This window comes from Pseudoalteromonas sp. ECSMB14103 (genome assembly GCF_000813065.1).
Classification (GTDB): domain Bacteria; phylum Pseudomonadota; class Gammaproteobacteria; order Enterobacterales; family Alteromonadaceae; genus Pseudoalteromonas; species Pseudoalteromonas marina.
The window spans coordinates 519,044-576,714 of the sequence record NZ_JWGY01000002.1 but is presented as its reverse complement, the minus strand read 5'-3'; the positions used below and the strand labels follow the sequence as shown (position 1 = coordinate 576,714).

Annotated in this window: 46 protein-coding genes (2 of these 46 running past the window's edge); 34 read left to right on the top strand and 12 right to left on the bottom strand. The window is 38.9% G+C overall.

Features of this window, described 5'->3' with window-relative positions:
- From RF53_RS07690 to RF53_RS07635, 12 genes are all read left to right on the top strand, one after another.
- Window positions 1-472, top strand: partial view of a NarK family nitrate/nitrite MFS transporter gene (locus RF53_RS07690; protein WP_039037173.1) — the final stretch only. It extends 998 nt beyond the left edge of the window; only the last 472 of its 1,470 coding nucleotides appear in the window; its start codon lies beyond the left edge, outside the window; it ends in the stop codon at window positions 470-472.
- A gap of 9 nt (window positions 473-481) precedes the next feature.
- A complete protein-coding gene (locus tag RF53_RS07685; protein ID WP_039037172.1) occupies window positions 482-2,221 on the top strand; it encodes a bifunctional protein-serine/threonine kinase/phosphatase in 1,740 nt (579 codons plus the stop codon).
- Window positions 2,222-2,230: 9 nt separating this feature from the next.
- Entirely contained in the window at window positions 2,231-3,424 is a 1,194-nt protein-coding gene (locus RF53_RS07680; RefSeq protein WP_039037171.1) for an alginate export family protein, read from the top strand.
- A 227-nt stretch (window positions 3,425-3,651) separates the two neighbouring features.
- Window positions 3,652-5,178 carry an FAD-dependent oxidoreductase gene (locus tag RF53_RS07675; protein ID WP_082014424.1) on the top strand — a complete coding sequence of 509 codons (1,527 nt, stop codon included), beginning with the start codon at window positions 3,652-3,654 and terminating at the stop codon, window positions 5,176-5,178.
- A gap of 21 nt (window positions 5,179-5,199) precedes the next feature.
- Window positions 5,200-7,890: a nitrate reductase gene (locus tag RF53_RS07670; RefSeq protein WP_039037170.1), complete on the top strand. Its 2,691-nt coding sequence runs from the start codon at window positions 5,200-5,202 to the stop codon at window positions 7,888-7,890.
- A 16-nt stretch (window positions 7,891-7,906) separates the two neighbouring features.
- Entirely contained in the window at window positions 7,907-8,878 is a 972-nt protein-coding gene (gene moaA / locus RF53_RS07665) for a GTP 3',8-cyclase MoaA (RefSeq protein WP_039037169.1), read from the top strand.
- A gap of 1 nt (window position 8,879) precedes the next feature.
- Window positions 8,880-9,506, top strand: coding sequence for a molybdenum cofactor guanylyltransferase (locus tag RF53_RS07660; RefSeq protein ID WP_039037168.1), 627 nt, complete (start codon window positions 8,880-8,882; stop codon window positions 9,504-9,506).
- Window positions 9,503-10,042 carry a molybdenum cofactor biosynthesis protein B gene (moaB, locus tag RF53_RS07655; protein WP_004587753.1) on the top strand — a complete coding sequence of 180 codons (540 nt, stop codon included), beginning with the start codon at window positions 9,503-9,505 and terminating at the stop codon, window positions 10,040-10,042. Before RF53_RS07660 ends, moaB begins: the two co-directional genes overlap by 4 nt.
- Window position 10,043: 1 nt before the next feature.
- Window positions 10,044-10,514, top strand: a complete 471-nt coding sequence (moaC, locus tag RF53_RS07650; protein WP_006794371.1) for a cyclic pyranopterin monophosphate synthase MoaC — start codon at window positions 10,044-10,046, stop codon at window positions 10,512-10,514.
- A complete protein-coding gene (locus RF53_RS07645) occupies window positions 10,492-10,791 on the top strand; it encodes a MoaD/ThiS family protein (protein WP_039037167.1) in 300 nt (99 codons plus the stop codon). Before moaC ends, RF53_RS07645 begins: the two co-directional genes overlap by 23 nt.
- Complete coding sequence (moaE, locus tag RF53_RS07640) at window positions 10,791-11,270, top strand: molybdopterin synthase catalytic subunit MoaE (protein WP_039037166.1); 480 nt, start codon at window positions 10,791-10,793, stop codon at window positions 11,268-11,270. Before RF53_RS07645 ends, moaE begins: the two co-directional genes overlap by 1 nt.
- Window positions 11,271-11,927 (top strand): MOSC domain-containing protein, encoded by a 657-nt coding sequence (locus RF53_RS07635; RefSeq protein WP_039037165.1) that lies wholly within the window; start codon window positions 11,271-11,273, stop codon window positions 11,925-11,927. It abuts the gene before it with no gap.
- Window positions 11,928-11,982: 55 nt separating this feature from the next.
- Here RF53_RS07635 and RF53_RS07630 read toward each other — a convergent pair whose 3' ends face one another.
- The 5 genes from RF53_RS07630 to RF53_RS07610 all read right to left on the bottom strand — a co-directional run bounded on the left by RF53_RS07630 (window position 11,983) and on the right by RF53_RS07610 (window position 17,935).
- Window positions 11,983-13,242, bottom strand: coding sequence for a nitrate- and nitrite sensing domain-containing protein (locus tag RF53_RS07630; RefSeq protein WP_039037164.1), 1,260 nt, complete (start codon window positions 13,240-13,242; stop codon window positions 11,983-11,985).
- A gap of 252 nt (window positions 13,243-13,494) precedes the next feature.
- A complete protein-coding gene (gene cobA / locus RF53_RS07625) occupies window positions 13,495-14,364 on the bottom strand; it encodes a uroporphyrinogen-III C-methyltransferase (protein WP_039037163.1) in 870 nt (289 codons plus the stop codon).
- Window positions 14,365-14,374: 10 nt separating this feature from the next.
- Window positions 14,375-14,728 carry a nitrite reductase small subunit NirD gene (nirD, locus tag RF53_RS07620; protein WP_039037162.1) on the bottom strand — a complete coding sequence of 118 codons (354 nt, stop codon included), beginning with the start codon at window positions 14,726-14,728 and terminating at the stop codon, window positions 14,375-14,377.
- Window positions 14,715-17,288 (bottom strand): nitrite reductase large subunit NirB, encoded by a 2,574-nt coding sequence (gene nirB, locus RF53_RS07615; RefSeq protein ID WP_039037161.1) that lies wholly within the window; start codon window positions 17,286-17,288, stop codon window positions 14,715-14,717. The genes nirD and nirB overlap by 14 nt, the downstream gene beginning before the upstream one ends.
- Window positions 17,289-17,698: 410 nt before the next feature.
- A complete protein-coding gene (locus RF53_RS07610; RefSeq protein WP_039037160.1) occupies window positions 17,699-17,935 on the bottom strand; it encodes a hypothetical protein in 237 nt (78 codons plus the stop codon).
- A gap of 258 nt (window positions 17,936-18,193) precedes the next feature.
- On the opposite strand from RF53_RS07610, the gene RF53_RS07605 reads away from it, so the two are divergent.
- From RF53_RS07605 to RF53_RS07595, 3 genes are read left to right on the top strand one after another with little or no spacing between them, the layout of a single operon-like run.
- Complete coding sequence (locus RF53_RS07605) at window positions 18,194-20,389, top strand: LruC domain-containing protein (RefSeq protein WP_039037159.1); 2,196 nt, start codon at window positions 18,194-18,196, stop codon at window positions 20,387-20,389.
- Complete coding sequence (locus tag RF53_RS07600; RefSeq protein ID WP_039037158.1) at window positions 20,389-20,844, top strand: hypothetical protein; 456 nt, start codon at window positions 20,389-20,391, stop codon at window positions 20,842-20,844. The genes RF53_RS07605 and RF53_RS07600 overlap by 1 nt, the downstream gene beginning before the upstream one ends.
- A 31-nt stretch (window positions 20,845-20,875) precedes the next feature.
- Window positions 20,876-21,823, top strand: coding sequence for an endonuclease/exonuclease/phosphatase family protein (locus tag RF53_RS07595; protein WP_039037157.1), 948 nt, complete (start codon window positions 20,876-20,878; stop codon window positions 21,821-21,823).
- Window positions 21,824-21,881: 58 nt separating this feature from the next.
- On the opposite strand, the gene RF53_RS07590 is transcribed toward RF53_RS07595, so the two are convergent.
- Window positions 21,882-22,796 carry a glycosyltransferase family 2 protein gene (locus tag RF53_RS07590; RefSeq protein WP_039037156.1) on the bottom strand — a complete coding sequence of 305 codons (915 nt, stop codon included), beginning with the start codon at window positions 22,794-22,796 and terminating at the stop codon, window positions 21,882-21,884.
- 206 nt (window positions 22,797-23,002) lie between these two features.
- Between RF53_RS07590 and RF53_RS07585 the strand changes: the two genes are divergently transcribed.
- The 14 genes from RF53_RS07585 (at window position 23,003) to RF53_RS07520 (ending at window position 40,483) form a co-directional block, all read left to right on the top strand.
- The gene (locus RF53_RS07585) at window positions 23,003-24,154 is read left to right on the top strand and encodes a glycosyltransferase (RefSeq protein ID WP_039037155.1); all 1,152 of its coding nucleotides are present in this window, start codon (window positions 23,003-23,005) and stop codon (window positions 24,152-24,154) included.
- Window positions 24,155-24,162: 8 nt separating this feature from the next.
- A complete protein-coding gene (locus RF53_RS07580; RefSeq protein WP_039037154.1) occupies window positions 24,163-25,575 on the top strand; it encodes a lipopolysaccharide biosynthesis protein in 1,413 nt (470 codons plus the stop codon).
- Complete coding sequence (locus RF53_RS07575; RefSeq protein WP_039037153.1) at window positions 25,568-26,920, top strand: O-antigen ligase family protein; 1,353 nt, start codon at window positions 25,568-25,570, stop codon at window positions 26,918-26,920. Before RF53_RS07580 ends, RF53_RS07575 begins: the two co-directional genes overlap by 8 nt.
- 4 nt (window positions 26,921-26,924) lie before the next feature.
- Window positions 26,925-27,632 (top strand): acyltransferase, encoded by a 708-nt coding sequence (locus RF53_RS07570; protein WP_039037152.1) that lies wholly within the window; start codon window positions 26,925-26,927, stop codon window positions 27,630-27,632.
- Window position 27,633: 1 nt separating this feature from the next.
- The gene (locus tag RF53_RS07565) at window positions 27,634-28,767 is read left to right on the top strand and encodes a glycosyltransferase (protein ID WP_039037151.1); all 1,134 of its coding nucleotides are present in this window, start codon (window positions 27,634-27,636) and stop codon (window positions 28,765-28,767) included.
- A gap of 231 nt (window positions 28,768-28,998) precedes the next feature.
- Window positions 28,999-30,492: a GumC family protein gene (locus RF53_RS07560; RefSeq protein ID WP_039037150.1), complete on the top strand. Its 1,494-nt coding sequence runs from the start codon at window positions 28,999-29,001 to the stop codon at window positions 30,490-30,492.
- A gap of 1 nt (window position 30,493) precedes the next feature.
- Window positions 30,494-31,570: a glycosyltransferase gene (locus RF53_RS07555; protein WP_039037149.1), complete on the top strand. Its 1,077-nt coding sequence runs from the start codon at window positions 30,494-30,496 to the stop codon at window positions 31,568-31,570.
- Window positions 31,571-31,580: 10 nt separating this feature from the next.
- On the top strand, window positions 31,581-33,386 hold the full coding sequence (locus RF53_RS07550; protein ID WP_039037148.1) for a sugar transferase: 1,806 nt from the start codon (window positions 31,581-31,583) through the stop codon (window positions 33,384-33,386).
- Between the two features lie 168 nt (window positions 33,387-33,554).
- Window positions 33,555-33,863, top strand: a complete 309-nt coding sequence (locus RF53_RS07545; protein WP_006792900.1) for an STAS domain-containing protein — start codon at window positions 33,555-33,557, stop codon at window positions 33,861-33,863.
- A gap of 18 nt (window positions 33,864-33,881) precedes the next feature.
- On the top strand, window positions 33,882-34,736 hold the full coding sequence (locus RF53_RS07540; protein WP_008131311.1) for an OmpA family protein: 855 nt from the start codon (window positions 33,882-33,884) through the stop codon (window positions 34,734-34,736).
- A 3-nt stretch (window positions 34,737-34,739) separates the two neighbouring features.
- On the top strand, window positions 34,740-36,821 hold the full coding sequence (locus RF53_RS07535) for an SLBB domain-containing protein (RefSeq protein ID WP_039037147.1): 2,082 nt from the start codon (window positions 34,740-34,742) through the stop codon (window positions 36,819-36,821).
- On the top strand, window positions 36,818-37,522 hold the full coding sequence (locus tag RF53_RS07530; protein WP_008131314.1) for an AAA family ATPase: 705 nt from the start codon (window positions 36,818-36,820) through the stop codon (window positions 37,520-37,522). Before RF53_RS07535 ends, RF53_RS07530 begins: the two co-directional genes overlap by 4 nt.
- A gap of 7 nt (window positions 37,523-37,529) precedes the next feature.
- Window positions 37,530-38,990 carry a SpoIIE family protein phosphatase gene (locus RF53_RS07525; RefSeq protein WP_039037146.1) on the top strand — a complete coding sequence of 487 codons (1,461 nt, stop codon included), beginning with the start codon at window positions 37,530-37,532 and terminating at the stop codon, window positions 38,988-38,990.
- 89 nt (window positions 38,991-39,079) lie between these two features.
- Entirely contained in the window at window positions 39,080-40,483 is a 1,404-nt protein-coding gene (locus tag RF53_RS07520; RefSeq protein ID WP_039037145.1) for a sigma-54-dependent transcriptional regulator, read from the top strand.
- 2 nt (window positions 40,484-40,485) lie between these two features.
- Here the strand turns inward: RF53_RS07520 and RF53_RS07515 are convergent, their stop codons facing one another.
- Complete coding sequence (locus tag RF53_RS07515) at window positions 40,486-41,502, bottom strand: glycosyltransferase family 4 protein (RefSeq protein WP_039037144.1); 1,017 nt, start codon at window positions 41,500-41,502, stop codon at window positions 40,486-40,488.
- A gap of 21 nt (window positions 41,503-41,523) precedes the next feature.
- Here RF53_RS07515 and RF53_RS07510 point away from each other — a divergent pair, with 21 nt between their 5' ends.
- The gene (locus RF53_RS07510) at window positions 41,524-41,856 is read left to right on the top strand and encodes an Hpt domain-containing protein (RefSeq protein ID WP_039037143.1); all 333 of its coding nucleotides are present in this window, start codon (window positions 41,524-41,526) and stop codon (window positions 41,854-41,856) included.
- Here RF53_RS07510 and RF53_RS07505 read toward each other — a convergent pair.
- Entirely contained in the window at window positions 41,853-42,725 is an 873-nt protein-coding gene (locus tag RF53_RS07505; RefSeq protein WP_039037142.1) for a gluconeogenesis factor YvcK family protein, read from the bottom strand. The genes RF53_RS07510 and RF53_RS07505 overlap by 4 nt on opposite strands.
- A 176-nt stretch (window positions 42,726-42,901) precedes the next feature.
- On the opposite strand from RF53_RS07505, the gene RF53_RS07500 reads away from it, so the two are divergent.
- Together RF53_RS07500 and RF53_RS07495 are read left to right on the top strand one after the other, a co-directional pair.
- Window positions 42,902-44,917: a response regulator gene (locus tag RF53_RS07500; RefSeq protein ID WP_235420606.1), complete on the top strand. Its 2,016-nt coding sequence runs from the start codon at window positions 42,902-42,904 to the stop codon at window positions 44,915-44,917.
- A 150-nt stretch (window positions 44,918-45,067) separates the two neighbouring features.
- Complete coding sequence (locus RF53_RS07495) at window positions 45,068-45,880, top strand: ThuA domain-containing protein (RefSeq protein ID WP_039037215.1); 813 nt, start codon at window positions 45,068-45,070, stop codon at window positions 45,878-45,880.
- 433 nt (window positions 45,881-46,313) lie between these two features.
- On the opposite strand, the gene xylA is transcribed toward RF53_RS07495, so the two are convergent.
- The gene (gene xylA / locus RF53_RS07490; RefSeq protein ID WP_039037140.1) at window positions 46,314-47,633 is read right to left on the bottom strand and encodes a xylose isomerase; all 1,320 of its coding nucleotides are present in this window, start codon (window positions 47,631-47,633) and stop codon (window positions 46,314-46,316) included.
- Between the two features lie 30 nt (window positions 47,634-47,663).
- Window positions 47,664-49,121 (bottom strand): xylulokinase, encoded by a 1,458-nt coding sequence (xylB, locus tag RF53_RS07485; RefSeq protein ID WP_039037214.1) that lies wholly within the window; start codon window positions 49,119-49,121, stop codon window positions 47,664-47,666.
- 465 nt (window positions 49,122-49,586) lie between these two features.
- Here xylB and RF53_RS07480 point away from each other — a divergent pair, with 465 nt between their 5' ends.
- Complete coding sequence (locus RF53_RS07480) at window positions 49,587-50,627, top strand: LacI family DNA-binding transcriptional regulator (RefSeq protein ID WP_039037139.1); 1,041 nt, start codon at window positions 49,587-49,589, stop codon at window positions 50,625-50,627.
- Window positions 50,628-50,793: 166 nt separating this feature from the next.
- On the opposite strand, the gene RF53_RS07475 is transcribed toward RF53_RS07480, so the two are convergent.
- Together RF53_RS07475 and RF53_RS07470 are read right to left on the bottom strand one after the other, a co-directional pair.
- Window positions 50,794-52,236, bottom strand: a complete 1,443-nt coding sequence (locus RF53_RS07475; protein ID WP_052242872.1) for a sugar porter family MFS transporter — start codon at window positions 52,234-52,236, stop codon at window positions 50,794-50,796.
- A 27-nt stretch (window positions 52,237-52,263) separates the two neighbouring features.
- Window positions 52,264-54,876, bottom strand: a complete 2,613-nt coding sequence (locus tag RF53_RS07470) for a glycoside hydrolase family 3 C-terminal domain-containing protein (protein WP_039037138.1) — start codon at window positions 54,874-54,876, stop codon at window positions 52,264-52,266.
- A 413-nt stretch (window positions 54,877-55,289) separates the two neighbouring features.
- Between RF53_RS07470 and RF53_RS07465 the strand changes: the two genes are divergently transcribed.
- Window positions 55,290-57,671 carry the 5' portion of a TonB-dependent receptor gene (locus RF53_RS07465; RefSeq protein WP_039037137.1) on the top strand. Its footprint extends 624 nt past the window's final position, so 2,382 of the gene's 3,006 nt are visible here — the first part of the coding sequence; the start codon lies at window positions 55,290-55,292; its stop codon lies off the right edge, out of view.

Here is a 57,671-nt window from a genome sequence, read left to right as displayed (position 1 = left end):
TTTGCTTGCATCAGCGTATGCGTTTATGAATTTAGCTTCTCGCCCCGGTGGTGGTTGGATCTCAGATAGAATGGGTCGTCGTAAAACACTTATTGTACTTACCACAGGCTTAGCTGTAGGTTATTTTGTTATGGGCTTAGTTGACGCTAGCTGGCCGCTTTGGCTTGCAGTTGCTGCTGCCATGGCGTGTTCGTTTTTTGTGCAAGCAGGGGAAGGCGCTGTATTTGCCGCTGTACCACTTATTAAACGCCGTTTAACGGGTCAAATTGCAGGTATGACGGGAGCTTACGGCAATGTAGGGGCTGTTGTATATTTAACGGCGCTCTCATTAGTTGATTACCAAACATTCTTTATGATTATTGCGGCAAGCGCATTATTAGGCTTAGGTGCATTATTTTTCATGAAAGAACCCGATGGCCACATCACAGAAGTAAACGAAGATGGCACCGTTGAACTTATTTCTGTGACTTAAGGCATACATATGTTTGATGAAACCCAAAAAGCCAGCGCACTTACCAACGAACTTAACGTTGAGTTTGGTGGGCACAGTAGCAAAGGTATAAAAACCGAAAACCAAGATGCGTTTGCTGCTCTTAATACTCAAGCGCAAGAAAAAGAGTCAAAAGGGGTTATTGCCTGCTTGGCCGATGGGTGTTCATCAGCAAAAAATGCTAAACAAGCGTCACAGTTATCGGTAACGCACTTTATAAATGAGTATTTAAATACACCACCAAGTTGGGCCGTTAAAAAGTCGGTATCTAAGGTATTGGCCAGTTTAAATCAGTGGCTTTACTCGCAATCGGTTAACTACAATCACCTTGGCCAGCGCCAAGCAGATTGGATGACCACGTTTACAGCGCTTATTTTAAAATCGGCCACGGGTTATATTTTTCATTTAGGAGATACCCGAATTACGCGGTTACGTGCAAAAAGTATGGAGGCGATAACACGCGACCATAAAGTAAACGATACCCTAACGCGAGCTTTAGGCGCGCAGCTTCATCAAGAAATTGATGTATACGAAGTTGAACTTAAAGCTGATGATATTTATATACTTACCTGCGATGGTGTACACGATGTGTTGCCATACAGTGATATACAAAAGCTAATTGATGAGCATACTAATTTAGAGCACGCAGCAAAAGCAGTCACAGAGCTTGCCATAGCAAGAGGCAGTGACGATAACGTAAGCTGCCTACTTGTAAAAGTGAATAGTATTGCAAAACAAAATTTAGACGAGTTATATCACTCTTTAACAAGGCGGAAGATTCCGCCACCGTTAAAAGTTGGCCAAAAAATTGATGACTTTACTGTTATCCGTGAATTACACGCTAGTAGCCGCTCGCACATTTATTTAGTGCAACAAACACCCGATATGCCGCCGGTTGTATTAAAAGCGCCTTCGGTAAATTTTGAAGACGATGTGCACTACCTTCAAGGCTTTATAAGAGAAGGCTGGGTGGGGCAACGTATTAATCATCCCAATGTAATGAAGGTTTTAAATACGCAATCGCAAAGCCGGTTTTTATATCATATTTGCGAATACATGGACGGGCAAACACTGAGTGATTGGAAGCATGATGTGCCGCATCCAGAAATTACCCAAGTGCGCAGTATTATTGAACAAATAGTACAAGCACTTAGAGCGTTTCAGCGTTTGGATATGGTGCACCGCGATTTAAAACTCGATAACGTGATGATAGACGCTCACGGCAAAGTAACATTAATCGATTACGGCACGGTAAGTGTTGCGGCTATGGATGAGTCGGTAAAGCAAATTGCTGATGATTGCCCGCAAGGTACGGTAGATTACACCGCACCAGAGACGCTTATCACTATGCACGCCGATTTTAAAAGTGATTTATTTTCGCTAGGCGTTGTTGCGTACGAATTATTATGTTCAAAATTGCCGTATCAGCCACTCGCGCATAATCATGTACCAAAAGATTACAGTCACTGGCAATACACTAGTATTCGTAAACACAGAGCAGATATCCCGTTTTGGTTAGATCAGGCTTTAATGAAAGCATTGGCTCCCAAACCCGAATTTAGATACCACGCATTTTCTGAATTTATAAGCGATATCAATAAACCTAATCCACATTTAAAAAGTACCGCCCCGAAAGACTCAATAATGAAACGCGATCCGGTTTTAGTCTGGAAAAGTATTTCGTTGTGTTTATTTATAGCCTTGGTGTGTGTACTCATAATTAAAAATTAAGAGATAAACATGTTAAATCATAAAAAAAACTTACCTATTATTTTTATACTGGGTAGCTTAACTGCGCCTTCAATTAGTGTTGCAGCGCAAACCGACCTTAACTTTAGACTGCGTTTTGAAAGCGCAGAGCAAGATAACGCGTTAAAAGATGCAAGTAGCTTAACGCTGCGCACACGCCTTACTCATAAAACAGATGAAGTGAATGGTTTTTCTGCACTTATTGAAGTTGAAGACAGCAGAAGCCTGTTAGGAGTAGACAATTACAACAATACACTGGGTAAAAATACTAATTACTCAGTAATAGCCGACTCAGAAACTACAGAAGTAGATCAAGGTTTTATAAAATACGCGAAAGATTCGTTATCAATTAAAGTGGGTAGGCAAGTAATAGCGCTTGATGGACAGCGGTTTGTGGGCCACGTTGGCTTTAGACAAGACAGGCAAACTTTTGATGCGGCAACAGTCAATTACACGTTTAATGATATTAATTTGCACTATAGCTACATAAGCAAGCGCAACCGTATATTTGCCGAAAGCAAAGATATTGATTCATCCGATCACCTTATCAATGCAAGTTTTAAAACAAGCTTGGGTAAAGTGGTTTTATACAGTTACTTATTAAGTAACGACGCAGTAGATGATGACAGCTTAGATACCTATGGTGTTTCTTTTAATGGTAATAAAACGCTCAGCAATACTAAGGTTTACTATAAAGCAGAGTATGCCACGCAATCTGCATCAACGAGCATGAGTGATTTTGATGCTGATTATTATGCATTTGAAGGCGGCGTTGATTTAGCCGGTTTAGGTATTAAAAACGTGACACTAAAAGCCGGTATTGAGTCACTGGGCTCTGATAATGGCGATTATGGCTTTGCTACGCCACTTGCCACAATGCATAAATTTAATGGTTGGGCTGATACGTTTTTAGCAACGCCTGCACAAGGGCTTGATGACACTTATGTAAGCTTAAATGGTAAAGCCTTTGACGGTAAATGGTTAGTGGCTTATCACAGCTTTGATGCAAACGATAATGTAAATGGCGTTGATGATTTAGGCTCAGAGCTTAATGTGCAATACGTTAAGCCTATTAATAAAACCTATGCCGTAGGCGCTAAATATGCCGATTATTCAGCAGGCGATAGCGCTGCAGGCAAAGTTGATACCCAAAAACTATGGGTGTGGGTGAGCGCTAAATTTTAAGTATTTAACCAGAACTCTGGTTATTTAATTTGAAGCGTTACAAGTTGGTGCAATAGCGCCAGCTTGTGGTGCTTCCACTTCTTTTTTACTGCACCAATTTGGTTAAGTCACTGTAATATATTGATTATATATCTGGCTTGCATATTGCTATAACAACTACATAACAAATTATACGTTTAAAGTACTCATTTATGCATTGAGTACTTTGAACAAAACAGGTGATTTTAATGCCAAGCAAGCAGCGTGTTGTCGTCGTAGGAAACGGGATGGTTGGGCATCATTTTGTACAGCAGCTAGTATCGCAGCAAGGTGATAACAAAAATGTTGATATTACCGTGCTCAGTGGTGAAGACCGCCTCGCTTATGACCGCGTTCAGCTCTCGTCATTTTTTAACGGCAAAACCGAAGACGATTTAGCACTTACCTGCAGTAAAACCTATCAAGATTGGCAAGTGTGCTTCCATACTCATTCTAAAGTGGTTGATATAAACCGAGATGCAAAAACGGTTACTACTGCAAAAGGCGAGTTATTTGAATACGACAAGCTAATACTGGCAACGGGTTCGTTTGCATTTGTGCCACCCATTCCAGGTAAAGATCGTGAGCATTGCCTCGTTTACAGAACCATTAACGATTTACACGCTATAAAAAAATCAGCACAAGATAGTAAAGTCGGCGTTGTTATTGGTGGTGGTTTACTAGGGCTTGAAGCAGCCAACGCATTAAAGCAGCTTGGCTTGCAAACCCATATAATAGAATTTGCACCACAACTTATGGGCGTACAAATAGATGGGGCTGGTGGGCGATTACTTAAAAATAAAATTACTGAACTTGGCGTTAAAGTGCATACCTCAGTGGCGACAGAGCAAATTATAGAAGGTGAAAACAGCCGTTATAAAATGTGCTTTAAGGGTGGTCAAACCCTAGAAACCGACATGATAGTATTTTCGGCCGGTATTCGCCCATACGATAACCTAGCTCGCGAGTTTAATTTAGAAATAGGTGAGCGCGGCGGCATCGTAATAAACAACCATTGCCAAACGAGTGATAAAAACATATACGCCACAGGCGAATGCGCCCTTTGGAATAACTTTATTTTTGGTCTTGTAGCACCGGGCTACGCGATGGCAAAAGTAGCGGCAGGGCATGTTTTACAACAGCTGTCTTCAAACAAAGCTTTACACACTACCTCAAACAATTCCTCAAATAGTGCTGATGAATTTAGCGGCGCCGATATGAGCACCAAGCTTAAATTAATGGGTGTTGAAGTGGGCTCAATTGGTGATGCCCATGCACGCAGTGAAGGCGCAATTAGCTATTACTTTGAAGATCAGCCAAACGGTATTTACAAAAAAGTAGTCACTAATGAGCAAGGCAATAAACTCATAGGTGCTGTACTTGTTGGCGATACAAGTGATTACGATAACTTATTGCAGTATCACTTAAATAGTATAGAGCTTAGTGTGCCCGCAGAGTCTTTAATAATGCCGCTTGCAGGTGACACGGGCGAGCTAAGCGCTGATGATTTACCAAGTGATGCCATTATTTGTGCGTGCCACAAGGTTACAAAACACACCATTGAACACGCGGTTATGCAAGGCTGCAGCGATTTAAGTGATGTGCAGCAAGCCACTAAAGCAAGTACGGGGTGTGGAGGGTGTGAAAAATTAGTGCAAAGCGTTATTAGCAGTGCACTTAATAATAAAATAGCCACGCTAACCCCAGTAGATGAACCTGTATCACAGAGCGCTTAACACTCACAATAAGAGAGCAGTATGGAAACTTTAAACACTTGTTCAAACATGCCTTTGCTTAAACAAACTACCTGCGCTTATTGTGGTGTAGGGTGCGGGGTTGATATTTCATTATTAAATAATACCCCAACAAAACTTGAAGGCACGCGCGAGCACCCCGCTAATTTTGGCCGTTTATGTGTTAAAGGCACGCATTTGCTTGACACCACCGGCAGTGATAACCGCTTAACATCGCCCCTTATTGATAACGAGCCTGCTAGCTGGGATGCTGCAACAAAATTCGTTGCTAATAGATTTAACGCCATTATTAAAGAGCATGGGCCGGAATCGGTTGCGTTTTATGTATCGGGGCAGTTACTCACTGAGGATTACTACGTTGCCAATAAATTAATGAAAGGCTACATAGGCTCAGGCAATATAGATACAAACTCAAGGCTGTGTATGTCATCGGCGGTTGCCGGTTATAAACGTGCATTTGGTGAGGACGTAGTACCATGTACCTACGACGATTTAGAGCAAACTGGGCTACTTATTTTAATTGGCTCAAATGCAGCGTGGACTCATCCGGTGCTTTATCAACGTATGGAGCGCGCAAAAAAGCTTAATCCAAACATGAAAGTAGTGGTTATCGACCCGCGAAAAACTGATACAGCCGAACTTGCCGATACCTTTTTAAATATAAAACCAGGCAGTGACGCAGCACTTTATAACGGCTTACTTAATTATTTAAGTGAACATAACTATTTAGATACGCAATTTATTAACGCGCATACAAATGGCTTTGAAACAGCGCTTGCAGAGGCGAAAAAGTGGAGTATTAAAACGGTAAGTGACTTTTGTGATATTGACGCGCAGCTAGTCAGTGACTTTTACGCCTTATTTGCAAAAAGTCCAACCGCCATTAGTTTTTATTCAATGGGTATTAACCAATCAAGTTCAGGGGTTGATAAGTGTAATGCCATTATAAATGCGCATTTAGCGTCGGGTAAATTGTTAAAACCTGGCTGTGGACCGTTTTCAATAACTGGGCAACCAAATGCAATGGGTGGGCGTGAAGTAGGTGGCTTGGCAAATCAATTAGCAGCACATTTAGACATTGAAAACGAAGCGCATCAACTTTTAGTGCAGCGTTTTTGGCAATCACCAACAATAGCTAAAAAAGTAGGGTGTAATGCTATTGATATGTTTGATGAAATCGCCAAAGGAAAAATAAAAGCTATTTGGGTAATGGCAACCAATCCAATGGTAAGCTTACCTAATAACGCAGCAATACAACATGCACTTGAGCAATGTGAGCTGGTGGTTGTGTCTGACTGTATTGCCAAAAGTGATACGCTAAAATTTGCTAATGTGGCGTTTCCCTCAACCGGATGGGGCGAAAAAAACGGCACAGTGACTAACTCAGAGCGCAGAATATCGAGGCAGCGCCCGCTAGTTGAGCCTTTCTCAGGGGCTAAAAACGATTGGCAAATAATGTGTTTAGTTGCCAAAAAAATGGGTTTTGAAGGATTTGATTTTACAGACCCCAGTGGCATTTTTGAAGAATGGGCACAACTGACTGATTTTGAAAATAATGGTGATAGGCTATTAAATTTATCAGCCTTAGTGGGGCTTTCGCAGCAGCAATACGATAACTTAAAACCCGTTATGTGGCCGGTACTAAAAAATGAGCCAAATAAAAACGGGCAGGTTTTTGCTAATAAACAATTTAGCACCGCGGATAAAAAAGCCCGCTTTATACCTATAACGCCCAAACTTCCTGTGCAGCAAACATCAAGCGATTACCCTTTTGTAATGAACTCAGGGCGAATACGCGACCAATGGCATACAATGAGCCGCACCGGAAAAAGTACAGCGCTTTCTACTCATATAACCCGCCCGTACATTGAAATAAACCCCATTGATGCCAGCAGACTAAATATAAAAGCAAACGATTTAATAACTGCCAATGCTAAAACTGGGCAGGTTACAGCTCATGCAAAAGTAACGGATGCCGTGCGTAAAGGTGAGTGTTTTATGCCTATTCACTGGAACAAGCAATTTGCCTCATCCGCAACGGTAAGTGGGCTCTATCAATCGGTTGTTGACCCTATATCGGGCCAGCCTGAGTGTAAGCATGGTGCTGTTGATTTAGTTAAAGCGCAGTTTGCTCAGTACATGCAAGTTTTTAGCAAAACAGAGCTTAAAATAACCAGTGATTTTTGGCTTAAAGTTAACGCAAGTAATTGTGTTAACTACCAGTTAGCGCTCAATGAGCCGCAAATTGATTTGCTTTATTATTGCCAAACACTGACAGGGTTACAAGGGCAGTGGTCGGCAATGGGCAGTGCAAAAGCAATGCATGTTCAATGTATTCAAAACGAGCAGTTAGTGTTTGTTGCGGTTATTTCGTTAGCTCAAAAAGACATATCACTTGAGTGGATAAATCATTTATTTGCAGAGCCTTTAATAACCTTTAGCCAATTACAGTCATTGCTGTATGCCACGCCCGATGAAGAATTTACCCAAGGCGCGCAAGTATGTAGTTGCTTTAAAGTACGTGAACAGCCCATTATAAACGCCATTAAATGTGGTGAAAATACAGTAGAAAAATTGGGGTCTAGATTAAAATGCGGCACTAACTGTGGGTCGTGTAAAACCCAGTTAAGCCAGTTAATAAAGCAGCATACTACGCAACACGCTAACAGTATTGATGTTGCAGTTGAAATGTAAATAAACAAGGAAGCATATGCTTAATGATCAATTTGGTCGGCAGTTTAACTATTTACGCCTCTCAATTACCGATGTGTGTAACTTTAGTTGCACCTATTGTTTACCAAACGGGTATCAGTGCGATACCCCGCGTAACTTTTTAAATAAAAACGAAATAAACACCTTAGTAAATGCGTTTGCGCAATTAGGCACAAAGAAAGTGCGCATTACGGGCGGTGAGCCGTGTTTACGCAGTGACGTAACCGACATTATAAAGCAATGTAAAAACACCCCAGGCATAGAAAAAGTCGCCATAACAACCAATGGTTTTAACTTATTTAATAAAATTGATGAGTTTTACAGCGCTGGCCTAGATGCGCTAAACATTAGTATAGATAGCTTAAACCCGAGCATGTTTAAATTAATTACAGGACACGACAAGCTAACCCATATTTTAAAAGGGATAGACCGGGCAATTGAGCTGGGCATAAAAGATATAAAAATAAATGCAGTGCTGGCTAAGCAATTTAATAAAAACCAATTAAATGATTTTTTAGACTGGGTAAAACATAAAAAAGTAACGGTACGCTTTATCGAATTAATGGAAACAGGTAATGGAGCCACCTTTTTTGAACAAAACCATTTAAGCGGGCAAAGTGTTAAAACGCAGCTTTTAGCACAAGGTTGGTTACAGGTAGTGAGAGGTAAATTAAACGGCCCTGCAGAGGAGTTTTGTCATCCCGATTTTGAGGGTCGCATTGGCTTAATTATGCCCTACAGTAAAGACTTTTGTAAAAGCTGTAACCGATTAAGAGTATCGTCATTAGGCAAATTACATTTGTGCTTGTTTGCCGAGCAGGGAATAGATTTACGCCAGCATTTAAATTCGCAAGATACGCCAGCCACTGTAAACGCGATTCAAGCGGCAATGGGCAATAAAACCATTAGCCATGAGCTTGATAAGCGCTTAACGGGCGCCACAACCCATTTAGCTATGTTGGGCGGCTAAAGTGAGTGATAAGGCTGTATTCATGGGCGTTGTACTCGCTGGTGGGCAATCATCAAGAATGGGCAGCGATAAAGCCAATCTAATTTTAAAAAATAAAACCTTACTGCAAAATGCATGTGAATTATTAAAAGCTGCAGGAGCAAGTAATGTACTTATAAGCCGTAATGTACAAAGTGTAACTGCTCAATACATAGCAGATATATACCCTGGTTCTGGCCCGCTTGGCGGGATTTATTCAACCTTAATGGCAACAGAGCAAGATATACTTATAACCGCTGTTGATATGCCATTGCTTACTTGCACGTTATTATCGCAAATTGCATCTGCAGGAAGCGATAATTCCCACTTTCAAACAAATCAACCACAAATACATGCGTGGCACTTTGAAAATGAACCGTTACCCCTGTATATTCGTAACACCCAAAGCGTTAAACGTCATTTAAAACAATTACTCATAAACGTAAATAGTCATAAATCAATTAAACAGTTTACCCGTAGTATTGGTGTGCAAACGTTAAAATGTAATAAAGCGCATGCACTTGTTAATACCAATACACCGGCGCAATTTAAAGCTGTTAACGAGCAATTTGACCAACACAAACCTAATTTATTGAGAAGAACCCTATGAGCCATACCACAGAGTCACAAATCGCACTAAACATTGCCGTAATGACAGTAAGCGATACACGCGATGAAATTACGGATACTTCAGGCCATTATTTAATTAAAGCCCTTACTGAAGCAGGCCATCACTTAGCGGATAAAGACATAGTTAAAGATGATGTTTACCAAATGCGAGCAGTTGCATCGCAGTGGATTGCCGATGACACCATTCACGCTATTTTAGTAACCGGTGGTACGGGCTTTACTGAGCGCGACTCAACACCAGAGGCATTTGCACCGCTGTTCGATAAAAGCGTAGATGGATTTGGTGAGCTATTTAGACATATTTCGTACGGCGAAATTGGTAACTCAACTATTCAATCGCGTGCGTTGGCGGGCCTTGCCAATAACACTGTTATTTTTTGTATGCCTGGCTCTACGGGCGCATGTAAAACAGCCTGGACAGGTATTATAAAAGATCAGTTAGACTCAATGCACAAGCCATGTAACTTTGCCCCGCATATTACTATTGGTAAAAAATGCGAATCGCGAGAGCAATAATATGCTGAGCCACGTAGACGAAAATGGCCAAGCAAACATGGTTGATGTATCGCTAAAAGAGGTCACTCTGCGCGATGCATCTGCCGAGGCCTACATTAAAATGAGCAAACAGGCTTTTGAGCAAGTGTTGCTTAATCAAAATAAAAAAGGTGACGTGCTAGGCGTTGCCCGTATTGCGGGTATTCAGGGTGCTAAAAAGTGCGCCGATTTAATTCCGCTTTGTCATCCGCTGGCACTGAGTAAAGTAGCCGTTGATTTTGAGCTTGATGAAGCACATAGCCAAATTAAAGTCACCAGCTACTGTAAATTAGCAGGTAAAACGGGCGTTGAAATGGAAGCGCTCACCGCTGTATCTGTGGCGACCCTAACATTATTTGATATGTGTAAAGCCGCCGACCCGCTTATGGAAATACACGGTATGCGTGTAACGCAAAAAGCAGGAGGCAAGCATGGCAGCTGGCAGCGAGACTAATTTAAATGATACTGATGCAGCTGCAGGGCATGTAAACGTACTATTTTTTGGCCAACTTAAAGAGCGCCTAAAGTGCGATAAGTTAACCGTTGATATAGCGCATACCCTTAGCATTACAGCGTTTAAACACATGCTGGTTGAGCAAAACCCGCATTGGCAAGCATGGCTTGAAGAGCGTGATGTATTGTGTGCGCTTAATCAAACTATGTCATCAAGCGATGAGCTTGTAAAAGCAGGGGATGAACTTGCTTTTTTCCCACCCGTTACAGGTGGCTAATGAGTATAAGTATTAACGTACAAACGCACGATTTTTCAGTAGGCGAGCAACATGGCGCACTTTGCAGCAATAACAAAAGTGATGGTGCCGTAGTGACGTTTACAGGGTTGGTGCGAGAATTTAGCAGCGGCGATAACGTAATCGCCCTTGAGCTTGAACACTACCCAGGGATGACTGAGCAACTACTGCAATCGATAGCCGAACAAGCACAAACACGCTGGCAACTTGCTCGTATAAGTATTATTCATCGAGTAGGTTATTTAGCGCTTGGTGAGCAAATTGTATTTGTTGGCGTAACTAGCCGCCACCGCCAAGCCGCGTTTGAAGGCGCACAATTTATAATGGACTACTTAAAAAACCACGCCACGTTTTGGAAAAAAGAGCATTTTAAAGACTCCTCTAACTGGGTTGAGTTTAAACAGAGCGACAAGCAAGCACTAAATAAATGGCAAGGTATCGAACAGGATGCAATTAAGTAAATGCATATAATCTCTACCAATATCTCTAAAATAAAATCGGTCGTGCATAACGGCAAAGAGGTCAAAACCGGCATATTTAAAACGCCAACCAGTGAGCCGGTTGTTCTTGAAAAACTAAATATAATAGGTGATGAACAAGCCGATTTAGTTAATCACGGCGGTATTGATAAGGCGGTTTATGCGTTTTCGCACAATCATTATGATTACTGGAAACGCACCCTTAATAATGATGATTTAGCAGTCGGTTCCTTTGGCGAAAACTTTACAATTTTAGAGCTTGATGAGCAAAATATTCATATAGGCGATCGTATTCGTGTAGGTACAGCACTACTTGAAGTAAGCCAGCCGCGAGTGCCGTGCTTTAAGCTTGCCATTGCACTTAATAATAAACAAAGCCTAAAACTGTTTACCCAGTATTACCACACGGGTGTTTATTTTAGAGTGCTTGAGCAAGGTGTTGCTAAAAGTGGCGATGCCGTGACTATTGAACATAAAGCCAAACACAACATTTCGGTTAAAACGTTGTTTCAGGCGTTTTTTGATAAACAATACCCAGATTATGAAAGCGTATTATTAGCAGCACTTGAACTCCCCGAGCTTGCACTTGAGTGGCAAACTAAAATTAAAAAGAAGCTTTCATTAGAACTTAACCAATAATTTATTTTAATATTAAAAGGTGACTATGCGTGTTTGGCTCATTAGCCTTTTATTTTTACTCACACTCACTCAATTCAATTATTTTTTTAGCCACTGCATACAGTGAACTATGCGATTCCATTGCTTGTTTTTGAAGCTGTTTATGAGCGTGCTCTTCACTTATTTTTAACTGTTCTATTAAAATATATTTAGCTTGATGAATGACTTTTTGTTCGCTTATTAGCTGTTTGGCATCTAATAAAGCTTGGTTTATTCGTTTTATATGTTGTGCTTGCTCAAGTATTAAATCGTACATTGTTTTATTACTACTCAGCTTACTTACCGCCGAATTTGAAGGCTCACCTATTTTAAGAGCGAGTTGTCCATCTGAAACAGGAATATACTCTTGTTCTAGTGAGCTTAATATTTGCTTGTTTGAGTTAAGCTTTCGTTGAGCGCCAGCAATCCGCATCGCTGCGCTATCAATTAAATGGTCGCTAATATTTTGCTCAATTTTATGCATTATATCGATGCGAGTAGTCGTTACCTCATACCACACTTCACTTAACTGAGATAAAGGTTGTGCATTTTGGTCGTCTAGTTTTTGTAGCAGGCTTCTTAGTTGATCAACTTGTTTATTAACCGGGTGCTCTATAAGTGATGAGTAACATTTTAATAAATGATTGTCGGCGTATTCACTAAAGAAGGAAAAACGGTTTTCTTGTTCTTGCATAAAATGAGCAAGTTGCTGTTTTTGTTCGCATGAAAACTTACTTTCGGCAAAGGCTTGAGCGCCACAGGCACGCTCTTGTCCTGCATACTCTTTGCCTTGCATAAAGTTAAAATAAGCCACTAAAAGGCGAATAACTTGCGGATCGTTTGCACCATCGGCTGCTTCTAAAATTATATTTAACAAGCCGGCAATTAGGTTTGTAAATGACTGGGTAGCATGAACGGGTGTAATGTTTTGATTCGCTATTTGATAACGAAGCGAGGGTAATGCGTCGAGTGATTGCAAGCTATGAGAAATTAAATTATACAGCCTCGAATGACCATTTAAGGAGGTGTCGGTAATAAAAGTTGTTTTTAAAGAGTTATAAAAATAACGTTGAGTCGTTTGCGTTACCGTTATTTGCTCTTTAAGTTCGCAATTAAATTGTAGGCTTTTAGACGCTAAAAATATATTGCTCATAGCACGTTCTTTCTGCAATTGATGAACAAAGTCGCCTAATTTTGTTAACGACGCACAGCTATTTTGTAATTGTTTTAGCGCGTCTATTTCTTGATATTTAGCCGCAAGTAAAAATTGTTTTGTGAGAGGGTTTGCTGTTTGCATGGAGTTATTTCCGCACTTTTTTGTTTATGAAGTGCAACCTCTATTCCATATATGTAAAGATTTTATTATTCAAATTAAAATCAATTTAAAACAGCTGCTTGTGTATTACTTTAAACTAATAAAGTAAAAACAGATTTATTTTAGCAACACGAAAAGCCCCTTTTTGGTGCATTAAAAAAGAGTTTTGCCACACGGTGTACCGGTATTAAAAAACGCGCTTATTCCTGGGGAAGAATAAGCGCGGATAGTGCGTTAAGCGTTAACATGTTGCACTAAAAGCGCTGGGTCAATATTCATTGTATGATTAACTACTTCACCAATGATAATGAGCGTTGGCCCCATTAACGTAGCTACTGATTCATTATTCGATATATCGTTAATAGACCCTGTTATTATTTTTTGGTTAGTTGTTGTTGCATTTTCTATTAAGGCAATAGAAGTGTTGTCGGGCCAACCTACTGATTTTAAGCCTTTACATAATTCGTTAAGCCTACTCAGCCCCATGTAAACAACAAGTGTTGGGTTGTTTTTACCTTGCATAAATGTGTAATTTTGCCAATTAGGTAACTTTTTAGGATCGGCAAATTGAGCGGTTAAAAAAGTTACACTGCGAGCTACATCACGAGCAGTTAAGGGAATACCTGTATATGCCGATGCAGCGCAAGCGGTTGTCACACCAGGAACAATTGCAAAACTAATATTATTTTGTGTTAGCGCGTCAGCTTCTTCATTTATACGAGCAAAAATGCTCGGGTCGCCGCCTTTTAAGCGCACTACATTTAACCCTTGTTGAGCATACTTAACTAAAAGATCACAAATATTCGCTTGCGACATAGAGTGTTTACCAGCGCGTTTACCTACGAATACTCGCTGTGCTTTTTTAGGTAATGTACTTAATAAATCTTCACTTACTAGCCAGTCATACAAAATAATATCGGCAGATTGAATTAATCGCTGAGCTTTAACAGTAATGAGTTCGGCATCGCCTGGGCCCGCACCAATAATATAAACATGGCCATTTTTAGCCTTTTTGTCGGTAAACTTAACCCCATTGGTTAGCTTGTTAATTACCTTGTTTAAACAGATGTTTTCAACACCCGAAAAATAAGAGAGCACACTCATAATTATTCCTCTAAGCTGCAGCTGCTATTGCTTTAGGCTCAGCGTTTATAAATACGTTGCCGTCTTCAATTTTAATATCAAACACGGGGACTTGAATTGACTCATCTTCAAGACATTGGCCTGTTTTTAAACAGAAATGCTGTTTATATAAAGGTGAAGCCACAACAAATTTATTACTGAAAGAGCCAATAATTCCGCGCGATAACACATTCGCTTTACCGATAGGATCATAGTTACCGACTGCGAATAAAGGGCATTCATTTTGTGGTAGGTAAAAAATAGCCACTTGTTGGTTTTTAACTAGTGCGCATACGCCGCTGTTAGCAACAAGGCAATCGGTTGTTCCAATATTATGCCAAGACATCAGCTTGCTCCTCTTGTATTTCTGTTACCGCAATTCGGTTTTGAGTTATCTGTTGTTCGCGTTTTTCAGCGTCTGTGGCTGGGCGAATTTGATTACGTTCTTGCACAAACAAAATGTTGTCATCGGTTTGTGGGCTATTAACAAATTGGCGAAAGCGTTTTGTTGCTTCTGGATTGTCTACTGTTTTTTTCCACTCACATGCGTATGTATTCGCTACCAAATCCATTTGTTCTTCAAGCTCTTGGCAAATACCTAAACTGTCGTCAATCACTACACTTTTGAGATAATCAAGGCCGCCCTCTAAGTTCTCCATCCATACTGAAGTACGCTGTAACTTGTCGGCGGTTTTTATGTAAAACATCAATACACGGTCAATGTATTTTATAAGCGTGGTTGTATCTAAGTCGGTAGCAAATAAGTCAGCATGGCGAGGGCGCATGCCACCGTTACCACACACGTATAAGTTCCAGCCATTTTCAGTTGCTATGATACCGATGTCTTTACTTTGTGCTTCAGCACATTCGCGGGTACAACCTGACACTGCCATTTTAATTTTATGAGGAGAGCGCAATCCTTTATAACGGTTTTCGATATCGATGGCATGACCTACACTGTCTTGTACGCCATAACGACACCATGTACTGCCTACGCAAGACTTAACCGTTCTCAGAGACTTACCATAAGCATGACCTGTCTCAAAGCCAGCTTCAATCAGTCTTTCCCAAATAACAGGCAGCTCTTCTAAACGTGCACCAAATAAATCGATGCGTTGTCCGCCAGTCACTTTACAATAAAGATTAAAGTCTTTAGCTACTTGACCGATGACAATGAGTTTGTCGGGTGTAATTTCACCACCAGCAATACGCGGTACAACAGAGTAAGAGCCGTCTTTTTGCATATTGGCAAGGAAGGTGTCGTTTGTATCTTGAAGGCCTACATGGGTTGGCTCTAGGATAAAATCGTTCCATGTTGAGGCTAAAATAGAGGCCACTGCGGGTTTACATATTTCACAGCCATGGCCGCTGCCATGTTTAGCTATTAAATCATCAAAGGTTTTGATGCTTTCTACTTTAACCATATGGAGTAATTCTTGACGCGAATACGCGAAGTGCTCACAGAGGTGATTATTTACTTCAACGCCTCGACTTGCCAGTTCGTCGTCAACTACCGATTTAAGTAACGCTGCACAACCACCGCAACCGCTGGCAGCTTTGGTGCATGATTTAACTGAGGCTAAATCGCATGAGCCACCATCAATAGCTCCCACAATGTCGCCTTTACTCACGTTATGGCACGAACAAATAGTGGCTGTATCGGGTAGGGCGCTGCCCGCAAGAGAAGGGGCGCCGGCGCTATCTGGTAAAATTAAACATTCAGGGTGCTCTGGTAAGTCCATGTCGTTTAACATGTATTGAAGTAGCGTATCGTAATCACTGGTATCGCCAACAAGGACAGCGCCTAAAAGCTTATCGCCAGTTTCATTTAATATAATTTTTTTGTAGCAATCTCTAATTGGATCTTGATAAATGAGCTCTTTGCAGTTGGGCGTTTTTGCATGCGCATCACCAATAGATCCTACTTCTACACCTAGTAGTTTTAATTTAGTGCTCATATCTGCACCTAAAAACTCAAGCTCGCCGCCACTTAGCTGGCTTGCTGCAACGCGAGCCATGTTGTAACCCGGCGCCACTAAGCCAAATAACTTTTTGTCCCATAGGGCACATTCGCCAATAGCCAAAATATCAGGGTCTGATGTTTGGCACTGGTTATTGATGACTATACCGCCACGCTCCCCAAGCTCTAGATCAGCCACTTTACCTAGCTGATCATAAGGACGAATACCGGCAGAGAATAAAATTAAGTCGGTTTCTAAATAAGTGTCGTCTGAAAAGTTTAATCTAAAGCGGCTAGTTTCACCTTTAACTATTTCGCTGGTTGCTTTTGATGTATGAACAGTCACACCCAGTTTTTCTATTTTATTTTTTAATAGCGTGCCGCCTTGCTCGTCTAGCTGGACAGCCATAAGCTGCGGCGCAAATTCAACAACATGTGTATCAAGTCCTAATTGTTTAATGGCGTTCGCGGCTTCAAGTCCTAATAAACCACCACCAATAACTACACCACTTTTACTGGCTGCGGCACTGGCTTTTATTTGCTCTAAATCCTCTAGGGTGCGATAAACCAAACAATGTGGTTGATCGTTTCCCTTAATTGGCGGCACAAACGGGAACGAGCCCGTAGCAAGTACAAGCTTATCGTACGGGTATTGATCGCCTGTTTGAGTATTAACAACTTTGTTTAGTCTATCTATGCCTTCAACCCATTGGTTAGTGAATACACTAATATTGAGTTGTTGATAATTTTCTAAAGTTGTTAGGGCTAAATCGTTTGCTGTTTTACCATCAAATACGCTTGATAAATAAACACGGTCGTAAGCTAAATTTGCTTCACCACACAAAACGGTGATGTTTGCGTTAGCATCGCTTTGGCGCATTTTTTCTACAAAATGATGTCCGACCATACCATTGCCAATTATTAGTATTTTTTGCGCGGTTTGCATTAGGCATTCCTTCAGTGACGGTTTAAATTTTACACACAAAAAAGCCCGTCACGATTGTAATTAAATACAATTGTGTACGGGCCTCTTTGCCTCTGGTTGCTTTTTCAACCAATATGTATGCCGTTAATTAACGTGCTTAGTGTTCAATAAAGCAATAACCTAGCCATAAGTTTAAGCTATTGATTAATAGTGATATTAATGTGCTTTTAGGATTTAGAGATTTAAAAACGAACACTTTAGGTGCAAGGTTAGTACTAATTAGTGCAGTAAAAAATATATTTAATGTTTTGAAAATGAGTGAGAGTTATCCCCATTGTTTTGTTAAATTGTGGGAGATACTCATATGGGTATGTTGCGTGCAACATCCATTTAACCAGTGATAAGCGCTAACGTGTTTTTTAGCTATGTAGTTAACTATTAATGAAAGCGAGCAGGGTAATCATAGTTATATAGAAGCCAACGCCTAGCGCAATAACCGGCACTACTTTTTTGGATTTCCTTTGTTTAAAACTAGCATAATCTTTAAATTCCATTTTATAGCTTCCAAACGTTGTAACTTTTAACAGCATACAACCTGTTGCATAAAACAAGAAACCGAAGGCTGTTTCAATTAAAAGCCATAAAAATATATCTGTAACAATGCTCATTTTTCCCCCTTAATCAAAAAGCCCAGCTAATTAGCGTAAACCAATAATAGTAAAGCATAGTTATTGGTAAAAAATAATACTTAAATTGTAAGTAAACATGCGAGTGTATTCTCTCACATTTTGCAAAATGCAAACTTGCCAATTGCAAACTGCATTAGGATTATATTGAATTTATTTTATTTATAATAAATTCATAAAGTTAAGTTTTGGAATAGACCCTGCAACAGTTTAATTACTTAACTTTTTAAGGGCTAAATTATGAAACTAAATAAACTTGCAACAGCATGCTTAGTTATATTTCCATGCGCTGTGCTCAGTCAACCATTCGAGTCGTGCCCCAGCCAGGCATTTTTAATGCAAGATGCTAACGCGCAACTTTACGGAATAGATTTAGTTTCAGCTAAACCTACCGTTTTGGCATCGCAGCTAACGTTCGCTAACGAATTAAATACTAACAGCGTTAACGCAGTTGGTTTTAATTATAAAGATCAATACATGTACGGTTACAGTAAGCAAACGCCTGGCAGCGTAGTACAGCTTGGCAGCAACTACGAAATGAAACGGCTAAACGTACAAGGTTTACCTGCCACTAATTTTTACGTCGGTGATATACAAGTTGTAGGTGAGGGCAATGACCAACGGGCTACCTATTATGTTTATCATCCTAACTTTGGCCTATATGGTATTAATTTAGATGGTGATTTAGAAGCATCTATTACGGCAAGTTTGTTACCCAATACAAACACATGGAGATTGTCTATTTATGACTTTGCCTTTCACCCAGCTAGTAACCTTTTATACGCGGTTGAGCCAAATGGCAATTTATACGAAATAGATATTGCAGCAAATACCCACACGTTAATTACTCAAGTTGATGTAGGCGATGATACTGGCGCATTTGGCGCGGCTTATTTTGATGTAAAGGGCCAGTTTTATTTTAGTAACAATAAAAGCGGTAAAATTCATAAAGTTGATTTAAGTGTTAGCCCAGTGGTTGGCTACACCCCGGTGGCAAATGTGTTTACATCGGGGCCTAAATCAAGTCAAAACGACGGTGCGCGCTGTGCCATTGCGGAAGTAAAAGTAACTGATAGCTCAATTGATTTTGGTGACGCGCCAGCGCCTTACAACACAAGCCTTGAGCAAAGTGGCGCAAGGCATTTATTTGACCCGAATAGTACCGGCTCAGATTTAATTTATTTGGGAAGCTCGGTGGATGGTGAAAACATTAATACCAATGCCGATTTACTATTGTCTCCTATTGACGATTCAGACGATGGCGTAAGTTTTGTAACGGCGATTTCGGCAGGGCAAGACTCGCAAATTATTGTTAACGCGTCTACTTCTGGCTTTTTATATGCGTGGTTTGATTGGGACCAAAATGGCCGTTTTACTGAAGACGAAAGAATGGTAACTAAACGTGCCATAAATGAAGGCGATAACAGCATTTTAATCACGGTGCCAAGTAACACTAAAGCGGGCCAAACATGGGCTCGATTCAGAGTCACAGATGGCACAGAGGCGTCGCTGATCACGGCAACAGGCGGTGTGCTGGGCGGCGAAGTAGAAGATTACGAAATTACCACTTATGCAAGTGCCGTATACCCTGGCGAAAATGATTGGGTAACCCTTGCTTTTGAGGATAGATGGCCGTTTGCAGGTGATTACGACTTTAATGATCTAGTACTCAATTACAGAACCACACAGCTTATGGAAGGCAGTAATGTGGTTGGCTATAAAATAGATGGTCAACTAATCGGTATTGGAGCCACATACCATAATGGATTTGCTGTGAGATTAAAAGAAACCGTTAGTAGCAGCACACGTACTATCATGCGAGATGAAGTAGATGAAGATGCAATTAGCTTTATTATTGACGGGCAACCGCAAACAGTGAGTCCTTTGGAGGCAGGTAGAAACGAAGCCATCCTCATTTTCATGCAAGATACCTGGGCTCACGTTTCAAAAGAGTCGGGCTGTAGTTACTTTAGAACAGAAGATAATTGCGATGAAAACGTTAAAGTTACCTTTAGCATGAGTATTCCTTTAAAAGAACCAAAAGCGAAAAGTGTATCTCCCGGTACGCTACTTGACCCGTTTATTTTTGCAACTAATGGCTTTTACCACGGTGATTTTTTAGTCGGTAAAAACGCCCGAGGATGGGAAGTACACATTAAAAACCAGGCACCAACTGAAGCGTTTGATACATCACTCTACAGCGTTACAAACGCAGATGATGCCAGCGTACAAAGTAATGGTTTGTATTTTCTTAACGAAAACGGTTTACCGTGGGCAATGGAGGTCGGTATGCAATGGCTGCATCCCCTTGAAGGGGTAGACATAACCGACGCTTACGGTAGTTTTGCTGACTTTGCTCAATCATCGGGTAAACAAAAGCCAACGTGGTTTAACGATTACAGTATTAGTAATGTTGTTGTAAGAGGGGAACAGTAATGAAAAAAGCACTATTAATTTTATCACTATCAATAGGGTTAACAGCATGTGGCGGCGGTGGTTCAGAAGAGACAAAAGCACCAGCAGTCGCGACGGTATCTTCTACCTCTACTCCAGCAAATAATCCAACAGGGATTAACGCAATCACTGTTGATAACGAATTTAATTTATCTACTAAATATTCACTTGATGTTGATGTTGACCTAGGGATGGGTGATGTAAGAGCCTACTTAAATGTGTGCCAAAAAAAGGTGGCATCTCAACGAGCAGATTATAACAACTGTATTTACAGAGGGGCTCTTAGTAATACCGCTCTCGATACGCAATTAGTGTTAAGCAATCAAGATATTGAACTGATTGCTGAAATTTGGTTTTACGATGAGTCGACCGAACCGCTTTTATTCACTTGGCAGTACGAACCAGCTCAAGCACAACAACAGTTTGTTATCAGATGATAATTATTAAAATGGTTAGGTTTAAAAAGTAATGTCAAATATCCCAGAAAGTAATAATCCGCACTATTTAGTTTTGCGGATTATTTTTATATGTGCAGCAGCCGTATTTATCTTACTCGCGTTTAATCCCTTAACTAGCTTTTATGCCGATGTATTTTCATCTTTACGAATACAGATGTTAATTGCGGCGTTGATGTGCGGGGGCGCACTTATGTTGTTAAAACTGTACAAATTATCTGCAGTGGTGATCCTACTTTGCGCGCTGGGGCTAGGCCCTATTTTGGTGTCTTTTCCCGTAACATCGCCTGTTAATTCAGAGGCTTTATCAATCAAGCAAATTAATGTTAATTATAGTAATAAATACCTTTCAACACATTTACTGAGTTTGCGTGATGAAAATTGGGATGTGCTTATTTTACAGGAATTTAGTGATAAAAATCGCCACCTGTTAACTCAATTTATAACCACTACCGACATGTTTGGCTATGAGGAGGTTGAGGGAATACCCTATGGTATGGTTGTTTTATCGCGAATACCTATGGTTTATAAGCAACAAGTTAAATTAGATGGCGACAAGTTAGGGTATTTAAAACTAAAGTTTATGGTGGGTAATACGGTGTTGACTACGTTTATTGCGCACCCGCCTTCACCACGCTCTAAACGTCATTGGCAAAATAGAAATACGCTATTGGCGGCATTAAAGCTTTCAACACAAAATGAAAAGGGCGCATGGCTCGTCGCCGGGGATTTAAATGTAGTACCTTGGTCTTCATATTTTGAGTGGCAGCAAGCTCAAACCTGCTTTGGGCAACATCGATACTCAAGCTTTATGCCTTTTAAAAAAGGGCACTCTATTTTGACTGGCTTACCTATAGATCACTGTGTAATGAGCGAACAAGTTTTATTACAAAGCCTAGTGGTCAAGGACTTTAAAGGCAGTGATCACAAAATGTTAAGCTATAAAATAAGTCTAAAATAAAAGGCGCTCAATATAGTAAGCACCTTTTTATCCTTAGTGTTTTACATGTATTTTAAATTTATTTAATAGACTGTTTTATGTCATGTACTAAGTGTTGAAGATTTCGCCTATGGGGAAACAATAAAAATGCAGCAGTGGCTAAGCAAAAAGCTTTAAACTTGTAACCTATTTCTCGGTAGTATTCGCTATAACATTCGAGCATTCTGGCTTTGGCTTTAAAGCGAGAAACCACACCAATATCATTTTTACAGCGATCTATTATTATTTGCATCGCAGTTAAACGGTTTTGTCTGTTAGCAGTGATAGAGCCTGCTCTCATTAAATAGCCCATTGATACCTGATTAGAAAAAGCCACATTACCAATACGCGCTAATTTAAGCCAACAATCCCAATCGCTTGCGCTATTGAGTGATTTATCAAACTTACCCACATAACAAATTGCTGATTTTTTTACCACGACAGACGAGGTACCGATAACGTTTGCAAACAGCAATAAGTCCATAGGCGATTTAAGGTTTTGATAACCTTCAGTGTTCCAATTAATAAATTTTGTAAACTCAGGCCAATATGAAAAACAATCAATAATGGGTTCGTACTGTTCATTAACATGCATATAATTAGTAAAGCTCAGCACACAATCACGATTATTTTGCATGTAGGTAACCTGGTTAAATAATTTATCATCTGTCCAGTAATCGTCAGCATCTAAAAAAGCAATGTAGTCGCCTTTGGCAAGTTCAATGGCTTTATTTCTGACACTAACAACCCCGCTATTTTTCTGCTTTATAACACGCATGTTAGGGAGTGATTGTTGTAACTTATTTAGCCACTCAATACTTCCATCAGTTGACCCATCATCAATAATAAGTATTTCACACTCAATATTATGCTGCCTAACAACGCTTGAAATAGCCTTAGCCAAATACTGCTTACAGTTGAAGTTAGGAATAATAACGCTTACCTGAATACTCATAGTACTCACCTTTTGTGTTTTTCATTAACCTTAACTACGCAAGATAAGCGCCAACCATTAATAGGCATTTGCGGGCTGTTTTTTGTTTTATGATTTGCAAATTGCGATAAGCCTTCGCAAATTGACTTTTTACAGGGGCTTTTTAGCGTTTTATAACGGGCACAGATTTTGCGATGTAACCGTTAAGTTTATTAGGAGTTTTAACTATGAAACATGTTGGTATCGTTGTACCTAGCTTTCACATACCTTCAGAAACGTTTGTTGTAACTGAAATTAACGCGCTGGTGAATGCAGGGCATAGAGTGACCGTACTGACGTTTGAAAATTTAAATTACTGTGTTCATTTAAATAAAAATGTGCAGGTGATTGTTATTAAAAAATCAACACCATCGGCAGTTAATACACTACTTAAAAGCCCACTAATGGCGGTAAAAGGCGGTGTTATTGCAAGTCGCTTTAAGTCTATTTCGGCCATGTCTTTAATGGGCTATGGGTTAAATATTGCTGAAATCATTCGTGCAAAAAAAATCTCTCATATCCATTGTCATTTTATGCATGCACCACTGGCTTACTCCATTATCGCTAGCAAAATAGCCGGCGTGAGTGTGTCATCTATTGGCCACGGTCACGATGTTTATGTGAATGATGATGATTTAAAGCTTAAATTATCGTTGTGCGACTTTTCAGTTGCTGTATGTAAAGACATGGCTGTAAAACTCAGTAAATACAGCGCAGGAAAAATACAGCTACTGCATTGTGGTATTGATTTGAGCTTGTTTAATAATAAACCAAATCGATTAACAGAATCGGTTAACCTTATTTTTGTTGGTCGGTTAATTGAGAAAAAGGGATTACAATTTTTACTTCCGGCAATCAAAAAAATTAGCAAAAAACATTCAATCACACTGGATATAGTAGGCGATGGCCCTTTACTTAATGACCTAAAATATTTTTGCGAACAGCTAGGAATTATGAATGAGGTCAACTTTTTAGGCTCAAAAAGCCCAAAGTGGTTAGCAATAAACACCAGCAATTATTCGGCTTTAATTGCGCCGTTTTGCGTGTCTAAAAATGGCGATCGCGACACGGGGCCGGTTGTACTTAAAGAAGCCATGGCTAGCGGTATACCTGTTTTAACTACTGAGCTAATGGGTGCAAAAGAAATTGTAAATGATGATGTTGGCGCTAAATGTGAGCCTTCAAGCATTACTGGTATTGAGCAAATGCTTAATGACTTTTGTGCACTAACGCCTTACCAGCGCTACGAAAAAGGGCTAAATGCAAAAAGGTTAGCGACAAAACGCTTTAATGCAAATTCGCAAGCCAAAAAGTTATCTCATTGGGTTCAAGGGATATAGGTGCTGCTATGAATGGGATTAAGCAAATTGCATACTTTGGTATATCCACTTTATTTCTTAAAGTATTGGGGTTTGCTTTATTACCTATAACTACGCGTATTTTAAGTCAGGCAGAGTTTGGTGAGCTAAATTTTTTGGTGTCTATTTCGGCGGTTATGTCGTTGTTATTGTGCTTAGGTTTACCCGATTTATTGTTTAAGCAACAAATGAACAACCCACAACATAAACGTGCTTTATTCAGAGATGCATTACTGGTGTGTGCCATTGTTAGTGGTGTATTTGTGTGCTTGGTTTTTTACTGTATTGATTATTTAAGCGCGTTATTACCTGTAACACTAAATACACTAGATATTAAACTGTTGGCTATTAACTTAGCGCTTTCGTCTCTACTTTCTATTTTATTTTGTTATTTTAGATATTACGAAATGGCAAAACAATTTTGTATATTGGCTGTGCTTCAAGGTATGGGGCAAACACTTCTAACCGTTGTTTTACTTTACTTAGGCCATGGTGTTACTGGGGTAATGGCATCGGGAGTGGTGTCGAGCGCTTTAGTGTTATGCATTGCTCTAGTTTTGGTATTGAAGCCGCTGGGTATCAGCTTTAAACGTGTTTCATGGAAAATAAGTTATAAAAACGGACTTTTTTTAATCAGTATTGTTACCTCGTCTTTATTTGTGTATGCGAATAATGGGGCCGAAAATTGGTTTATAGTTGCCAGTGAGGGCAAAGAAAAACTGGCTCAATATTATGTCGCTTTGCAGTTTGCCGTTATGACCTCGTTCGCTTTTGAACCCATTAGAATGTGGTGGTTCTCACGTCGTTTTGATGAATTGGCTAAAAACCGAGAACGTTATGTCGAGCTGTGCACGCTGTGTTTAGATTCGGCCATTTTACTTTGCGCGTTAATGCTTATGATCACCCCGTCTATTTTTAGTTTAGTGTTACCACAAAATTATCAGTTGCATACTTGGTTGCTACCAAGCCTTATTTTTATTGTGGTTATTAAGCACCATAGTGATTTACTCAATATAGGGTGTTACATCCATTACAATGGTGCATTTGTTACTGTGGTTAATGCAGTTAGCGCATTCGCTGTGCTGGCTTTGTTAGCCGTTTTAGTTCCTCGGTATAACGTATACGGCGTAGTGGTTGCACTTTGCATTGCGCAGTTAATTAAAACCAGTTTGCTTATTGTTATTAGCCAACAATTAGAAAGTTTAACGTTTAGTGTTTCGCGTTTGCTGCCCAGCTGGGTGTGTTTTTCTTTAATATACTTTTTAAGCATTACACAAACTGCCTATTTTGAGCTTATTCAATGCATTGTTTTTATCTGTTTTTTAATTGCTTTGTTTTATAAATACAAACCCGCAATTTTAGCACTGACCCAGCAAACAATGCGGGGTAAAGTGTATGATTAGTTGGTATAAAAAATATTGTTTGATGATCAACGGGTTATTTGTAATGACATTAACATTAATGCTTTACATGCGCTTTGGTCCCATTGCAGCCTTTGCTTTATTATTGTTACCTTTTGCAGGGTTTTTAGCCGTTAAAATAAGCACGGTATTTATTATTCTTTTTATACTGTTTAGCTACTTTAGGCTACATGAAGTCTTTATTGTATTAATGCCCCTTAAAATTCCTAAAATGTTGGCCTTAGCTTCATTACTGGCTATTGCATGGCATTTATTCATTTCAAAATCGTTAAAACCTCATTGGAGTTCAACACACTTAGTGTTTGTAATTTGGTTTGTTTGGCTCACCGTTTGCGTATTTAGTGCCTCCAATAAAGGTATGGCCATAGAGTATTGGACTGGTGTGCTAGTGAAGGTTTTCATTATGGTATTTGCCATTAGCTGGTGGTTAACCCGATTTTCGCATTTTAGTCTAGTACGAATGGGCATAATGATTTCGGGTATTTCGGTGGCGTTGGTTGCACTAAGTAACAAAATGAATGGTATTGGCTTGGTTGAGGGCACGCGTGTCACTATTTCTCGTGAGTACCGCTCGCAATTAGGAGACCCTAACGATCTATCGTTAGTGTTGATGTTTCCGGTGTCTTTTTTGGCAGCAGAGCTGTTTGATAAAGGTGCGAATAAATATCGTCGTTTATTTGCAGCCGTAGGGTTGTTGTTAGCTATTTCTGGTGTGATAGCCACACAAAGCCGAGGTGGTTTATTGGGTATTGCTGCTATTTTAAGTTTCTTTTTATATCAAAAAGTAAAAAATCCTTTAATAGTCGGGCTGTGTGCAGCTGTTGCCATGCTTGCAATGATGGTGTTTGCAGGCATTGGTGATAGGCAAAGTGGAGGCGCAGCAGAAGACGGGGTTGATGCGTCTGCAATGGGTCGAATATATGCATGGCAAGCGGCAATTAATATGGCGCTTTCTAATCCGCTAACGGGTGTGGGAGTCGATAACTTTTACGTAAATTATTATTTTTACAGTCCGCATTGGGATGGCAAGAATCATGCAGTACACAGTACATGGTTTCAGGTGTTAGGCGAAACAGGCTTTGTAGGTATAGGTATATTTGTATTATTAATTGCCAGTATATATCGCAGCCTATCACGCGTGTATTGCATCAATGCACTTAACCCTAACGACCAAGTTGCAGTTAATGCAAATGCATTAAAAGCAGGTTTAATAGGCTTTATGGTTGCAGGTACTTTCCTAACACAGGCTTTTACTTGGCCGCTTTACATTATTTTAGCGCTAACAATCGCACTCGAAAAAATCACTGTTGAGAGCAATAAGGAATAAAACTATGATCATACACGTTAAACATTGGCTTAAATGTAGCCCTCATCCTTTTGCAAAGTCACTTTTTCAATTTGCAAAAACGATTCGCAATCCACAAATGATTGTTATCCCGATTTTTCATTCATCGCTTTATTTTGTTCACCAATTTTTAAAACAATTTATACACGAATTTTTACGTATCACTTATTTTACGCCCCTTTTCAAAAGCCAAATTAAAGGCAGTAAAAAGCAGCTTTATTTATATTCAGGTATGCCGCAAGTGCTGGGTGAGCTTAATGTTGTGTGTAAAGACAGCGTGAGAATGTCGGGTATTTCTACCTTTTGCGGGCGGGTAGGAGGGCAAACAACACCCACTCTAACCATTGGTAACAATGTGGATATTGGTTGGCAAAATGCGTTTTCGGTAGGACGTACCATAACCCTTGAAGACGACGTTAGGTTAGCAGGGCGTGTATTTTTAGCGGGTTTTCCTGGCCACCCAGTTGATTGTGAACGAAGAGCGCAGGGGCAAAGTGATGATGAAAACCAAATTGGCGATATTATTATAAAGCGCGGGGCATGGCTTGGCACCGGAGTGACCGTGCTTGGGGGCGTTATCATAGGTGAAGGGGCGATTATTGGCGCAGGTAGTGTTGTAACTAAAAACATACCCGCCTTTAGTATTGCTGCGGGCAATCCAGCAAAAGTAGTTAAATACATAAAGGAATCATAATATGAGATTTGTTGTTTTTGCAGAGGATTGGGCAAGCCACCCGAGCAGCACACAGCACTTATTTGCTGAACTGGCTAAAAATCATGATGTACATTGGGTTAATTCAATTGGTATGCGAAAGCCAAGCCTTGAAATAAATGATTTAAAACGTGTATTTAATAAATTAAAACAACTGTTTAGCGACTCAACTAGCGCAACCATTGAAACGCCAGAGGCATTGCATGTTTATAAGCTCCCCGTATTGCCTTGGCATGACAACGCATTAGTAAAACGTTTCAATAAGTGGGTGTATTCTCAATACTTTAAAAATATTGATGATGAGCCTGTTACTTACTGGTTAAGCGTGCCCACAGCCGAATATTTAATTACAAAACAAAAACGCGATAGGTTAATTTATTACTGCGGTGACGATTTTAGTGCATTGGCCGGCGTTGATGCGTCACTTGTTGCCCCTTGTGAAAATAGCTTGATACAAAACGCTGATTTAATTTATGTCATCAGTGCGTTTTTAATGAACAAAATGCCTAAGCACAAAACAAAAATGTTAAGCCATGGTGTTAGTTACGATTTGTTCACCTCTAAAAGTGAAATTGCACCAGAGATAAACCACTTAAATGGCCCCATTATTGGTTTCTATGGCAGCATCAATGCGTGGTTAGATATTGCATTACTCACTGCTTTAGTCGCGCAGCGACCCAGTTATCAGTTAGTGCTTGTTGGCGATATTGTGGGGCCTACTGGGCAGTTGTTGCAATTTAAAAATGTAACGCACATTCCTGCAATTGAGCATGCTCGGTTAGCGAGTTTTTCCACACATTGGAACGTGTCTGTTTTACCGTTTGTTAATAACGAGCAAATTAGAGCGTGTGACCCATTAAAGCTTAAAGAATATTTAGCGGCAGGAAAGCCTATTGTTGCTACCGATTTTCCCGCAGTAAAACAATATCAAACAGAAATTTTTATTGGCAAAACGCATGATCAATTTATTAATAAAATTGATGAAGCCGTTAGTTTAAACACCATTGAGCGCAGCACCCTAAAATTATCGCAACAACAATTAGCAAAGAACCACAGTTGGGAGTCAAAAGCGCTAAAAGTGCAACAAGACTTATTTATTTTAAATCACGCTGTGTAGCGTGATTTTTTAAACCAAAACCCTCTAACATGTCATTTAATTAGGCCTTTGAGAGCTGAGTCTCAAAAGCCTGATCCCCGCTAATAAACTGCTTATTTTTATTAAATTCACAACAGTTGGCGCACCCTGTGCAACACCTTATGTATAGCGCGATATTTGCAGTTTAAATTATTAATTTGCAAACAAACGCCACATTTCGCATAGCAATATGCAAATAGATAGGTAGGGATTATGTTAGTTAGAGAGCAAATAAAACGATTACTTTACTTAACCTTGTACGCTGTATACACACGTGCAAAGTTATTTGTGATCCCACTTTTAGTGGTGCCTTTTGTCATTATATTGCTCACAGTGACTGCACAAAAAAAATATGTAAACCACGCCACTATTTTAATCGAGGAGTCGGCATTACTTAACCCGTATCTTGATGATTTATCTTTTTCATTTGATTTATCTAATCGGATGGCAGCACTTCGTACACTCGTTATAAGTAGGAAGGTACTTATTGCAGTAGCAAAAGAAACGCAATTAGTGCCAGAAAATGCGACGCCTGCGCAAATAGAAAAAATTCACCAAGAGTTATCTCAGGCATTGTCTTTGTCGTTGGTAGGGGATGAGCTGGTACGGGTTAATTTTATATGGCATGAGCAAAGTAAAATGAAACTAGTGCTTGAAAAAGTAGTCGAGAAGTTTATAGAACGTTTACTTGCGCCCACCCGAGCATCGCTTGATAGCTCTGAGCAGTTTTTTTATCAGCAGCTGAACAGCATTCGTGATGAGCTTGAATTATCTGAAGAGGCACTTGCTGCCTTTAAATCAACAAACAGCAATACCTTGCCGGCTGTGCTGCACAGTAACCGTCAAACGTTTGATAAATTACTGAGCGATCAACAACAAAAAACAATTGTACTGTCGGGTGCGCAAGCAAAATTAAAAGCACTGGCTACTAAAATGGGCCAAGCAAACCCAATTTTAGGGCGCATTGAAGAAAAAATTATTGTTGCGGAGTCAGAGTTAAGCTTTTTAAAAACACGTTATACCGAAAAACACAGCAAGGTTATTTCAAAAAAACGAGAGCTTCAAAGTATACGTAACCGCCAGCAGTCATTATTAGACAGCGCAGAAGACTTAGATCCCACCAATATTGAACAGCTATGGCAAATGGCAAACACACTGCCTAGCGGTAAAGACAATGAAAGCAGTGTTCTGGTTTCGCAAATTCTCAAATTAGAAGAAGCTAAAAATGAAGTCACTCAGCATCAGCAAGAATACGACATGCTAGAGCAGCAGGTAAAACTGGTTGGTGAAAGGCTGCTAGTAACCAGTGATATTGAAAAACAGCTAAGAAAGCTTGAGCGAGACTACGATGTTAAACAATCGCTTTATAAAGATATGTTAAGCCGTTATGAAATGGCCAAAGTGACAGGAAAATTGGTTAAGTACGAAGGGCCAGATAAAGTAAAAACCATTGAACGCGCCTACAGTCCAACGCAGCCAATTAACACGTCGTTAGTCGCATCCATTATTGTGGGTCTTGTTTTAGGTGTGTTTACAAGTAGCACTATTGTGTTTGTAGCGACCTTATTTGACAGCCACTTAAAAGATATTCAAACCATAGAAAAACTATCTTCTTTAGAGGTAGTTACCATTTTACCTATTGTTAAAAATACACCTGTAGATTTGGTGTTTAGTTCAGCGATTAACTCTATTGAACAGGGGAAATAATATGAATGTTTTACATCTAGTTCAGCACTTTAAAATAGGTGGCCTTGAAAAAATGGCCGTCACGCTAATGCAAAAAAGCCAATTTGCAGACTCAAGTGTGGTTGTATCACTTGAAGGAACGTTGGGCGAGGCTGTTGAAGGTTGGCCACAATTAGCGTCGTTTGAAGGGCGGTTAATTTGTCTAAATAAACCTGCAAAATTTGATATGAATACGCTATGCAAGCTGACTGAGGTTATTAAAAAGTTCAACATTGATGTAATACACAGCCATCACATAGGGCCAATGCTTTATGCAAGTATGGCATGTATACGCAATAGACGCGTTAAGCATGTATCGACTATTCATGACGCCTGGTATTTAAAAAGTTTTAAGCAGCGTTTAATTACTAAAGTGCTTAACAAATTGACAAAAATTAGTTGGGTTGCTGATGCACAGGTAGTCGCTAACGATTTTTATAACAAAACAGCTATTCAAACCGATAAAACAATACTCAATGGTATTGATTTTAAAAAATTTGTTTGCGGGGATGAACCCAACGCCCGTAAAGAACTGCACTTACCGCAAGATATTAACTTAATTGGCTGTTCAGCGCGGTTAGAGCCAGGTAAAGGGCATTTTGCATTATTAAGAATTCTTAATTCATTGCCCATTTATACAGAACTTGTATTTGCTGGTAGCGGCAGCTTACATGCTGAATTGGTGAATTATGCCACAAAGCTTGGCATTAAAGATCGCGTTCATTTTTTAGGTAATGTACAAAATATGCCGCTATTTTATTCAGCAATTAATGTGATGTGTCTGTATTCGCAGCGTGAAGGGTTACCGCTATCTATTTTGGAATCAATGGCGTGCGGAAAAAGCATTGTTGCCACCGATGTAGGCGGAATTAAGGAGGTACTAACCAGCGAGCAAGGTGTACTCGTAAAGCCTGGCGATGAGGTTGGGCTCAAAAAAGCGCTGATTGAAGCCATTTATATAAAACATGGAGAGTGTATTCGTCAGCACGTATTTTCAATCGCAAGTGCTACAAAAATGAGTGCAGAGTACGACCACTTTTACAACGGTATTACATCGTGAGGAAAATATAATGACTTATTTATTAATAATATTAGCGGTGTTAATTGCGTTAGTTATATACCACCACGTGGGCTATGTAGCACTTTTAAAGTTATTTAGTCATGGTAAGCGTAAGCGATTAATTAGTGCAAAGAATACCAAAGCAACCACCCATTTTGGTATTTTGATTTGTGCCTACAATGAGCAAGATCACATTAAAGAAAAGTTACATAATTTGGGCGCCATGCTTTACAACACAGATATGTATGCGATTCATGTGTACCTTGATGGCTGTACAGACAAAACATACGAAGAGGCAATGCTTGCCCAGGCTCATTTAGCAACACAACACGTTGAATGCCATTTGCATTTTAATAAAGTTAACCTTGGTAAAGCGCATGGTATTAATGAGTTAATTAAGCTAACTAAAACAACGTACGATGTTTTATTGTTTACTGATGTAAGCGCGCTATTAAGTATAGATGTACTTGGCAATATAGATGCTGATTTTAAAGATCAAAACATTAATGTGATTACCGGGGTGTATGTTTTAGACGAGCAAGCCACACAAGAGCAAAAGCATTACTGGCAATATCAAAACAACGTTAAAAGTATGGAGTCATCTTTAGGGGCGGTGATTGGTGTGCCAGGTGCGATGTTTGCCATTCGTTCACAGTACACAGATTTACTGGATGAAAGTGCCATTAACGACGACTTTATTTTATCAATGAACGCATTAAAAAATGGCGGTAAAGCAATTGTAGATAAAAACATTAATATTGTTGAAAGAGAGTGTGATGAACAAAGTCACGACTATGCAAGACGCGTAAGGTTAGGCGCAGGTAATTGGCAGCAAATAAAGGTGCTGTTAACGCTTTTTAACCCTAAGTTGGGCTGGGTCAGTTTTAACTTTATTTCGCACAAAGTACTACGGGGTATTATGCCGTTGTTGCTGGCTTTAATTTATGTTTTGCTTTTTTCAATGGCGCTGTTTTCAAATGTTATGCTGGCAAAGTTAGGTTGTGGGGCTATTGCGTTACTTCATGGTATTGAACTGACTAAAAAGGTTTTTAATATCACAACTAAAATACCTGTTGTAGATAAAGTTAACTATATTCTTAATGCCTACTTTTTAGCGTTATGGGGCATTATTAAATATGAAAAAGGCGATTACAAAAGCCACTGGCAGCGGGTGCATACAGGCAATAGCGAACAAAACGGTGCCATTAAGTGTGTTAAACGCGGTATTGATATAATTGGCTCCGCTTTAGGTTTAATTGTGTTGTCGCCTGTTATGTTATTGGTTGCACTAACAATAAAGCTAACTTCACGCGGGCCTGTGTTATTTAATCAGCTAAGAGTAGGTGAGAGCAGTGACAGCTTTGTTGCATTGTTTAATGTGCTTAAATTTCGATCTATGGTTGTAGATGCTGAAGTAAAAAGCGGTGCAGTATGGGCATCTAAGGACGATCCTAGAATAACGCCAGTGGGTAGGTTTATTCGTAAAACACGGCTAGATGAATTACCGCAGCTGTGGAATGTGTTAGTAGGGGATATGTCACTGATTGGGCCGCGCCCAGAACGCCCCGTATTTTATTCAAAACTAGAAAAAGACATTCCTTATTTTTCACAACGTACTTATGGCATAAAACCCGGCATTTCAGGGCTTGCACAAGTAATGAATGGATACGATGAAAGCATTGATGATGCAAGAAACAAAATAGGCTGGGATTATGCCTATATGCTAAGTACGTCATCACCTCGTAGCTGGTGTTACATGGAATTGACCATACTATTTAAAACCCTTGTTGTTATTTTTACTGGTAAAGGCCAGTAATCATGCATTGCATAATGCAATAGGATGTTTCAGTCTTAATTGCATTATGCTCTAACTTCCCTTTCAACTATATACCTATCATTAAAACCTATTAATTATCAGTAGCTTAAAGTTGGTTCGTTTCTTGTATTAGAAATAGAGAACTTTACTCATTAATAGGTAACTACCATGACTAATTTAGCCAATTCACAAGAACAAACCGTAATTTCGCTTCCTGCTGATTTTTCAGGCTTTACCGTAGACGGATTTAAAGATGAATTTGAAGGGTTGGTGGGAACAGACACTAATTTTATTATTTTAGACTTTTCAAAAACAGAGTTTATAGATTCGTCTGGCATAGGCGCAATTGTGTTTTTATACAAACGAATTGAAAAGAAAAACCATCAACTTTCTTTACTTAATGTGACGGGTCAGCCTTTCAAGTTAATGAACTTGTTAAGAGTAGATAAAACAATTCCATTTATTGATTCAATCTAACAGTTTAAGGAGAGGGATATGAAAGCACACATTTTTATTATCATTACTTTATTTTTAAGTGGGTGTGCTTCTTGGCCTGATGAAGGACAAGGAGGTTGGGCAGAAAAGTACCAAAACTACCCGTTAGATGATGAGCAAAAAGATTTAAATTACACACAGCCCGAAGAGGTGGTTCGCAGTGAATTTGAGCACTTAGTGCTAAAGCTTGAGCTGTTAAAGTCTCAAGACATTAAAGCCTGTATGCCAGCACAATTGTTAAAGGCACAAATATACGAAAACCGTATTCGCAGACTTATTGCAGCTCAAATGTGGGAAGATGCAGAGCACGACTTACTTATTCATTATCATGGGCTTAACCAGTTAACGCAGCATTTTGATACTGTACAGCAGTTAACTCAATGTGCGGTGGTTAAAGAAGATAAACCTGCTTTATTTAGCGTTAAAAAGCAAATTACCGATTTACTCAATAGTGATAATCAATTTGCGTTCAAGGCGTTTGAGATCACACCTAAATACGCAGTCAGGCTTGCTCAAGCAGCTGATTTAGTAAAAGAGCTTGAAAGTATTTCTATATTGCTAGTCGGTCATACCGACTCGATGGGAGAAATGGCCAGCAACTATGAACTTGCTTTAAAACGCGCTGAAACGGTTAAGCATTGGTTAGTGGTTTATGGTGTGCCAGTGCAAAGTATTACAACGCTTACTCAGGGCAGCTTAAAACCTTACAGCGATGAGCCACAAACCGACTCAGTGCGTCATTCAGACCGCCGTGTAGAGGCCATAGTACTTGACGCCAACACCAATAATTTACAGGACAATAAAGCTAAATCGTTAGTGAGTTGGACCAAAATTATTAAAAGTAAGCAGGAGTAAGTTATGAGATATTTATTAACAATCGCATTATTACTTTTTTCGTTTCATGTTTTCTCAGCTTCTAACGCTGATGAGGATACGGTGCAGGTAGGCAATAAATTATTTTTGTATATTCCTGGAGAAGTCGATTTTGATAAAACCTTTGAAGTTGACAACAAAGGGCAAATTAATTTGCCCGAGGTTGGGCAATTTGTTGTAGCTAACAAAACTATTTCACAAGTTGAGCTAGAGCTTACTCCAGTGTTAGGTGGCTTATTTGTAGCAATGGATGACTTTTATGTAGAGATACGTAGCAGAGACATTTTTATTAATGTTATGGGCTACGTTAATACGCCATCGCAAGTGAGTATTCCTGCAAATGGTAATATCCAAATGGTGATTTCGAAAGCAGACGGTTTAAGACCCGGGGCTCAGCTAGATAGATTGCAAATAAGACGTGGCGAAGAAATTATTGAGTTTGATTACAAAGCGTACCTAGATTCGGGCAATATTAGCTTATTACCTGCGCTTAAAAGCCAAGATACCGTATTTGTGCCCGTTTCACCGTTACTGGGTAATGTGCAAATAGACTTTGATGCCCAAACACTCAGTGCAACTGGAGATGCCAACGACGGTAATGCAGTGACTATTTTAGGCGAAGTACATAACCCGGGAAGTTTTTCATACAAAGAAGAAATGACTATTTTAGATGCGCTTATGCGCGCTGAAGGGGTTACGCGTTATGCCGATGTTACTAAAATTAGGGTGATTGTAGATAAATCGCCGGTTATTTTTGATTTAAAAGCGTATTTAGATAAACCATCAGGTAGCACTATGCAGTTATTGCAGCCGGGTTCGACAGTTTATGTGCCTATTATGGTTGATGATGTAAACACAACTTCTCGTACCGTTTATATTATGGGGGAGGTTCAAAAACCAGGTGCTTATGAAGCGGCAGACAGTACCAACTTTTTGGATATTTTAGCGAATGCGGGTGGTCCAACTCGATTTGCTGAAACCCGCCATATAAAAATATTAACACCAGAAGGGGAAAGCATTTTATTTGATTTACAAGGCTACAGCGAAGGCATGGTAACCACAAAAGTGCCCGACTTAAACCCAGGCGATGTTATTTTTGTTCCAGAAAAAACAGACGTCAATGAAAAAAGCTGGCTTAAAATTCCGACCAAACGCGCCATTAAAATAATTGGTGCTATTACTTCTCCGGGCAGGTATGAGTGGAGTGATGAAATGGACTTTACCGATTTATTAGCACACGCTGGTGGACCTACCAAAGGCGCTAATATCAACGATATAAAAATACTTAGAAACGGTGATGTAACCCAGCGTTTCGACCTTGAAAAATACACCATTACAGACGGTGAAACACCATTGCCAAACCTAGTGGCCGGAGACACTGTAATTGTAGAGGAACTCCCCGTTGACCCTGCTGATAATAAGTCGCAGTGGATACGCCAAGAGTCAAGTAAGTCTATTTATATTATGGGACAGGTTGGTTCACCTGGTCGCTATTCGTTCAACGAAAACATGCATTTTATCGATATTTTAGCGGCTGCTGATGGCCCAACAGGGACTGCAGATATTCGTAATATTAGAGTAACTCACAGAAACGGTAATAGAGCTAAAGTGAGTAAGTTAGATTTAGCGATGTACTTTGAAACCGGTGACGAAACATTATTTCCTAATGTATTACCAGGAGACACTATTTTTGTTCCAGAAAAAAATAAAGACTGGCTACGCACACCTAAAGAACGCGTAGTACGCATTATGGGGGCGGTGCAAAAGCCTGGTAGATATAACTTTGACGACACAATGAGCATTTTAGATGTATTAGCTGAGGCCGGCGGCCCTTCAAACTCTGCACTCATTGATAAAATAGTTGTGGTTAATCATTCTTGTTGTAAAGAGCAATCAAGAGTGTTTGATTTAGAAGCCTTTATTAAATCGCCAAACTCAGCAAATATTCCAGTACTTAGAGCAGGGGATACCTTATATGTTCCTGACAAAGGGCAAGATTTATTAAGCCAGTTTAAAGAAAATTTCCTCGATGTAATTACCATACTTGCGCTAGTGGTGGGCTTATGAAATTAATACCAAGTCAATATCATGAGTTAGAAGTGATATGTAATACCATGATTGATAACGATGCGAGGTGCGTAACGTTTATATCTTTATGTGGGTCTGAGGGGGCGTCTACCGCATGTGTGAGCGTTGCAAAACGCTTACAAAGCCAAAATAAGTCGGTGCTTATCATTGATTTAAACCCAATTAATACATTTAACTCAGACGATAAGTTACCCGATACGTGCAGCCCGTGGCGCTTTGATGATATTTCGTGCCAGTTAGGTGTTACAAATTACCAAGAGGTAAATTTGCTTACAATTAAACATTTAACAGCCATTGAGCCAGCTAAAAACAAGCATGTGTTAAATGACGCGATTGCTCGCTTAAAACAAGAGTATGACTATATTTTAATAGATATGTCGCCGGCATTAAAACTAAACAGAAACAATGTACCGCTTCATTCATTAAGTTTGTGTAGTGAATTAACCTTTGTAGCCGTGGCTCTTGGTGTAAATGACGAGGAGTCATTATGCAAAGGTATAAAAGAGCTAAAGCAAGCCGGTCATAGCAATATTAAATTACTAATAAGCCAACATAACTTTGCTCCACTGGGGGAGCGTATTATTAGTGTTTTAAATAAGCATAAAAACAAATGGCCTAAATTATGTAACAACCTTAAGTCGAAAATTAATAAACAAAGGTGGTTGTTCGAACACCATTGAGGGCAATATGGATATTTTATTTGAAAGACGTTTTGAATTGCTTTGGCCAACGCTTAGCGAGATCAGATTAGTTCTTAAACACGTTTTAAGAGCACTTAACGTAAAAAAAGATGAAGTAGATGCTGCGGGTTTAGTTGCAACTGAATATTTAACTAATTTGATAAGGCACAACGAGGGATCAGAACAGCATATTTTTTTGCGCATAAGCCAAGCGGATAACGATGGTTATGCACTCACATTTATTGACGAGCTTACACCTTACAATTTATTTGAAAAAAATAACTCTCAGTGGAAGCTAGGCTCAGGTAATTTGGTTGAAGGTGGTATGGGAGTTGAACTGATTCGCCACTACTTCAAAGAGGCCGAGTACGTATCAGATAAAGGTAAAAACTATTTTACTTTTCCACTAGAGCACATAGATAAACGACCCACAGTTATATACGTTGACGATGATGTTACCCAGCTCGCACTTATGAGCGCCTATTTAAAAGATCACTTTCAAGTTGTTCCTTGCGAAAGTATTGAAGCCGGCTGGCAAGCAATTTTGACTGCCGATGCACGAATATTGCTGCTTGACCACAAGCTAAAAAATGGAACGTGTGAGCCACTTTTAGAAAAGCTCAACCAGTCAAATTTAAAGTCACAGTTATCGGTTGTTATGCTAACAGGTGACGATAGCGAAGAGGTAATAAGTAAAATTAATCGGTTAGGTGTAGATGACTATTTAATTAAGCCAGTTAAAAAAAATAAATTGCTGCAGAGCATTGAACGAGTAACACACCGTTTTGCTTACTTATCGTATCAAACAACATTTGAATCTACACCGTCTAAAATTCATTTACAAAATGATAAAAGCGCGCACCTTTTTGGGTCTATTAGCTTGGGAAACGGTGGTGACTTTTTTATGCCCATTAACGATGAATGCAGTGCATTTGTGCTTGGCGATATGATGGGGCATGGTTTGCAAGCGCTTAAAGAAAGTTTTGCAATTAAAGGGTTTATAAGTGGTTTTTTGGCCACCGGTTTGCCTTATCAAAATATGTTAGCGGCACTTAATAACGCTTTGTATAAGCAGCAACTTTGTAAGTCTAGTTTAGTCACGCTTGTTATTTGTTTTATTGAAGACAATAAATTATTTTGGTTAAATGCCGGTCACCCGCCACCAGTTGTAATACTCAATAATGGCAAAGTACGCCAATTAACAGGCACAGGACCACTGTTGGGCCTGTCAAAAGAGCATAACTACACACTATACGAAGCAGGGCTTGACGATGTTGAACATATTTTGTTGTACACCGATGGCTGGACTGAAAATCGTTTCACCGATAAAGATGAGATAGGTGAACTAACTAAAATTATTCCTCAAGATTGCAAAACGTCTGAAGAGTTTGCACATTGCTTGTGGAAAAACTCACAAGTTACCCTTTCTAAAGAAATTGACGACGCCTCATTAATTATAATTAACTGAGTTTGCATTACTTGACACTTTATAGCTATATTAAAGGCATATATTCTATCTGTTTGAATTTATGGCAACTTGCCAACTGAGACGACTTTATGCCACCTACAGTTCTAATCGTTGAAGATACGCAGTCTTTAGCAATGATGTACCAATCCTACTTATTACCAACGGGTGTTAATACACTTGTGGCAAGTGATGGCCAAACGGCCATGGATATAATTAATAAGGTTCACCCCGATTTAATTGTACTTGATGTTATGCTGCCTGATATGAATGGGCTTGATATTTTAGCGACATTAGAACCCGATAACTCGCCTCAAGTTGTTGTATTAACTGGTCATGCAACAAAAGAAATGGCTATTCAGGCAATAAAACTAGGCGCGAGTGACTTTTTAGAAAAACCAATAGAAGCAGACCGCTTCAGAATAACGGTTAACAACGCGCTTAAAATTAAAAACTTAAAGCAAACCGTTACACAATACAAAAATAAATACGAAAACGGAAAGTACTTTGATTTGATTGGCAGCTCAAAGCAAATGCAGTCTGTTTATCAAATTATAAGTTCGGCGTCTGCCAGTAAGGCCACTGTTTTCATAACAGGTGAAAGTGGCACGGGTAAAGAGTTGTGCGCACGAGCTGTTCATCAAGCGTCTAATAGAGCGAATAAGCCCTTTGTCGCCTTAAATTGTGCAGCAATACCAAAGGATTTAATTGAAAGTGAAATTTTTGGGCATTTAAAAGGGGCGTTTACTGGCGCCATTGCTAATAGAGTCGGTGCTGCAGGGCAGGCTAACGGCGGGACGCTGTTTTTAGATGAATTGTGTGAGATGGACATTAATTTGCAAAGTAAACTTCTGCGATTTATTCAAACAGGGAGCTACCAGCAAGTGGGTAGTGAAAAAGAAGTAAAAGTTGATGTTAGATTTGTTTGTGCAACTAATAAAGACCCGCTTATTGAAGTTGAAAACGGCCGTTTTAGAGAAGATTTATATTACCGACTCCATGTTATTCCTATCGAGCTGCCACCTCTGAGAGCGCGCGGAACAGATATTATTGAAATTGCCGAAGCCTTATTTGTAAAATTAGCTTTAGAAGAAAATCATCCTTATAAAAGTATTTCAGAAGGCGTAAAACAGTTGCTTATGCAGTACAGTTGGCCAGGCAATGTAAGGCAGCTCGAAAATGTGATCCGTAATGTATTGGTACTTCATCCTGAACAATATATTGATACCGATATGATCCCCGCATTACCGGTCAGTACAAAAACGCAGGCGCAACACACGCCAATTATCAGCGAGCAGCCAGTAAGTACTGAAACACCCGCCTTTGATATGGCAACATCACAAAGCGAAGTTAAACCCCTATGGCTTGCAGAAAAAGAATACATTGAGCACGTTATAAAAATATGTGTTTCGAATGTGCCTAAAGCCGCATCACTGCTCGATGTCAGCCCCTCGACGCTGTACAGAAAAATTAAAAGCTGGGAAGAGCTCGAGTAACTTTATGTACCTGTGTAAGCTTTTTGTAAGAGCAAAAATTGTTGTTTTCCCGAAAATCGCTCCTCAAGGATGTTATACGCGTTATTGATAATTCTTTTAGTCTGTTCTTCAGGAAGTAAAAGCAGCTTTTCGACCTGATATTGGCAGTGCTGTGCATTTGCCTCCAACATTAAAAAACCTGTTTCATCGTGTTTGATAATACTAGGAATGGCACCAACAGCACTGCTAATTATAAACTTTTGCTCAGAAATAGCCTCAAGCAATGCCATGGGAAGTCCTTCTTCCCTAGAGCAAATGAGCAACACATCAATTTTGCTCCATATATCATTACGTTCAACAAGGCCATGATACTGAAGATTGTGTAAGTTCGGTACCTCACCTTTTAATGGGCCATCTCCAAAAATATGAAACTTAATGTCTAAATCTTGCTGCATGTTTTCAGCTAATCTACAAAATATATCCGGTCCTTTTTCAAAAGATAAACGCCCCACAAAACCAATATCTAATGTTTTATTATCACACCGATTCAAGTGACTGTTAGAAGAGTTTATTGCGATGAAGTTTTCGAGCAAAGTGGCGTTTTTTAATGACGCTTTTATTTGCTCTGATACGGCAAAATTGGTCGATAATGGAGAAAGTAATTTATCTAGCATATTGTAAATTTTTAACTTACCGGTACCCGCTTCACCAGCATGATAGGTACTAATGCAGCGATGCTTTGTTACTTTACATGCTAAACGGCCAAATATTCCTGCTTTGTAGCCGTGGGTGTGAACAACCGTTCTTGAGTCAAACGTTTTTAACTTTTTAAGTAAGCTGCTTAAGTTTCCTTTTAAAAATTCATACCTTATATTTTCTTTATTAAGCAGAGCATAAAATGCTTGATTTTTATGATCCTCATAAAACATAATGTTATTGCTAATGCGGTTTTGAGTAAGAAGCTTTGAAAGTTCAACGAGGTGTGTTTCTATACCACCGAGCATCGAAGAGTCGACAAATAAAACAACGTTGTAATCCATAACTGACCCCAAAAGATATATATGATTAATTACTCAACAATTGAACAGCTCAAAAGTGATGTAGGCAACGAGTTAGCAGTAGAGCTGCTAAAAACGTTTATAAACGAATCTAAAAAAACAATTGATATTTTGATCAATACACAAAACCTCAGTGAAATTGAAATTAGCGCGCATAGTCTTAAAAGCAGCGCGTACAGTTTTGGCGCTTTGGGTCTTGGAGACACGTGTAATTCAATCGAGTCCATTGTAAAAATTGAGCATAGCGCTGAGGAGCTCAACAGTTTGTTAAAAATAGCTGATGAGCAAAGCGCAGAGACGTTTAAACAGCTAGAATCCATTATCCAAAATATTTAAAAATGATTACTCAATTGAATGGGCATTTTTAGTAATCCAGAAAACACATTGTTTAGCTCATCTATGTCATGCAAATGAGCCCTGTTCTTAATGATGTTTTTGCTGCTCTGTAATATTTCTTCAATTGCAGAAGGCGGAATGCTCAAGTCGTACAACTTAAATCCTAGTTGCTCTGCAAGCCAATCCACACCAGCGGTTTGGGTGTTTTTCATTACGCTTTTTTCTTCTTTTGAGTTTTCAATAAAAATACGACACGCCGATGTTTTTTGAATAGCTGCCGCTATATCATTAACTAAAAATGCGGGTAAAATACTTGTGATAATGCTGCCTGGGCCAATAATAATTAAGTCGGCTTCTAAAATTGCTTTTACACAGCCGGGACCTGCAGGAACATTTTTTGATAGTGATACACTTTTAGGTAAAGAAGTCAGTGAATCAATTTCACATTCGCCCATCACTTTTTCATTGTTATTCAATTCAGCAACAAGATCAGTGGGTACTTCTGTCATGGGTAAAACGGTTTCTGTATTGCCGAGCATAATATTAAAATGCGCAATGGCTTTGGTTGCAGATCCGGTCAGCTCCATTAAACCAAGTAGTGTTAAATTACCTAAACAATGATCAGCAAGTTGCCCTTGTGTAAATCTATGTTCGTAAATTGCGTTGAACGTAGATTTTTTACCTGCAAGCTGCAAGCAGCAACGGCGTATATCTCCAAGCGCAATGGTTTCTTGTGAAGCTCTAATTTTACCTGTGCTACCACCATTGTCTGTGGTTGCGACAATAGCGGTTATATTACTACTCATTGGCTTAATTGCGCTTAAAACCTGAGCTAATCCGTGTCCGCCACCAATACACACTATTTTCATTTTTGAGCCTTTGTATTTTTATTTATTTCACATGTAAGCTGCATTTATTATTCCAAAAGTTTTATAACAATTAACATGATGATTTATATTGTTTTTTAATCTATATTTAATTGAGCAAGGCCCGTTTAAAATTTCCCTTTTGCAAAACGCGATGCATATTGATGAGGAAAATGAGTGTGAATAAAACAGAACATCTGTGTGTATCTGAATTACAAAAACATTTAATAGATTTAGCTAATTGTGAGTACGGCGCTGATTTGTTGAATCTGTTGAGATCGGTATTTGAGTCAAGGCTTAAATATACTGACTGTATAATCATCAATAGGTACAAATATAGGTATTACGAGACAATAGCGACCACTAATGACCAGTTTAGTAATAAAATGTGGTCTGAGTGTTCTTTGTTTACACAAACAGCTGAGCATGGTTATGTTATATGCCAATACCCTCAACAAATTGAAGAGCTCGAATTTTCGATTTTATATTCAATTCAAACATTAAAACTAAAAAATTCTTTATTGTTTAGTGTGAACACACAATTTGATAAAGGCATATTTATTTTTACAAATGTAGATGCACAGCAGTGCGAACAACTTGTTAATTCAGACACAATAAAAATATTGTTGCAGCAGGCGTTTTTTACGTTAATAAGTCAAATTAAGTTAGCTAAACAAACGGACAAAGCTTTATCGCTTATACATAAATTTACGACACTCTCTAGCCTATTTAAAGAGTATGGGTCAGAGTGGTTTTGGCGATTAAACCCGCTAATGGTATTTGAAAGTATTAATAATATTGAAACTATAGGGAATGTTTACGATCAGCTTTTTATTGGTCATAAAATTGAACACATCATTACAGATAATGAAAAGCAAAATACAGAAAAATGGCAGCAATTTAACCAGCTAATTGATGACCGTAACGATTTTCATAATTTTGAATTTGAGATTGAAGCCGATAAAAATTTTTGGGTCATATTAAGCGGTAAACCTCTTTATAATAAGTTAGGACTCTTTTTGGGTTACATGGGGCTTGCAAAAAATATTACTATTTCTAAACAGCGCGAGTTTGAACTTCAGGCACAAACCTTAAAGGCAGAAGAAGCAAGCCAAACAAAATCTAAATTTTTGAGTGTGATGTCTCATGAAATTAGAACACCTATTCATGCCGTTATGGGTATGATTGAGTTACTACTTGATACAGAGCTTAGCCCCGAGCAACAGCAACTTGTTAATTATGCTAACTCTAGCACTGAGATTTTATACGGCCTAATAACTGATGTGCTCGATTTTTCAAAAATCGAATCAGGCACGGTTTCATGTCTAAAAAAACCATTTGATATAAAGCTACTAACTGAAAATATAGTAGGGCAGTTTAATATTATTGAAAAGTCAGATGATATTCTTTTTACAACGCACATCGATGAAAGCATCCCACAATACGTTGTTGGAGATCAGTACCGATTAGGACAAGTATTATTTAACATAATGAGTAACGCGTTTAAGTATACAACACATGGTCAAATAAATTTAAAAGTAGTTTTACAAAATGAGCAGCTCGTTTTTGAAGTGAAAGACTCGGGTATTGGTATAGCTAAAAAGCATTTAGATTTAATTTTTAAGCCATTTAGCCAAGTGAATGACAGCATAAACCGCAAAAGTGAAGGGGTTGGTTTAGGGTTAAGTATTTCAAAAAATTTATTGGGCATTATGGGAGGAGAAATAACAGTAGATACCCAGCTTGGCTTAGGTAGTACGTTTACTATTTCTATTCCATTTGAAGAGGCCCACACAAGCGATATTGTTGATAATGTAATTTATACACAATCGGCACTGGCTATTTTAGTCGCTGAGGATAACAAAACAAATCAAGTCCTTATTAAGGCGTATTTAGAAAAGCTAAATCATAAAGTTACGCTTGCTAATCATGGGCGTGAAGCGATTGACTTATTTTCGCGTAAAAAGTTTGATTTAGTATTAATGGATATCATGATGCCTGAAATGGATGGTTTAACAGCAGCAGAATATATAAGAGATGAATTAGTCAGCGATGTACCAATTTACGCATTAACCGCTAATGCAGAAAAAGATAATAAAGCATCCTGTTTTAAGGTGGGAATGAACAAAGTGCTTACTAAACCAATTAAATTTCAAGAACTCGAAGCTGCTTTAAAAGGGGTATTTCCACGTTGAAATAACGTAATTGATGTGTAGACACTATATAAAATAGAACTTAGGATAAGTTAAATTTTATAGTCTAAGATGATTTGTATTTTTAGCTTTAGCCCAACCCACTATTTAATTATTAACTTGCTGTTTGCTAATAAATTTATAAGGAATATTATGTTTTTTGCCTTTTTCAGGGTTCTTATTTCAGCCCTTGTTATACCAGTTATACTCATCTTAACTGCAACCAAAAGCTATGGGGTAGGATTTGAAACGTTGCCTAAAAAACAATTTAATGTCTTTTTATTCACCAAAAACGAAGGGTGGCATCATAAGTCTAAAACTAACGCCGTTAAAGCAATTGAAGGTTTAGCTAACAAACATCATTTTAATTTAGTTTGGCACGAAGAAAGTCATTATTTTAATGACAAATATTTAGCTAATGTTGATGTCGTGATCTTTTTACTAACCACGGGAGATATTTTAAACACTCAAGAGCAAAAAGCATTTGAGCGATTTATAAAATCTGGAAAGGGGTTTGTTGGAGTTCATAGTGCGTCTGATACTGAGTACGATTGGCCGTGGTATCAAAGGTTAGTAGGGCGCTCTTTTAGTATTCACCCAGTTATTCAAACTGCAGTTTTAAGTAAAGTGGCAAATACTAGCTTTATTGGTTTAAATCATATGCCACAACAAATGTTATGGACTGACGAATGGTACGAATTTGGTCCAGAACTGAGTAAATTAAACTATTTACTAACGGTAGATGAGCAAAGTTATAATCCACATGTTGACTGGGGCAATAATAAAATAGGTAAAGGTATGGGGGCGTTTCATCCAATTTCGTGGTACCAAAACTATGACGGTGGCCGTTCATTTTATACGGCTCTTGGGCATACAAGCGCGGTTTATAACAGTGAGTTTTTGACCGAACATATTTTTGGTGGCATATACTGGGCTGCAACTGGGAAAGGCTTAAATAAGAAGTAATTATCTCACGTTTGAAAGTTTGATTATTGCTTTAGTTTGGCGAAGTTAAATATGTATGCGGTTTTTATTTATTCGCTTATAAACATTAAACGATGATTTATGCTCTCACCCAATGTTTTGCTGCCGCCTGATAACGTATATATTTATGGGTAATTTTTAGTATTTTATAACCAAAGCTCCTTGTTCAAATCTAAAGTAATTTATAGCAAAAAACCTCAACGTTACTGTGTGTATTTTGGTGATTTTGCAATTGTGCATTTATAATAACGTAATTTTTTAGATTATATGAAAAACAAAAATTTAATTTTTATCAACAGGTTAGGGTTTTTTGCGGCTGAAAAACGCCCGTCTCAATAACTATTGTGAACATTTCTGATCTGTGTGATTGGTTCTTAATAAAGTTTGCCTCGGTTTTAAAACCGAGGCTATGTCATTATAGGTAACGGTTAACAATATTCTCAAGCAGTTCTTGGCGTCCTGATACCTGCTTTGGGTTGATATCTTGTCCATGTACTAAGGCTGAAAGGCTCTCAAGTGATTGCTCACCATTTAGAATGCTTCGACCTAGCTCTTCTTTCCAGCCAGCGTAACGTTTTTCAACAAAGTCAGACAGCTCGCCACCTTCAATCATTGCTGCTGCATTGAGTAATGCTTTAGCCATTGTATCCATACCGCCAATGTGACCAATGAATAAGTCATCGCGTTCACATGATTGACGACGAAGCTTAGTATCAAAGTTAAAGCCACCTGTTGTAAAACCGCCATTTTTTAAAATTTCATACATGATGAGTGTGCATTCGGCTACATCGTTAGGGAATTGGTCTGTATCCCATCCGTTTTGCATGTCGCCACGGTTAGCATCAATACTACCCATAATGCCTTCTGCGCAAGCAACGGCAATTTCGTGATGAAAGCTATGACCTGCAAGTGTTGCGTGGTTCGCTTCAATGTTTACTTTAATTTCGTTTTGTAAGCCATGCTTATGTAAAAAACCTGCCACTGTTGCTGTATCGTAATCGTACTGATGTTTAGTTGGCTCTTGTGGTTTTGGCTCAATTAATAATGTGCCTTTAAAGCCAATTTTTTTCTTGTGCTCTACCACCATTTTTAAAAAGCGTGTGTACTGTTCGCTTTCTTGTGCAAGGTCTGTATTTAGTAGTGTATCGTAACCTTCACGGCCGCCCCAAAGTACGTAGTTTTCACCGCCTAAACGATGTGTAATTTCCATTGCATGTTTAACTTGCGCTGCTGCATATGCATACATATTAGGATTAGGGTTTGTTGCACCCCCTGCACAAAAACGTTTGTTTGAGAATAAGTTAGCAGTACCCCAAAGTAATTTTACACCTGTACGCTGCATTTCTTTTTCGATAATGTTTGCTATGTGCGTTACGTTATCGTGACTTTCTTGAAGTGTTTTACCTTCAGGGGCAATATCAACATCATGAAAACAAAAGTAAGGAACGCCTAGCTTTTCGAAAAACTCAAAAGCTACTTTTACTTTTTGTTCCGCAAGTTCTAATTGGTTGCCGACAGGTTGGATCCAAGGACGGTCGAATGTACCTTCACCAAAAATATCAAACCCTGTAGAACAAAAGTTATGCCAGTAACACGCTGCAAAACGAAGGTGCTCTTTCATTGTTTTACCAAGAACGACTTTATTTTCGTCGTAGTAACGAAATGCAAATGGGTTTTTAGAGTTTTCACCCTCAAATTTAATTTTTTCTACGTTTTTAAAAAATTGCTCATTCATGATGTGCTCCATTAATTTTATAATCGTGTGTTAAAAGTGTTTTTTTAGACTCTGGTAAAGTGCTTTGTATACGGTGTATTGCTGTGCGTAAAAGTCTTGCATGATTGGGTCTGGCTCAATGGTTTGCGTTACTTTGCCGTTAACACACACTTGTTGTGCAGAGAGTTGTGTTACTGCTATTCGGGCAATTCTTGCAGCGCCAAATGCGGGACCAACTTCTGAGCCTTCTCGGTAAATAAGGGGACGATTAAGTACACTTGCGATGATTTTCCCCCATAGCGGGCTTTTAGCGCCACCACCAATGACGGTTACATCGTCAATTTGCGCACCAGCATCAAGCAGTACTTGTTGGCCATCGGCAAAGGCAAAAGCAACGCCCTCCAGTACTGCACGGCCAAGGGCTGCTGCATCGGTATCACTGTCTAAACCAAAAAACACGCCTTTGGCATCGGGGTTATTGTGCGGTGTACGTTCGCCAGTTAAATAGGGTAAAAATATCACTGAACTTGGTTTGCTAAAGTCGCATTTACTCACTTGTTCAAGAAGTGCGCCTTCGTTTTCAAAACCGGTTAATTGAGTAACCCAGTTTAAACAGCTTGCTGCGCTTAACACCACTGACATTTGGTGCCAGGTGTTTTCAATACAATGACAAAAAGTATGTACTGCACCTTCAGGGTTAGGCAGGTATTTTTCGTTAGCAACAAAGTAAACGCCCGAAGTACCTAATGATAAAAACGCTTGTTTTGGCTTTACTACGCCAACACCGGCAGCGCCTGCGGCATTATCGCCACCGCCTGCAACAACAGGTACTTGCTCCATTCCCCATTTAGCAGCAACTTGGGCTGTTAATTTTCCTGTAATTTGTGTGCCTTCAAAAAGAGTAGGCATGTGTTGCTCTGTTAAGTCGCAAGCACTAAGCATTTTTTGCGACCATGCTCTTTTTTCTACGTCTAGCCATAATGTGCCTGCAGAGTCAGACATATCTGATGCAAAATCGCCGGTCATTAAAAAGCGTAGGTAGTCTTTTGGTAATAATACTTTGGCTACTTTTGCAAAGTTTTCTGGCTCAAACTCTTTTAACCACACCAATTTAGGTGCAGTAAAACCCGGCATTGCTATGTTGCCGGTAATATTACGAGAATTTGGTTCGCGTTTCTCAAGCTCTACACATTGCGCTGCGCTGCGCCCGTCGTTCCATAAAATGGCGGGGCGAATAATATTATTGTTTTTATCAAGCAGCGTAGCGCCATGCATTTGCCCAGAAAGGCCTACTGCCTTTACTGACTTTAGTAATGCAGAGTGAGTATTTTTAAGCTCCTCAATTGCACTACATGTTGCAAGCCACCAATCTGTAGGGTTTTGCTCAGAAAAAAGTGGTGCAAGGCGTGAAACGCTTAAAGATCCATTTGCTTGAGCAAGCAATTGATCTTGCTCGTCTAAAATAATTACTTTTACACCGGAAGTGCCTAAATCGATACCAAGGAACATAAATGTTGCACTTAAATGTTGTCTTACTGTTAGCGCTAACATAATTGATTTGATATTGTTAAGTCAAGCTAGTTTTTAAACTATGCTTTATAATCGAGATTTAAATTTGTTGCATAGTTAGTGATGCATTTTAGAAGTCAAAAATAAATTAAGAGAATAAATTTTAAATTATTGGCTAAAGATGATCTAAATTTATTGTATTTTATAGCGAGAGCTAAACGCCATTAATTTATTCAAAATTATATGTAATATGCTGTTCGGGTTTATTTTTTAAGTGTGTTAATGAAAAGATATTTGTATTTTCACGGCCTTTGTTAGCGCTAATATCTGATATTATTATTTTGATTCTGTATTAATAGTAATTATTTAAAACACAATGCAAACAATATTAGACTTCGCCATTATGTATAATAAAAAATTAAAGTTAATTATAATAACCGATTGATTGTGAGTAGGTAATAAGAAATGGCCGACCTTAAAAGAGCAAGAATACAAGATGTAGCTGAAAAGGCGGGCGTATCAATGATGACGGTTTCGCGCGTGCTCAACCAAGACAAAAAAGTAAGCGACAAAACCCGCGAAAAAGTAATGGCGGTTGTTGAGCAATTGAACTACAGGCCAAATGTGTCGGCTAGGCGCCTTGCTAGCACTAAGTCATTCTTTTTAGGACTGTTGTACGATAACCCAAGTGACTCCTACATAAGCCAGTTTTTATTGGCTGCGCTTAAAAAATGCCGCGCATTGGGCTACCATCTTGTTGTTGACGAAGCGCATACCGATATTGACAAAACAATTGAATCGGTAAAGCAACTTATTGATGTTACACAGGTTGATGGCATGATTTTACTGCCTCCAATGTGTGACAACGAACAGGTTTTAGATGTACTAACTAAAGCAAATGTTCCATTTGTAAGAATAACGCCAGATACAAAATTAAATCGCTCCCCTTATATATGCATGGACGATTACCAAGCGGCGTTTGATGTTACAGAGCATCTAATAAATCAAGGGCATAGCAAAATTGCACATATTATTGGTGACACTAAACAAGGTGTAAGCCGTTTACGTTACCAAGGGTACTTAGATGCATTGCGCTCTAATAAAATAATAACGCCACCTGAGTATATAGAGCAGGGCAGTTTTACCTATCAATCGGGTATGGAAGCGGCAATGAATTTACTTTCGCTTGATGATAAACCTACAGCTATTTTTGCTGCAAACGATGATATGGCAGCCGCCGTGATCTCAATAGCTCAAAAACAAGGCATTAATATTCCAAGCGAACTGTCGGTTGTTGGTTTTGATGACACGCAACTTGCAACCATAGTGTGGCCAAATATTTCTACGGTAAAACAGCCCATTAATGAAATGGCTGAGCTTGCCATTACTTTACTTGCATCGGGTCAGTATAACGATTTAAGCAATGTAAAAAGCGTAGACTTAAGGCATATTTTAGATTTTGAATTAATAGAAAGAGAATCAAGCTCAGCCAATAAAAACAACTAAATAAGCGATTATTTAGTGTTATGTAGACGATTTAGAAAATTTGCTTAAAGTTAGTATTAATACTTTTTTATGAGGTTCAATCGAAAGGAAGGCAATGCGTCTAATCAATTAACAGAATAGACGCAAAGGGTTGTAGTTCTAAATTAAATAATTCATGACGGTAAAATTATACGTTTTCTAGTTTCGTTCCTTTGGTTTCAGTTACTAAATAAATAACAAAAAGTACTGATATAAAAGCAAAAAAAGCATAGAGCGAATACGCAAGTGCAAGCCCTCCGCCAGCTAGCAGTATCGGAAAGGTCATGGTGACTAAAAAGTTAGCGAGCCATTGAGCAAGTCCTGCAACCCCTAAGCCTAATCCCCTTATGTTATTTGGAAATATCTCGCCGAGCATTACCCACATTACTGGACCCCATGAAAGATTAAAAAAGAATACATATAAGTTGGCCTGTACAAGTGCGGTAAAGCCCCAGTCGCCAAGTTGTAATTGTCCTTGAGGGTCTATAGTGCCGTTAGAAAATGCAACAACTAAACCGACAAGTGAGAAGGTCATGCCTATTGATCCAATTAGTAAAAATGGCTTTCTGCCTATTTTATCTATAAGCGATAAGGTAATGAAACAGGCTACCAAGCTGATTACGCCACTAATAATATTGATAAAAAGCGCATCTGATTCTGAAAAGCCAACTGCTTGCCAGAGTACTGCTCCGTAATAAAACACCACATTAATACCGACTAGTTGCTGTAGTATGGCAAGCCCAATTGAAATATAAACTACAGGTTTTAGGCTAAAAGTACCTGCCTGAAATAAGTTAGTTATTTTTGTTTTTTCGCTGTTACCTAATGACTGCCTAATTTCTTCCCACATTGACTTGGCGTTTTTAGCACCAAATAACTGTGATAAAGTTTTTAAGCCTGCTTGTTGTTTGTTTTTCATTGCTAAAAAACGCGGGCTTTCTGGAATAAAAAGTAAAGTGACTAAGAACATAGTTGCAGGAACTAGCTCTATCCAAAACATCCATCGCCACGTATCAAAGCCAAACCAAAGTACGTCGGTGGAGTTACCAGATATTTGTACTAATGAATAGTTACTTAAAAAAGAGAAAAATAGTCCTAGAATAATAGCAATTTGCTGAATAGAAGTAAGCGTGCCACGTAAACGTGCTGGGGCAATTTCGCTTATATAAGCAGGTGTTATTATAGAGGCTGCACCTACTGCTAACCCACCAATTAAGCGATAAATTACAAACTCTCCCGACGCCCCTGCAATGCCTGAACCCCATGCACTGATAATAAAAAGAACAGCGGTCGCAAGTAATACCTTTTTACGACCAAAATGGTCGGCACTTTTACCTGCTATTAATGCACCAATAGCACAGCCTAAAAGCATACTTGCTACATTAAATCCTGTTACTACATTGTCTGAGTTAAAAGCACCTATAAGCCCATCAACTGTGCCATTAATTACACCGCTATCAAAGCCAAATAAAAAACCACCAATCGCAGCTACGCACGCAATAAAAAATATACGTAGCAAATTCTCATTTTCATTATTTGCTAATTTAATAGATGCACCACTGAGTGTGGGATCTGTTGCTGTATTTTCCATTTTATATTTCCTAAATTTTTATTATTTTTATAAAACAATGTTAGTCACTGTAAATTTATCTTTTGGTATTTTAATACCCTGTCCAGAGCCTACTGTTATAATTAAACGTCCTTTGTAGGCAACGGCAATGCCTTGCTCATTAATATAAGAGAGTTTATTTTTAGGAATAGTAAATTTAATATCGTTTTTCGATTCGTTTTTTAGGGTAATGTGTTTAAAGCCCACTAATTGCTTATTTGGTGTTTTTATCGGCGCATCAGGCATAGAGACATAAACTTGAACAACATCGTCAGCTGAAAAACTACTTTGGTTAGTAATTGTTGTTGTTAGGTTTAAATCTCCTGAGTCTGCGCTTATTGAATGACGTGTGTTTTTGTATTTCAAGTCAGCATAACTTAAGCCAAAACCAAACGGATAAAGTACCTCACCTTCATAGTACTTATAGGTACGGTTTTTCATTGAATAATCTTTGAAATCAGGTAAATCAGATACAGACTTGTAAAATGTAATAGGCAATTTACCTGATGGGCTATAGTCGCCGTAAAGTAGGCTTACTAGCGCACTTCCGGCTGCTTCACCTGGGTAGAACCCTTGGATAATTGCGTCAATATTTTCGTTTTCCCAATTTAATGCCATTGCACTACCGCTCATATTTACAAGTACAATAGGTTTTCCTGTTTGCTTTAGCTTTTTAAGCAAATTAAGTTGGCTTTTAGGTAAATTAATATTGGTGCGATCTCCATGCGAAAACCCGTCTATTTGCAGTGGCATTTCTTCACCTTCAAGATTGGCACTAATGCCACCTACAAATACAATTACATCCGCTTCATTGGCATTATTTAGTGCTTGTTGTGTAAGGCTTTGAGGGTTTTTCAACCAAGTAAGACTCGCCGTTGGATTAATAACATTACTATGCCAAAAGTGGTTAAATTTAGATTCAGCGTTTAGCTGGTAACTTTGATTTTTTTCAAGTGTTATAGCGCCATTAACGCTCTGCCCATTAAGTGTGAAATCAACGTTGTTTGATTTAAAATGATACTCTGCAGTTTCTTGGGGTTTAATGATTCCGGTCCATTTTACAGCAAATTCTTGTTCTATAGAGTTATCAATAGGGGAGCGCTCCCAGCTAAAATCTAGATTTTTTTCTATTTCACGCTTTACAGGTTGGCGGTCAAAATTACTTGAAGGATAGTATTGTGCAATTAATCCCGGTTGCATTTGATTATTATGATCTAGATGAAAAAAATGCTTTGCTTTAATAGGTTGGTAATGTGTATAAACTTTACCGGTAATACTTGAGCCTGCAGTATATGTAAGATTATTTTTACCCAAACGTTGTTCAAGTGCTAGTTTTGGTGTTATTGGAACTATTGGCATACCATTGTAGTTGCCTAACAAAATAGCTTCGTTATCAGCATTTGGACCTATAAGGGCTATTTTTTCATTTCCCTTTAATGGTAATACTTGCTCATTTTTTAAAAGTACTAAAGATTTTTGAGCTGCTTCTTGTGTTAAAGCTAAATGCTTATTAGAGCCTACAATATCTATAGGAGTGTCTGAATAAGGCACATTTTCGGGATTGTCAAACATGCCAAGTTTAAAGCGGGCATACATCAATCGTTTTAAGGCTTTATCAACATCTTTTTCTTCTACTAAACCTTCTTTTACTGCTTGCGATAAGTAACTGTATGTATTGCCATGATGGTCGCCGCAATTTAAGTCAGTACCGGTTTTAAGCGCCATTGCAGCTGCTTTAGCCTCAGTATTTACGATGTTATGTGACTTTACATCGTAAAAATCTGCAATAGCACCACAGTCGGATACAACATAGCCATCAAAATTAAATTCATCCCTTAGTTTATTTTGAATAAGCTCGTTGTTTCCACAAGCCGGCGTGCCATTTACGCTATTGTAAGCACACATTACAGATGCAACTTTTGTTTGTGCAATGACATCTTTGAATGCAGGGAGGTAGGTTTCAGCTAAGTCTTTCTCGGATGCTGTATAGTCGTCGCTATGCCTTGAAACTTCTGGGCCACTATGTACTGCATAGTGCTTAAGTGTTGCAACTGATTTTAAATATTCAGCATTGTCGCCTTGCAAACCATTTATAAAATTAACTGCAATTCGCGTTGTTAAGTATGGATCTTCACCGTAAGTTTCTTGTCCGCGTCCCCATCGTGGATCTCTAAATATATTAATATTTGGCGACCAATAGGTAAGGCCTGTGTACATAGAACGGTTATTTTCTTCTAAAAAAGCATGATGTTTAGCTCTGCCTTCATCAGAAATTGCGGTACCAACTCTTAACATCAAGTCTTCATCAAATGTAGCAGCAAGACCAATTGCTTGCGGGAAAACTGTTGCTTTCCCCGCTCTTGCAACACCATGCAGCGCCTCGTTCCACCAATTGTATTCTGGTATGTTTAAGCGCTCAATTGCTGGGGATTTATCAAATAGTTGAGCAACTTTCTCCTCTAATGTAAGCCTTGTTACTAAATCGTTTACGCGCTCATCAATAGAGGCTGATTCGTTTAAATACAGTGGAGGGGTCTGTATTGATTGTTCATCTTTAGCGCAGCCTACTAATACAGCAAATGCTGTAAGTACAAAAAGACTTTTTATATTTTTATTAACCATTGTTATCAACTCTTTATTTGTGTGTGATAAAAATAAATTAACAAAGGAAATTATTAACGTCGTCTAAGTGTAAGTTAAATATGAATTTGAACGTATAGATACACGTATTAACGTATATTTATACATTGCACGAAGATAAAAACAGTTAACTTTGTTAATATATTGTTTATTTTTAATCGATTGGTTAAGAGATTGATTTTTAGTTTGTTTTTAAAAAAATCAGTATTTAAACTCAGCGTCATGTTCAAATAAAAACTAATTTTGGCGTTCAAATAGATGTATTTGTGGTTAGTTAGGCGATTTTACCCGCTATTTATCTGATTCTAGCTTTGCATGATAACCACACACACTAAAAGGGTTGAAATTTAAAAAATACGATCAGTACTTTTTGAACTTCAATGAGGGAAATTAGAATGATAAAAAAACCGAACAGTACATTTAAGCTGTCCGTAATTGCATCTGCGATTATTGCAACGTCTTTATCCGGCAACCTATATGCAGCTCAAGAAGATGACAAAAAAAAACAACAAGACGAAGATATTGAAGTAGTAATAGTTCAAGGAACACGTTCAAATTTAATCAATGCACAGAATATGAAACGTGAAGCTGAAACCGTTCTTGATGCTATATCTGCAAAAGATATTGGGTCTCTACCGGATAGAAGCGTCCTTGAGGCAATAACCCGTTTACCGGGTGTTTCTATTGAACGATTTGCTGCTGCAAACGATCCTGATCACTACGGCGTTGAGGGAAGCGGTGTTGTTGTTAGGGGATTAACGCACACACGAAGCGAGTTTAACGGTCGTGATACGTTTACTGCCGATTCAGGGCGAGGGTTAAGTTTTCAGGATGTTCCACCTGAATTAATGGGTTCTGTTGAGCTGTTTAAAAATCAGTCGGCAGATATGATAGAGGGCGGCATTGCAGGCACGGTGAATCTAGTGACGCGAAAACCTTTTGATGCAGAAGGGCGTGTAGTTGCTTTTACACTAGATGCTAGTTACAGCGAATTTGCAGACGAAACAACGCCATCATTTTCTGGCTTATACAGCGATATATTTGATTTAGACTCTGGCAGGCTCGGCGTACTTGTCAATTATTCAAACTCAGAGTTAAAAGCTCAATCAGACGGTGCTCAAATTGGCCGGTACGAGCCACAAAATGAACTGGTTAATGGGCAGGCAGTGTTTGTTCCGCGAACAACACGTTTAACCAGAAAAGAAGATGATAGAAAAAGGGAAGGTTTTGCCGGTGCGCTCCAGTTTGAAAACGAAAGCAGAACGTTACTAGCAACAGCTCAATTTATACGTTCTGATTCGTCATTAGCATGGACTGAGCATGCGATTGAAATGGCAGATGATGCTGTAATCAACGATTTAGTTGCTCTTGAAGGAACCGAATTTGAAGTAACAGAACAAGGTTTGTTTGAGTCAGGTTTTATCACATCTAACGCAGGTTGGCGCGGAAATGATGCAGAGCGTCAACCATCTGGCGAGTTTGGTGCTCAGCATGCCATGGTTACCCGCTTTAGAGATCAAGATAATTTAGTTGACGATTATGGCTTTAATCTCAAATATCGACCAAACGATACATGGTCGTTTAATTTTGATGCCCAATATGTTGAATCCACTTCTGAAATTTTTGACTTTTCAATCATGGGAGCAACAAGAGCTGTAGTAGGCATAGAACAAAATGGTAATAATTTACCTGATATCACATTGCTAGATCCGGCTAATAATGACGACGCTGGTTTTTTTACTGACCCAAATAATTATTTTTGGCGCAGTGCTATGGATCATATCTCTGATAATGAAGGTGACGAAGTCGCTTTTGCAGCTGACACACAATATACATTTGATAGTGGCTTTTTTACCAGTGTTAAAGTAGGCGCTCGTTATGCTAAACGCGACCAAACAACACGCCAGTCTACTTATAATTGGGGGTGGTTATCAGAAGCATGGGCAGGTAATGGTAATGCATGGTTTGATGCCGAAGGTGATGAACTTGGTGCAAGCTTAAACAATAGCTATGAGCAAATTACATTTGACAATTTTGCAAGAGGTGGTGTGCTAAACGTAGCATCTGAAGGTGCCTTTTTGTTTCCTAGTGAATCTTTAGTTAAAGATTACGCTAATGCTGAATCAGCGTTTGCATCTTTGTCCCCAAATTGGCAGCGTTTATCAAGCCGCGGTGACACAATAGGTAACTTTTTAAATAACGAGATTAATGAAACCTCTGAAGTTAATAATGCTTTTTACATCAAGGGTAATTTTGAGGGTGAATTAGGCAGCATGTTTTACAGCGGTAATGTAGGACTTCGTTATGTAAAAATTAAAAATGAAACTGATGGTTTTTTAACATTTCCAGATACAGTGGGTGACGTTAATGACCCTTCGGATCCCGATAACTTTTTACCATCTGAACAAGCCGCCTTTGGTAATGCTGGATTTACTGAGCAAACAGCAAGCAGTGAATATACTAATATTTTGCCAAGCTTAAACGTTAAACTTAATTTAAAAGACGATTTAATTTTGCGATTTGGTTTTTCAGAAGCCATTGCGTTACCTGATTTAGGAAACTTAAGAAACTTTGTAAGCATAACACCGGAAGATTTGGTGATTACTTATGATGAAAGCTCAAGTGATAGACAAATTACAGACGCTCGTTATTCTCGTTATACGGCAAATTCAGGCAATCCATTCTTAAAACCAATGGAATCGTATAACTACGACTTAGCGCTTGAATGGTATTTTTCTGAGGGAGTTGGGTCACTTACAACATCATTTTTCTATAAA

Bases quoted from the DNA above. Each gene is read 5' to 3' on its own strand.
- RF53_RS07685 (WP_039037172.1), top strand. From the start codon at position 482: ATGTTTGATGAAACCCAAAAAGCCAGCGCACTTACCAACGAACTTAAC.
- RF53_RS07680 (WP_039037171.1), top strand. From the start codon at position 2,231: ATGTTAAATCATAAAAAAAACTTACCTATTATTTTTATACTGGGTAGC.
- RF53_RS07675 (WP_082014424.1), top strand. From the start codon at position 3,652: ATGCCAAGCAAGCAGCGTGTTGTCGTCGTAGGAAACGGGATGGTTGGG.
- RF53_RS07670 (WP_039037170.1), top strand. From the start codon at position 5,200: ATGGAAACTTTAAACACTTGTTCAAACATGCCTTTGCTTAAACAAACT.
- moaA (WP_039037169.1), top strand. From the start codon at position 7,907: ATGCTTAATGATCAATTTGGTCGGCAGTTTAACTATTTACGCCTCTCA.
- moaB (WP_004587753.1), top strand. From the start codon at position 9,503: ATGAGCCATACCACAGAGTCACAAATCGCACTAAACATTGCCGTAATG.
- moaC (WP_006794371.1), top strand. From the start codon at position 10,044: ATGCTGAGCCACGTAGACGAAAATGGCCAAGCAAACATGGTTGATGTA.
- RF53_RS07645 (WP_039037167.1), top strand. From the start codon at position 10,492: ATGGCAGCTGGCAGCGAGACTAATTTAAATGATACTGATGCAGCTGCA.
- moaE (WP_039037166.1), top strand. From the start codon at position 10,791: ATGAGTATAAGTATTAACGTACAAACGCACGATTTTTCAGTAGGCGAG.
- RF53_RS07635 (WP_039037165.1), top strand. From the start codon at position 11,271: ATGCATATAATCTCTACCAATATCTCTAAAATAAAATCGGTCGTGCAT.
- RF53_RS07630 (WP_039037164.1), bottom strand. From the start codon at position 13,242: ATGCAAACAGCAAACCCTCTCACAAAACAATTTTTACTTGCGGCTAAA.
- cobA (WP_039037163.1), bottom strand. From the start codon at position 14,364: ATGAGTGTGCTCTCTTATTTTTCGGGTGTTGAAAACATCTGTTTAAAC.
- nirD (WP_039037162.1), bottom strand. From the start codon at position 14,728: ATGTCTTGGCATAATATTGGAACAACCGATTGCCTTGTTGCTAACAGC.
- nirB (WP_039037161.1), bottom strand. From the start codon at position 17,288: ATGCAAACCGCGCAAAAAATACTAATAATTGGCAATGGTATGGTCGGA.
- RF53_RS07610 (WP_039037160.1), bottom strand. From the start codon at position 17,935: ATGAGCATTGTTACAGATATATTTTTATGGCTTTTAATTGAAACAGCC.
- RF53_RS07605 (WP_039037159.1), top strand. From the start codon at position 18,194: ATGAAACTAAATAAACTTGCAACAGCATGCTTAGTTATATTTCCATGC.
- RF53_RS07600 (WP_039037158.1), top strand. From the start codon at position 20,389: ATGAAAAAAGCACTATTAATTTTATCACTATCAATAGGGTTAACAGCA.
- RF53_RS07595 (WP_039037157.1), top strand. From the start codon at position 20,876: ATGTCAAATATCCCAGAAAGTAATAATCCGCACTATTTAGTTTTGCGG.
- RF53_RS07590 (WP_039037156.1), bottom strand. From the start codon at position 22,796: ATGAGTATTCAGGTAAGCGTTATTATTCCTAACTTCAACTGTAAGCAG.
- RF53_RS07585 (WP_039037155.1), top strand. From the start codon at position 23,003: ATGAAACATGTTGGTATCGTTGTACCTAGCTTTCACATACCTTCAGAA.
- RF53_RS07580 (WP_039037154.1), top strand. From the start codon at position 24,163: ATGAATGGGATTAAGCAAATTGCATACTTTGGTATATCCACTTTATTT.
- RF53_RS07575 (WP_039037153.1), top strand. From the start codon at position 25,568: ATGATTAGTTGGTATAAAAAATATTGTTTGATGATCAACGGGTTATTT.
- RF53_RS07570 (WP_039037152.1), top strand. From the start codon at position 26,925: ATGATCATACACGTTAAACATTGGCTTAAATGTAGCCCTCATCCTTTT.
- RF53_RS07565 (WP_039037151.1), top strand. From the start codon at position 27,634: ATGAGATTTGTTGTTTTTGCAGAGGATTGGGCAAGCCACCCGAGCAGC.
- RF53_RS07560 (WP_039037150.1), top strand. From the start codon at position 28,999: ATGTTAGTTAGAGAGCAAATAAAACGATTACTTTACTTAACCTTGTAC.
- RF53_RS07555 (WP_039037149.1), top strand. From the start codon at position 30,494: ATGAATGTTTTACATCTAGTTCAGCACTTTAAAATAGGTGGCCTTGAA.
- RF53_RS07550 (WP_039037148.1), top strand. From the start codon at position 31,581: ATGACTTATTTATTAATAATATTAGCGGTGTTAATTGCGTTAGTTATA.
- RF53_RS07545 (WP_006792900.1), top strand. From the start codon at position 33,555: ATGACTAATTTAGCCAATTCACAAGAACAAACCGTAATTTCGCTTCCT.
- RF53_RS07540 (WP_008131311.1), top strand. From the start codon at position 33,882: ATGAAAGCACACATTTTTATTATCATTACTTTATTTTTAAGTGGGTGT.
- RF53_RS07535 (WP_039037147.1), top strand. From the start codon at position 34,740: ATGAGATATTTATTAACAATCGCATTATTACTTTTTTCGTTTCATGTT.
- RF53_RS07530 (WP_008131314.1), top strand. From the start codon at position 36,818: ATGAAATTAATACCAAGTCAATATCATGAGTTAGAAGTGATATGTAAT.
- RF53_RS07525 (WP_039037146.1), top strand. From the start codon at position 37,530: ATGGATATTTTATTTGAAAGACGTTTTGAATTGCTTTGGCCAACGCTT.
- RF53_RS07520 (WP_039037145.1), top strand. From the start codon at position 39,080: ATGCCACCTACAGTTCTAATCGTTGAAGATACGCAGTCTTTAGCAATG.
- RF53_RS07515 (WP_039037144.1), bottom strand. From the start codon at position 41,502: ATGGATTACAACGTTGTTTTATTTGTCGACTCTTCGATGCTCGGTGGT.
- RF53_RS07510 (WP_039037143.1), top strand. From the start codon at position 41,524: ATGATTAATTACTCAACAATTGAACAGCTCAAAAGTGATGTAGGCAAC.
- RF53_RS07505 (WP_039037142.1), bottom strand. From the start codon at position 42,725: ATGAAAATAGTGTGTATTGGTGGCGGACACGGATTAGCTCAGGTTTTA.
- RF53_RS07495 (WP_039037215.1), top strand. From the start codon at position 45,068: ATGTTTTTTGCCTTTTTCAGGGTTCTTATTTCAGCCCTTGTTATACCA.
- xylA (WP_039037140.1), bottom strand. From the start codon at position 47,633: ATGAATGAGCAATTTTTTAAAAACGTAGAAAAAATTAAATTTGAGGGT.
- xylB (WP_039037214.1), bottom strand. From the start codon at position 49,121: ATGTTCCTTGGTATCGATTTAGGCACTTCCGGTGTAAAAGTAATTATT.
- RF53_RS07480 (WP_039037139.1), top strand. From the start codon at position 49,587: ATGGCCGACCTTAAAAGAGCAAGAATACAAGATGTAGCTGAAAAGGCG.
- RF53_RS07475 (WP_052242872.1), bottom strand. From the start codon at position 52,236: ATGGAAAATACAGCAACAGATCCCACACTCAGTGGTGCATCTATTAAA.
- RF53_RS07470 (WP_039037138.1), bottom strand. From the start codon at position 54,876: ATGGTTAATAAAAATATAAAAAGTCTTTTTGTACTTACAGCATTTGCT.